Origin of the sequence: Aeribacillus pallidus (assembly GCF_050478865.1) — a bacterium.
Classification (GTDB): domain Bacteria; phylum Bacillota; class Bacilli; order Bacillales; family JACDOC01; genus JACDOC01.
Window position 1 is genome coordinate 1 of sequence record NZ_JBCNBW010000019.1, and the last position, 47340, is coordinate 47340.

Genomic DNA, 47340 nt, shown 5'->3' on the forward strand with positions numbered 1-47340 from the left:
TTCTAAAGTGCACGCCTACTTCATGAAAGTGCAAGCCGAATGCATGAAAGTGCAAGCCGAATGCATGAAAGTGCAAGCCGAATGTGCGAAAGTGCAAGCCGAATGTGTGAAAGTGCAAGCCGAATGCATGAAAGTGCAGGCCGAATGTGCGAAAGTGCAAGCCGAATGCATGAAAGTGCAAGCCGAATGTGCGAAAGTGCAAGCCGAATGCATGAAAGTGCAAGCCGAATGCATGAAAGTGCAAGCCGAATGCATGAAAGTGCAAGCCGAATGTGCGAAAGTGCAAGCCGAATGCATGAAAGTGCAAGCCCACTGACCAAAGTACAAGTCATAATGCCAAAAGTACAAGCCAAAATGCTAAAGTGCAATTCAGATATCGAAAACTGGCAATCCAAATGTCAAAAACTGATAGACAACCTGTAACTAGAGCTAAACAAAAAATCAATTGGATAGTTCATACTAAAAAAATTATACCAATCTGTCATTTATTGTTAAACTTTAAAATAATCAAACGTATATGGAGATGGTAGTCCTATGGATAGCCACTTACCTAAAAAAAAATCCACATTATTGGTTCAGTGGGAAGCGGTAAAACAACATTAGCAAGAACGCTCTCTTCTCATCTAAATATTCCATTTTACGAATTAGATAATGTGGTTTGGAAAAGGTTTCAATCTGGGGATGTAAGAAGAAGTGAAAAAGAAAGAGACGAATATCTGCAAAATATCGTTCGTTCGAATGCTTGGATCATCGAAGGTGTTCATTATGAATGGGTCCTTCCAAGTTTTCAGCAGGCAGAGTTAATTATCTATTTAGATACTCCCTATTCTATAAGGACCTATCAAATTATAAAGAGGTTTGTTCGACAAAAATTCGCTTTGGAACAAGCAAATTATCAACCTACTTTCAATATCTTTTGGAAAATGTTTCAATGGAATTCCTTTTTTGAACGACCAAAGTAAACCGAAGATTTTAAACATATTAAGCCAATACGAGGACAAGTTCATCATTGTAAAGAATGACGATGAGATAAAAACATACTTCAAGATGAGATGGCGATAGACTTTATTACACGAAAATACGTTTCTAACACATGACAAAACCTAGAACAAATTAATTTCATCGAACGAATCTAGTCCATTTTCTGCTACAATGATAACTAAAAAGAGACATAGGTGATTCGATGCTTTTAAAAGCCAAAGAAGTGTTACATACCTATTTCGGATATACAAGTTTTCGAAACGGACAGCTTGAGATTATTGAGAAAGTGTTGGCAGGTGAAGATACGATTGGTGTGCTTCCGACCGGTGGGGGGAAGTCGCTTTGTTATCAAGTGCCAGGGTTAGTGCTGGATGGGGTGACGCTTGTGATTTCGCCCCTGATTTCTTTAATGAAGGATCAAGTCGATGCCTTGATACAAATGGGGATTTCAGCAACGTATTTGAACAGTACGTTATCCAAGGCAGAGATGAATGAACGGCTGTTTCTTGCCGAGCTAGGAGAATACCGGTTCATTTATGTGGCGCCCGAACGGTTAGAGGCGCCTTCGTTTCTTTCGTTATTAAAAAAATTGCCAGTCCGATTAGTAGCGATCGATGAAGCGCATTGCGTGTCTCAATGGGGGCATGATTTTCGTCCGCATTACCGGATGATTCGGCCGATGATGGAATCGCTCCCAGCCAAGCCGGTCGTCGTTGCTCTTACCGCCACGGCGACGCCTGAAGTGTTGCACGATATTCGAACGCATTTTCAAATTGACCAAGCGAATGTCGTTGTAACGGGTTTTGCTCGTGACAATCTGTCGTTCCATGTGTTAAAAGGGGAAAACCGCCGTGAGTTTGTGCTTCAGTATGTGAAAAAACGAAAAGACCATGCTGGGATTATTTATGCAGCGACAAAAAAAGAAGTTGATGCACTGTATTCGTTCTTCAAACAACAAGGAATCGCGGTTGGTAAGTATCATGCAGGTTTAACGAAAGAAGAACGCGATCAGTACCAAGAAGATTTTATTCATGACCGTCTGACTGTCATGGTTGCAACCAACGCGTTTGGGATGGGCATTAACAAATCGAACGTGCGCTATGTGATCCACTATCAAATGCCGAAAAATATGGAGTCGTATTATCAAGAAGCAGGACGAGCCGGTCGCGATGGGGAACCAAGTGAGTGTTTTTTGCTTTTTTCTCCACAAGATGTACATATTCAAAAGTTTCTCATTGAACAATCACAGCTTTCGTCGGAACGAAAAGAAATGGAGTATCAGAAGCTCAATAAAATGGTCGACTACTGTCATACAGAGTCGTGTTTGCAGACATTCATTTTGCGCTATTTTGGGGAAACGACGTCTAATGAGCCGTGCGGTCGATGCTCGAACTGTACCGATGACCGAGAACAAATGGATATTACGACAGAAGCGCAAATGGTCTTTTCGTGCATCAAACGTATGCGTGAGAATTTTGGGAAAACACTGGTCGCCCAAGTGCTCAAAGGTTCGAAAAATAAACGGGTGAAAGAACTTGGTTTTGACCAACTCTCCACATATGGCTTAATGAACAACTTAACGGAAAAAGACATCATCCAGCTGATCGATTTTTTACTCGCCGAAGGATATTTAGGGTTAAAAGGGGAGCAATATCCCGTGGTGACTCTCCACAACCGGGCGTATGAGGTATTAAAAGGTGAGCGGTCCGTCTATCGAAAAGTGGCATACAAAGCAAAGGAGATGGAAGAAGATACGGAACTGTTTGCCCGTCTGCGTGCATTACGAAAAGAATGGGCCGAAAAAGAAGGCGTCCCGCCATACGTCATTTTTTCTGATCAAACATTACGTGAGATGAGTGCCCTTTTACCAGTCGACGAAGAGGCGCTCTTGCAAGTCAAAGGAGTGGGTACCGTCAAAGCGAAAAAGTATGGCTCAGCCTTCTTGGAGGTTATCCGTGCGTATGTGGAGGAAAACGAATTGGTCATGAGGTAGGTCAAAACGAAAGAAGAAATAAAAACGCCCGACGCTACTAGGACATATGTATGGTGGGTTAACGTACTTATTTATAAATTGTAAAATAATGGTACTACAACTAACGTAAACAGGTTAGTTGAAGTGGAAGTAATTGGAATAAAAAGGATGAATAAACAATGTCGTATCCATTCGATTGCATTACCAACTTTATTTTCGTGGAAACTGAAATTGCCCCAGCAGATGTGATTTTAATTCCTGGTGCGAACCATCCTCAACTAATGGAAAAAGCAGCTTCCTTGTATCAACAGGGATTCGCACCATACATACTTCCATCTGGCGGATATAAACCACATGTAGGAACTACTGAATGGGAATTTTTACGAAATATTGGCATTGCAAATGGAGTGCCTGAAGAAGCAATTTTAAAGGAAGATCAAGCACAAAATACGTTTGAAAATGCACGTTTTTCGTTGGAAGTTCTACAAAAAACAGGTATACACCCTAGAAAAGTTATATTGGTCTGTAAAGCAGGACACTCTCGTCGAGCATTATTAACTTATCAAACGGTATTTCCAAAAGAAACTGAGTTCTTCATCTCGCCTGTCATCGACAGGTATGGAATAACTAAGGAAAATTGGTTTTTGTCTGAAGTTGGAATAAGTCGTATAATGACTCAAGTTGAAAAAATCGGTAAATACTTTGGTCCTCATATTCCGAATTGGGTTAAATAATACACAGATTTTGTCTGTGCTACTTCGGAGCTTTAACTGAATAAAGTGAAAGTATAAAATCAACGCCCAGAGTGATCATTCTCTGAGCGTTTTTGTTTATTGGTAAGCGATTTTTACTGTGAATTAAAGTGTTATTTGATATGTTTTTTAAGATTTTCACCACATTATCGGAACTACTAATTTTAAAAACTCATTCTCCTGTTCAAAAAAATAAAAATTCAAAAGGATTATGTAAATAAATATTGAATATATTGTCGATAAAAGAAGAATGTTTCCAAAGCTGTTCGTGATAACCCTCATTACTAATCAGTGTGGTGTAGAACATGAATACTTTAAAAGATTTTCCGTTCCCGTTTACGAAATCCTCCTATCAATACAGCAACAATTCAAAGCAAGTTTTCCCACCAAGGTGTCTAACGGTTACGGATAAGTATAAGGAAGAAATCGAGTTAAAAAGAAAGCTGTTAACTCAACATAATGAAAGGTGTTACCAATCGTTGCCGCACTCAATCGAAGCGCAATGGGAAATCATGATTGTCCTTATGGAAGAGCTGGCAACATATGAGCCAACTTGTTTTTCGTTGGAAAGGAAAGGGAACGAGTATCGTTTTGTCAATCATCTTTTAGAAGAAGAAGAAACATTTATTTTTCGTGATATGAAGACCATCAGTCTTGAACCGCTTGACCTGATCGGACGTCATACCCAAGAAGATCTGATTCTGATGGGTGACCGTGATGCTGATCTGTATTTGGATGCAGGACAGTTATGTTTCCCGTCTAATTGGTCATTATGTTTCACTTTAGGTATGGACTTTAAGTCGATTCATTTTCCTGTTCCTGGTATTTCCGAAAATAACTTTATCGATAAAGTACAGCGCTTTATTAAACATATTCGACCGGGTCATACATGGGAACGGAAAAATTGGTCCATCACCATCGGGGCTAAGCTTGATACTCCTTTTGAAACCTATTCGGAATGGGGAACTCGCCGGTTGGAAGTGACCGCTGAAAATGCGGGAGAGTTAGTCCATCTGAGAGTGGAGGTTCAACGACTTCACCGTCTTCCGATATCCAATGATGTGTTGTTTACGATACACACGTATTTGTTACCTGTAAAGGCATTACAGGCGAACCGCGAATGGCTGCAATTGTTCTATCAAAATATCAAATCGTTGCCGGCAGACATTTGTGAATATAAAGGAATTTACCTGTTCCAACAACCGTTACTCGCTTATTTGGAAAATATGTTCATGAAGGAATGAATGATGATATGCGGGAGATTGAAAACTTTTTAATAGATAAAAAGCATGTACTACTGTTTGCAGATGACAAAGGGATTTCATTTATTCAACCCATTACCGATCAAATCAAAGAAAAAAACCTATCTTTTGAACTTGTGTATTCACCATTCGAGCCAAGTGAGAAAAAGCTTACCGGATGGTTATCGAACCAACAAATCGGTACGGCTTTGTTTATTTTAGCCGCTTCCAATATAGCTCAAAAAGTTTATCAGCTTGCCCGACAAGCAGGGTATTTCAACGAGGATATTTATCTACAAAAAATAGGCAATGGTCACAAACGAGTATTTTGTTCCAAATGTCATTTTATGAATGAAGTGAACAACGAGGAACCGTTTCATTGTCAAAACTGCCAGTTAAGAATCAAGCCTTCTAATCATTATTCGTCCTATCATCATGCCTACCTAGGATACCCTGTGTTCTCAAGAACGGAGGAGTGTAATGGAACATTTAAGCAATCATAACCTGTTACTGACGGTCAAGAAAATCATACCGGAAACGCGTGATGTGAAAAGATTTATTTTAGCTCCTAAGAATCAACCTCTTCCTTCCTTCGGCGCAGGTGCACATATAACGTTACATTTGCCGTTGGAACATTCAATCGTATCTAGACAATATTCCATCATCAGTAACCCGCTTAGTTTCAATCATGAGTATGAAATTGCGGTGAAAAAAATAAGCGTCGAAAAAGGTGGCTCATGGTATTTGCATCATAAAGTAAAAGAAGGAGATACGCTTTTAGCGTCACCTCCAGATAACTTTTTTCCACTACGGTTTGAAGCTCGCCATCACGTACTGTATGCGGCAGGGATAGGAATAACGCCGATCTTATCCATGATGGCACATCTAACTTCTCTAAATGCTTCATTTGAATTACATTATGCAGCTAAATCGATCGAAACTTGTCCGTTTTATCAAATGATTAAATCCGATTATGGAGACAAAGCCACCTTTTATTTTATGGAACGGACGAAAAAAAGGGCTTTATTAAAAGAATCGTTAAAAAACCAACCGATCGGTACACATGTTTATATTTGCGGTCCGGAATCTTTTATAGAAGATATGAAATTTTTTGCTAGAGAAGCTGGTTTTAAAGAGCAAAATATCCATGTTGAACGGTTTCGAGCTCATATACTGCCTGAACTTACCCGTCCCTTTTCTGTTTACTTACAAAAGTCAAAAAAAATGATCGAGGTTCCTAAAAATCGTTCCTTACTAGAGGTTCTTAGAGAAAATGAGATCCCCATTCCCTATTCTTGTAAAATGGGGATTTGTGGGACATGTGAAGTAGATGTGATTGATGGGAACGTACTGCATTTTGATTCTTTCTTAACCGATGAAGAAAAAAAATCTAAACTATTGGCATGTGTTTCAAGAGGAGTCTCTCAATTAACACTTGATTTGTAGCTTTGGAAAGGGAGAAAGATGAATCTGCAATTTAAAGCATTAATGGATGTAAGATTTATCATCCATTAATGCTTATTTCATTTTCTTCTAAAATGAAATCCGCACTCTTTATCGCTGATCTGAAATGGTTGCATTGTTATTTGCAGCTTGCAATGCAGGAATATCATCATACGGTGGTCCCATAGTTGTACCTGCTAATAATACAATATCGAATTCATTTGGAGGAACTCCCCATGAGTTACCATCAAATGTTGTAAAAGCACGATCCACTAAAAAACCACCTTTAGTGTTGTAAACGACATTGTTATTTATCTGTCCCGTTGTATTCGGGTTAATATACATTCCTGTTCTCAGTGAATAAAAAGTATTATTTTCTAGTAATATATTGGAAATGTTGTTCTGAGAAACAACTGCTCGATTAACAATCCATCCTGACATAGGTCCTGGCTGTGGTGGACCATAGATGGTATTATTAACAAGACTTACATTGGCTCCTCCCACTTGAATAAATTCTTTCGCATATGGAACATCACTGGTGATGGTTAGCCCGTCAATCGTCACATCACTAGCTGATACCAATAAAGGAATCACATTTGCTTGTAAGAGCAGCAATGGGTCGGATTCACCTAATAAAGTAATACCAGATTTATTAACGTTAATCTGAGCTGTTATTGGATAGGTACCTTCTAAAATATGCACTGTACCCCCAACATTCACTGCGGCTATCCCTTGTGGAATCGTTCCAAATGGATTAGCTCTACTTCCGTCTCCTCCTACTGATCCAGCCATTACATATATGTTATTAGGGTCTACTATTTGATTAATTTCATTATTTAATGCATCTTGGACACTTGATACAGTTGGATAGCCTGATGCAGGACGATTATCTAACAACCCTTGTAGCACTTCATCCTGTTGTAAAACCGTAAGAGCATTATAAGCTGTGAGATCAAGACCAAGTAATGGATCTTCAATTGCTGCGCGCATTTCAGTGATATCTTGTGCTGCATTGACAGCTGCTAATTCTAGATTTAGGACTTGGGAAAGCTGGGCATGTCTAAACTCGTTCTGAGGTATGAATCCTGAATCCTTTAGAGCAACACTCTGTACTTGGCTGCGATTAGCTGTCCAAGCAAGTACTCCGTCTGCCATGTTTACGAATTCGACTTCATAGCGGGTAGGTGGCTGAGGGAAAATTTGGTTTACAGAACAGTTGGGAGCAATATTAAGTGTTGCTGTATGTTGGAGCGTCTTAGGGGTCGTTGCTAAATCATAAATATTAACAGTCACTACCTGTCCACTTGTTGTATTATTCAAGACTTCAACAATTGTGCTTCCTGGTCGTGTACTTACCACAACAGGCCCTGTTGTAAGTGTCGATATTCCAGGGGATGGTATTTCCTCTACCTCTACAAGATCCTGGTTACTAAATATATTTTGTACCAAAAACGAGCCTATGTTTAAAGCGGTGATTGGTGTAACATTTCGTCCTCCAATCCAAGCAAACATGTTATCGACCAATCCTACAATTTCTACTTCAAATCTAATTGGGGGTCGTGGAAAAATGGTAAACTCAGAACTATTATTTTCTACATTTAGGGTAGTAGTATTGTGCACGGTTTTTGGGCAAGTACTCAAGTCATAAATGTTAATAGTAACTGGAACAGTAGAATTAGTATCATTCTGAATTTGAACAACAAGACTCAAAACGGCACGGTCTGTTACAACCGGTCCTGTAGTAAATGTAGCCATTTTCTTCCTCCTTTTTTAAAATGAAGAGCGAGTTGCAAAACTAAAAAACATTCTAGAGTACTTATAAGAATACGAATAAGATAACGATGAATCCGAAGAAGGAGTGGTATTAAACTTACGTCCAGCGACTTTCCTAGACTGTGTATGTTTTTTTGTTTTTGCAACATGTTCCTATTTTATTAAATGCAAAAGTAGTATTTTTGAAACGGCCAAGCTTATAAGGATATTTCATCAATTTTTATAGATTGATGAGTGGTTTGTAAGATTGTATGGCGATAAGGATGTTCCTCCTTGGGAGCCAAGGGGGATAGGCAACTTTGGAAAACAAGAAGATAGATACATTTCTCAATATATAAACAATAAAATCTAATTCTGTAAAATCACACATTTTTATTTTGATTATTAATTGTCCAAACGAATTTTAATAGAAAGCCATAAATGATTGACTCTCACGTTGCGTGATACTTTAAAGTGAAAAGGGAAGGGAGGTCAAAGGGATGGCAATGAAGGTAAAAGAAGTGGCCGATTTAGTTGGGATTAGTGTGCGCACACTCCATTACTATGATGAAATCGGATTGTTAACTCCCGAAGAGACGACGGAAGCGGGGTACCGTCTCTATTCGGATCGAAATCTTGAGATGCTGCAGCAAATTTTATTTTTTAAAGAGCTTGGCTTCCCTTTAAAGAAAATTAAAGAAATTATCAGCGATCCGTCATTTGATCGAAAAAAGGCATTGGAGCTCCATCGAAAAAGATTGGTTGAAAAACGGCGGCAGTTGGATCAAATGATTGCGACGATTGATAAGACGATTCAACATATGGAAGGGGAAATTGAAATGTCGAAAAAGGAAATGTTTGAAGGATTTGATTTTAGCCAAAATCCGTATGAGCAAGAAGCACGTGAACGTTGGGGCGATGACGCGGTCGACAAAGCGAACGCTAAAATTGGGAAGATGTCGAAAGAAGATCAGAAAAAATTAGCCGATGACATGAATGCGATTTATCAACATTTAGCTTCCCTTCGCCATGGTGCCCCAGACTCTGATGAAGCGCAAGCCGCGATTAAAGAATGGTACAATTTATTAAATCAAATTGGTCATTATTCCCTCGATGCGTTCAAAGGATTAGGCCAATTGTACGTAGATGATGAACGTTTTACAAAAAATATCGACCGATTCGGCGAAGGCTTAGCCCAATTCATGTGTGAAGCGATGGCCATTTTTGCGGATAAAAACAAACCATCTTGAGCAGGGGTGAACCCTGCTTTTTTTGTTAAGAGGAAACTTGTGAATAATGTCGAACATGTTTAAATAATAAGTATTCGAAATTAGGTGATCGACATGAACATTGTGATTGCTCCAGACTCATTTAAAGGAAGTTTATCCTCATTAGAAGCCGCAACGATGATGCAAAAAGCGTGTCTTCATGTTTTTCCAGAAGCCGATGTCATTTTAAAACCAATGGCTGACGGTGGGGAGGGGACGCTTGATACCTTGTTATTTGCAACTAAGGGGAACCGACGACTCGTAGCTTGTACCGGCCCAAGAGGAGAATCCATTCATGCACCGATAGGGGAACTACTAACACAACAAACAGCGATTATTGAAGTGGCTACAGTAGCTGGCCTTACGCAAATTCCAATAGACGAAAGAGACCCTTACAAGACGACGACATATGGGATTGGAGAATTAATTCGCTTTGCGGTAGACAACGGATGGAAAAAGATCATTGTGTGCTTAGGAGGAAGTGGGACGAACGACGGTGGATTAGGGATGCTGCAAGCACTTGGCGTAAAATTTTTTGACCAGACCGGAACAGAAATAGGAACATACGGCGCTGATTTATTGAACGTTCATGATGTAGAGGTGTCTGGCTTGCATCCTCAATTATCCAACGTCAACTTAGTGGTTGCATGTGATGTCGATAATCCGCTTTGCGGGCCAAACGGGGCGAGCGCTGTCTATGGTCCACAGAAAGGAGCGACGACAGAACAAATCGAGGCTTTAGATGAAGCCCTGCACCGATACGCTACCTTATTGGAAGATGCACTCGGCGTACAAGCGCAACATTTACCTGGAGCGGGTGCAGCGGGAGGTCTTGGGTTTGCCTTAATGATGTTAGGGGCGAACATGCAATCAGGAGCTCAACTTGTCGGAGAACATATTGGTTTAGAACAAGCCATTCAAACCGCAGACCTTGTCATAACGGGTGAAGGAAAAAGCGATAAGCAAACATTTTACGGAAAAGCACCAGGGTACGTGGCGATGCTGGCGCAAACATATAAAGTTCCAACCATATTAATTTCAGGAAGTCTAGATGATTCGATTACCGATTTACATTCCTTATTTGCGGGATGTTTTTCGATTGTAAACAAACCGATGAGTTTAGTCGAATGTATCGTTAATGCAGACAACTTACTGTATGAACAAACAATCAATGTCATGCATTTTTGGAAATCGATGATAAATAGATGAACTACTTAATATCCATAAAAGTGAGGACTAATGTTTACAACAAAAAGGGAAATCAAATTTAAACAAAGGGGAGTTCTTGTATGGAAGGTTGGGGCTTACTATTCGTCATTTTGTTAGGTGTGTTGTTTATTATTTATGCTACAGCTAAATTAAAGCTTCATCCATTTTTATCTTTATTGGTTTCTGCTTTTGGAGTTGGTATTTTAGCTGGATTGCCATTAGCTGATGTTGTGAATGCGATCAATTCTGGCTTTGGTGGTTTAATGGGAGGAATTGGCCTTGTCATTATCTTTGGTACAATTATTGGGGTTTTTTTAGAAAAAACAGGAGCTGCCTTAAGAATGGCAGAGGTAGTCTTACGTTTGGTTGGTGAAAAACGTCCGCAATTGGCGATGAGTTTGATTGGAGGTATTGTCAGCATACCCGTTTTTTGTGACTCTGGTTATGTCATTTTGTCATCATTAAAGAAAGCGCTCGCTAAACATGCGAAAGTAACCGTAGCTTCCATGGCGATTGCACTTTCAACGGGGTTATTTGCTACACATACTTTGGTTCCGCCAACTCCTGGTCCAATTGCAGCTGCAGGTAATATTGGGGCTGAGAGCTATTTAGGAACAATTATTTTGATCGGTCTTATTGTGGCTATTCCTGCCATCATGGCGGGATACTTTTGGGCAATAAAGGTGGGAACAAAGATTCATGTCAAAGGTGAAGAGGAGTTAAAATATAATTATGAGGACGTTGTAAAAGAGTTTGGGAAACTTCCTTCGACATGGAAGTCTTTTGCTCCTATTATTGTTCCTGTTCTACTAATTGCTCTCGGTTCAATTGTTCAATTTGCTGGTTGGACGGGAGATGGAGCGAATGTCCTTCTCTTTCTTGGATCTCCAGTCGTCGCTTTATTTATAGGTGTATTATTTGCTTTCTTATTAGTTTCTACATTGAACGAAGAGACATTGACGAATTGGATTGGGATCGGAATTAAAGAAGCTGCACCTATATTGCTGATTACTGGAGCAGGGGGAGCATTTGGTTCCGTGATTAAAACAACGTCAGTTTCATCATTTATTGAAGGATTCGCTAGTAGTGACATAGCAACTGGTTCATTTTTTGTTCTGATACCATTTTTGATTGCAGCCGCATTAAAAACGGCACAAGGTTCTTCTACTGCTGCCCTTATTATCACTTCTTCACTCGTCGCTCCATTACTCGGCGAAATAGGCATTACATCACCAACAGCTTTAGCGCTTGTTGTGATGTCTGTTGGTGCAGGAGCGATGGTCGTTTCTCACGTGAACGATAGCTATTTCTGGGTCGTAAAAGAATTTAGTGGAATGTCTGTAACCGACGCCTATAAAGCACAAACGGCAGCTACTCTCATCCAAGGTATCGTTGCTATGATAGTTACGATGATTTTATGGATCATTTTTGTATAGGTTCTTTAAATAAAATGAGGCTGGATCCATCTATGGAATCAGCCTCTATTTCATAAAAACAGTTTCTATTATTAATCGATAAATATCTCAACAATTAAAAGCACATAAATAAAATCCATTTTCAAGATCAGCAATATATATTGCCTTCACTCGCTTTTCAATTGCCTAAAAATCGATGAACATGTCTTAAAACCAATACGAATATTCTTGATTACCAAATACAAAAAAAATTTCGCCGTAAATCACAGCGAATATTCCACCAGCTGTAGTGTAATCACTAATCCCCAATAGAAGCACAGTTAGTTGTAGAAGGGAAAAAGACAGCTACCACTTCGGGATATATATTTTATGAATTAGAAAATGAAGCCTTACCTCAAGTAGGAGAATACAGTATAGTCTTAAATTCAAAAGACGAACCAGTAGCAGTCATTCGTACTGAATCTGTTGAGGTGCTTCCAATGAATGAAGTGTCTGAAGAATTTGTATTAGCAGAAGGAGAAGGCGATTATAAAACTTGGTGGGATGCACACGAAAAGTTTTTTACTGAAATCTTAAAGGAATATAATAAAGAATTTTCTCCTGATATGTTAGTAGTGTGTGAACGATTTAAAACTGTTTATACCACAAAATAATAAACGGGGGACTTTAGCGTGAAGTCCCCCAATTAAGGTTATTTCCAAACACGTTTCAATTGAAAAAATTCTTGCACGTACCCCCAAACAGATACTGGAGACATGATCATTTGATAAATAAGGACATACAAAAGAAATCCCATTTTATTTTTACGCACACGTAAATGTAATGGTTTAAATACTTGATCTCTTTGGTAAACATAAAGGATTCCATAGCTGATTAACGTTAAGGGAAGAACGAATAAAGTCATTGGACCGACGATCCAATAATATCCGAAAAAGGCGAGCAGAAGTCCAGGGATCCAAAACAACGTATAGGAAACATCTAAATAAGGCATGATGAAATTGGTGCCGGTTAAATATTTGGTATACAGCATTGGTTGTTGCCACGGTTTAATCTCTTTTAATCCTTCGATCATTCCTCGTGCCCAACGTGACCGCTGCTTTATAAAATGGGAAAAAGTAGTTGGCACTTCTGTAAAAGCCACTGCTAATGGTTCAAAGTATACTTTCCACCCTTGTTTCAAAAAGCGCCACGTTAACACAATATCTTCGCCAATCGCATTCGGCCAACCGTCAACCTCTTTTACACACTCGGTTTTATAAAGACTAAATGCCCCTTGTGCGACTAATGTTCCTTGATACAACCCTTGTAATCTTTTAATCGACGCAATCCCTAAAAAATAATCCCACTCTTGGATTTTCGTCCAAACGTTTTCACGACTATTTCTCACTAGAACCGATCCGGCTACCGCACACACTTCCCGTGGGCTACTTTTCATCCGAGCTACTAAATAGCGCACAGCGGAAGGATGAAGGAGCGTATCGGCATCTAGTGTAATGACATAAGGAGTCATTACATGTGCGAGCCCGTGATTTAGTGCATGAAATTTTCCTTTTTTATATTCATGGAAAATACGCACGTTCATCCTTAATTCCTGACTAGCGTTTTGGATTTCTGAAACTGTATTATCCGTCGAACCGTTGTTGATGACAATCGTTTCAATCGTTCCAGAATAGTCTTGATTTTTAATGTATCTTAACGTCGTCGCAATCGTTTTTTCCTCATTATAAACAGCGATTAATATCGTTACAGGGTCTGTTGGATATTCGATTTTTAATTTTGGTTGTCGATCAAGAAGGAGACTTGAAACAAGAAAGGCATTTAAATAACCTGGGATATAGGCAATACCGGTTATTATGATTACTGCCATCGGAAAAGAAACGATGTCTGCTAAATCTTTTACCCAAGGGATAGAGAGATAGATAGAAAAGACCATCCACGTAAAGGCCGCACAATGACCAAGAAAAAATTTCGTGAGAACGGGAAGGTACCATTTTCTTGTTTCTAGCTCGATAGGTGGTTTGGATGAAGGAATATTTGGTTGCACGTTACCATCCACCTTTAAACTGAATGAAAATGTGAAGAATATCCTTATTCTGAAATAGTGTACAAAACTCTTATTCTATTTTCTATAGAGGGAAAAAGTTAAAAACGCCACTATATTCCATTGAATATAAGAAAGAGGCTGACTATGGAGCCAGCCTCTCTTTTATTAAAAGAAATCATAGAAAAACGGCTTGATCGGTGGGATGATGTTGTTCAACCGTTCGATGTCCTCTTCGCTTCCAGTTAAAAGTCCTAGTTGGTCAAGTTCGTGTGGTCGTTTGTAACCGAATAACAGAGTGGAAAGGGTATTAATGGTTAAATGAACACCTTGACCTTGCACTTTGTCTTTTGGAATCGGGGTAATTTGCTCCTTCGTTAAGACATAGGATTGATCATTCCATGGGGCGAACGTGTCAGTGACATGAAGAACGACCTCTTCTTTCACGTCGCCCCATTGAAATGGATATTGATTTAAAAAGGACTCCACATCGACAATGCGCACCATAAAATATGGGATCATTTCTTGTTTGATTCGTGGTTCGTCGAGGGAAAAGAACAATGGTTCCTGTTCCCATGTGATCATCGTGAGCTCTTCAATCATCGAATCGTGCTGACAAATAAAATTCCACAACGCTTTTCGGGCCTCTTTCGTTAAAGCGACAAATTCTTCGACTTTCATTTTTTTATTGTTGACTTCGTATAAAAGATATCCATTTGGATCTCCGTTTGGATCATAATAAACGGCAGCAAAAAGGTCACTGTATACTGATTGTAGCCACCATTCACGGGTACGAACGAGCATGCCGCTAAATTGTTGAGCGTACTGTTCATACACACGTTCAATGTCGGAGTGGTGCTTCTCTTTTTGAAATCGTTTGATTGTTCCTTCGACTTCACCTTGAGGGATTAAGTCAGACTTTGTAAGCGTACTTTTTAACTGATTGGCAAACAATTCCCATCCGAATTTTCGGTAAAAAGCGACGTGAAACGGATGAAGCATGGAGATCAAATATCCATTTTCTTTTAAAAATGTTAACGATTCTTGTAGCATCTTTCGGACATACCCTCTTCGGCGGTACTCCGGGTAGGTGGCGACCCCAGCGATGCCGCCCATTGGGATTTTTTCTTTTCCAAGATACACGTCAAAAGGGATGATATGCAGTTTTGCAGCAAGGAACTCTTCGTCCAAAATTCCTAACAAGTGATGCTGGTGAAACCGTTGCATTCGTTCCTCTCTTTGTTCTGCAGGCACTTGGTATTGAAAGGCGTACTCTGACATTTTCAACACATCAAGGAAATGTCGTTCGTCTAGTTTTTGAATATTCATCATTTGTTCCTCCTTAAAGGCAAGTAAAGCGGTAAAGGTGGCATGTAAATTTACGAATCCAGCAAGTAACATTGTAGGTTTGGCAAGTAACCCACGATTTTCAGCAAGTTAAGTGACATAATCCACTCAAAAGTCCGCCTATTTAATAAAATTAAACCAGCTCCTTGTTTAAAAACACCCCATTATCAAAAAGTGGGATAAAAAATAACTTCTTCGACACTCCCATTCTGCTTAAAAATCTAGTAAATTAAAAAAGCGGTCCTATCAATCTTTTACTTTCCATATTCGAGCTAGCTGTATCAATTTCCTTTTATTAAAAGAGGAGAGCCTTTACAATTTTGCTAATGTGAATATAATGGGGGCGGAAAAGAACGAAGGAGTGAATAGTATGATGAAGCAAATCCACAAATACCTCGTATTTGTCATGCTTGTTTTCGTGGCTGTCATCACCGCTTGCTCAAATGTTGGGGAACGAGAACGCGTTGTCGTCCAATTGGAGCAGGTCCATGACGGCGATACTATTAGAGTGATTTACAACGGTAAAGCTGAGAATGTGCGTTTTTTACTTATTGATACGCCAGAGACGTCACATCCTACGAAAGGTGAACAGCCATATGGCCAGGAAGCCAAGCAATTAACAAAACAACTGGTTGAAAACGCCAAAAAAATAGAATTAGAGTTTGACCAAGGACCGAAGCGAGATAAATATGATCGGCTTCTTGCTTATGTCTATGCGGATGGGAAAATGGTTCAGAAAGAACTTTTAAAACAAGGATTGGCAAGGGTTGCGTACGTATACGAACCGAATACGAGATACGTAGACGAATTTCGAGCGATTGAACAGGAAAGTCGTAAACAAAAAATCGGCGTATGGGAAGTAGAAGGCTATGCACAAAACGATGGGTTTCACCCAGAAGTGATGAAAGAAGAAAAACAAACCTCTGCCAATGGATGTGATATAAAAGGAAACATTAATTCTAAAGGAGAAAAAATTTATCACACCCCTGATTCCCCTTGGTACAAGCAAACGAAACCGGAAGTTTGGTTCTGTTCTGAAAACGAAGCGATTTCCTCTGGCTTTCGAAAAGCGAATGTCAATTAAATACCTATCCTTTGTACAAAGCCGCTTGCTTTACAAATGGGAGCATGTGGTTTTTTTACAAGGCTATGTTATATTTCATTGTTGATTTTTAGCAAGTTGTTCACACGGCGGCGACTCCAGCGGGAACGAAAAGCCGCAAGACCCATACTTGAGCGTAGCGAGGGAAGCGGCTTGCGGCTTTCCCGCAAAAAGCGTCCGCCACAAGCGTAATGTATAAAAATCAACAGTATCCTTTAACTAAGCCTTTTACAAAATTAAAGATGTTGAAAAAGGAATCGTCCATCATCTTGACGATTCCTTTTATTATTTACTCCTCGTTTGACCGTACAACAAGCACGTCACATTTCGCATATCGGGCAATATGTTTAGTCTTTGAGTGTGCAAAAAAATTAAAGGGAATGAGTTAGTCAGCACCCTATCGACTGCTTATCGCACAAAAAGTACCTCAAAAAGAGGCACCTTTGTCATGTACAATCTTCAGCTTTATTTTGGTGTAATGGTGGAGGAATTAACCAACCTTTTTCTTTATTAAGTCGAAGAATCTTTGCACCTAGAGTTGCTTTTTGAATGTGAAATTGCCCAAACATCATTGCAATGTCTTCTCGGATTGATTGACCTATAATCTGACTACATGAAACTAATCCTGCTGCAATGTCTTTAGACAATGAAGCTGCTATTTCAGGGTCTTGAAAACGTGCACCTACAGGAATGTCTTCTAAACATGCTTTAGGGCGTTCTGGAGGTGATGGTGGTAAACCAATTCCGTTATTTTTAAGTAAAGTTTCAATTTCTTTAATTTCTTGTTGTCCACCTTGAATAGCTTCTTCAAGTAATTTCCGTAAATCTTCATCACCTGCATGGTTAAGATAAGTTTGGTAACCTGCAACTAATCCTTTAGTTGTCAATAGAAACGCCCACGTTCCAAAAACTTCGCCATAGTGCATCGGTTCATTAGTTGGATTTCCACTTAAAATCCCCATAAAACCCCTCCTTATCGTTTTTGTAAAATCCATAGACTTCCTCCTTGCAGAGGAGTTAATAGTGCCATAACCCCAATATCAAGGGAGTTACAAGTAAATTATTTGTATGGGGATTTACTTTTATTCATCCTTTAAAAAAGACTTATGGTATCAGATGCGAACGAATCTTATATAAATTTTGTCTAACTGTGAGGATAGTCATAGGACTTTTGTCGATTTCTTGGGAAATGTTCTCGACAAAGTCTGCAACTGCGTTTATTTCCTTCTTAAATAAAAAATGAAACACCAATATGACATTTGTCATGTAAAAACCATGACACCCTTTACTAACAGCAAACGATTTGCTCGAGTAAAATGTTGGTAAAAGGAGGAGAAAACATGGAGACGGTCATTCAAATAAAAGAAGTGTCCAAAATGTTTCGTGATCTGAAAGCGGTTGACAGGGTAAGTTTAATGATCGATCGAGGAGAAACCGTGGCCATTTTAGGTCCGAATGGGGCGGGAAAAACGACTCTGATTTCGATTATGCTTGGCATATTAAATCCAACATCTGGAGAAGTTCAACTGTTTGGAAAAAAGCCGAACCAAGTCCGTAACCGAATCGGGGTGATGCTGCAACATTCAATTATTCCCGATGATGTAAAAGTAAAAGAACTCATTGATTTATTCCGCAGCTACTATCCGCATCCTTTTTCTCACCAAGAACTGCTTCAAATGGTCCTGTTAGAAAATCAGGCTAACACGATGGCTCAAAAATTATCAGGTGGTCAAAAACGGCGACTAGCTTTTGCGTTAGCGATGGCCGGAAATCCCGATTTGATTTTTTTAGACGAACCGACTGTCGGCATGGACGTTACTTCAAGAAAACTGTTTTGGGAAAAAATTCAATCGATGAAGCGATCAGGTAAAACCATTTTATTTACGACGCATTATTTAGAAGAAGCAGAGGCAGTGGCCGATCGAATTGTCGTCATTCATAAAGGAAAAAAGGTGTCAGAAGGTCCGTTAACATACATTCAACAAACATTTATGAAAAGGGCGGTAACATTTACGTGGAAACAAGAAGAAGTAGCGATGTTTTCAGATTTTCCATATGTAGAGAACGTCATGAAAGATGGGGATCGTGTAACGCTTTATACAAATGATTCGGATGCCTTGTTACGGGAGTTATTTTTACGAGATTTGCCAATATCCGATGTTTTTGTGGATAAGGGAAGCTTAAACGATTTATTTGATGATTTAACGAAAGGGGAAATGGTGGATGCACGCGCTTTGGATGCAGTGCAAAGTGGAGTTTCTGAAAACGTTTCGTAATCGGATGTTTCTCTTTTTTTCATTGTTTATGCCAATCATGTTTTATTATATATTTACCAATTTAGTTAATCGTGATCTTCCATTTCGTGAGGAGTGGGAAGCCCACTATTTGATGTCAATGGCTTTATTTAGTCTTATTAGTTCATCGGTGTGCTCGTTAGGAATTACGTTTGTTTATGAGAATAAATTGGGTTGGTCAAAAATGATTCGGCTTACTCCATTAAAAGAAGCGTTTTATTTTTTGGCGAAAATGATGGCACAACTGCTTATTAATTTGGTGTCAGTGATTCTTATTTTTCTTTTCGGATATGTGGTTAATGATGTGCAATTATCTATAAGTCAATGGGTAATGTGTATGGTTTGGCTTGTGTTAGCATCTATTCCATTTATGGCCTTAGGAGCGATTGTTGGCAGCTTAAACAAAGTGGAAACAGCAACAGCGTTGTCGAACATTCTTCTCTTTGGGCTGGCCATTGTTGGCGGGTTATGGATGCCGGTAAGTCAGTTTCCAGAACTTTTACAACAAATTTCAAAATGGCTCCCCTCTTATCGTGCGGGAGAAGGAGCGTGGAATTTGATTAATGGGCAATCGATATCTTGGGAAACCATTGTGATTTTAATGGTATATTTTGTTGTTTTTATGATACTATCAGTATATATACGTAGAAAACGACAAGAGCCGGTGTAGAAAAAATCACTCTCCAAGATGTTAAGAAGGGAGAGCGAGAGGGGAACATGATTCGCATTGTGATTGCGGAAGATCAGCGGATGCTTCGCGGAGCTTTAGGGAATCTTTTGAACTTAGAAGAAGATATCACGGTCGTTGGGGAAGCAGCGAATGGGGAAGAAGCATTGTCACTCATTCGTCAACTTCAACCAGATGTTTGTTTACTCGACATTGAAATGCCGGTCAAGTCCGGTTTGGAAGTGGCCGAGGCCATTAAGAACGAACGGCTCCCTTGTAAAGTCATGATTTTAACGACGTTTGCTCGCCCAGGCTATTTTGAACGAGCGGTCCGTGCGGGTGTCCACGGATATGTGTTAAAAGATAGTCCCGTGGAACAATTAGCTGATGCCATTCGCAACATTATGACCGGAAAAAAAGAAGTATCCCCAGAACTTGCTTTTGGATTTGTTCAAACGGAAAACCCATTAACCAATCGGGAACAGGATGTACTTCGACTCGTGAAAAAAGGAAAAACTACGAAAGAAATCGCCGCCACTTTGTATTTGTCTCCAGGAACGGTACGCAATTATATGTCAGAAATTTTGGCAAAACTTGAGGTGAAAAACCGGATTGAAGCTATTACGGTGGCTGAAAAGAACGGATGGATTTAGTGGAACTCCAAGTGATTATGAGCTAGAAGGATCAAACGCTTGATTTATTGCCAAACGTTTGATCCTTATTCTTTATGATGGATAATGATTTCTCCCTCACTTTCGGTGTGAATCTTTTGGTCAACGATAATTGGTTCATGTTCCACTATATCCTTTTTTAAGGGAATAATTTAATTAATTTGAGCAAAACACATTAAATATGAGAAAAAATCCAAAATTTATGAGAAAAAATTTAACTTTTATGGGAAAAATCCTAACTTTTATGAGAAAATATCAAAATCTTATAGGAAAAAACCCACGTTTATGAGAAAAAATCCCCCTTTGTGTCAAAAATGATATGGCCTTTAATGATTGTATGACCTCAAGATTTCGAACTGTTGAATTGTAATTCTCAATATTGGGTTTGAATAACGATATTACGGCATGTACGGTATGAGTACTTTTTTCATTTGAATCCCCCAAAAGAATAATACTTATTGTTAAATATGTTCTAAAGGGCTGTGAAGTTTCATAATATATTGTGTTCTTAGTTGATGTTTGACTCTGTGGGGGAAAGTTGGTCCGTTGGAAATAGGATTTGGCACATAAAGCATACAAAAAGGCCCATAGAATACGGAAAATAAAACATAGAAGACATAATCTGGCTCATAGGTTAAAACACGTGAAAAGGAGCACGAACTATAGTTCTACAAACCAACTACGCCAATTGAGCATGTATAATCACTGCTAAAAAGATAACTACTGGTAAACTAGAGATTACGTAGGTCACTGGATGGTCTTTTAGTTTTCTTCCGAAGTAATAAGCCAATGCTCCAACGAAGATAGTCGAGAGGAAATAGAAGTTGCTGAAAAAAGGAGTAGTAATTAGAAACATGACCACGACAACTGAAATCCAAGTAGCATCGACTCCATCATATTTCCATTCCACATATTGAATGAGTAGTTCAAGAATGAAACAAGTAAGGTAAATGATCCATATAAGAAACGGAATGACGGCCACGGTATCACTACTTAAGTCAAACAGAAGGAGATAAACAGTTAAAAAACTAATAAAGGCAATAGCTGCTCCTTTGAATAATTTTTTCATAATAAGATCATCCTTTCCAAAGAGTAGTGATTATTATATTATTTTATTATTTAATGATCAGAATATTATTTAAAATTTAGGCTCTACCCTTAAATTACTGTGGATAACTTTTGCTGTTATTTCATTCATCGATGTGCCAATGGCAATTGGCATGAATGTCTGTTAAACGATACTGTTGATATTTATACATTACGCTTGTGGCGGACGCTTTCCGCGGGAAAGCCGCAAGCCGTTTCCCTCGCTACGCTCAAGTATGGGTCTTGCGGCTTCTTGTTCCCGCTGGAGTCGCCGCCGTGTGAACAACTTGCTAAAAATCAACAATGACATATAACATAGCCAAAATTTAAAATCAAAAGGGATAAGCGTGACCATAAAGGCCACGCTTTTGTTGTGCAAATGAAGTGTTTAAATTTTCCACAATTTGTGACAACGATTGTGGATAAAAACACTATAATTATCAAATAATTCACAATGTTATTAACATTATCCACATAATTGTGGATAATTTATTCACAATTTAGAAGATATTACCTATTTTGCTTATTTAGTTGAACACGTTGATTAGCCGCATTCGCCCGTGCTTGTGCTTCTAAATCTTCTTGGTCGGCTAATTCTTGTGAAAATTCAACATCATACCCGTCTGATTTTTGATTTTTCGGAACTTGTGGAAGGGAATTTTTACTACGACCTCGTCCCATGACATGGCTCTCCTTTCAAAGTGAAAATGAAAAAAGTACGGAAGCGGATTTCCGTACTTATAGGATGAGCGAATTTTGACGACTTATGTTGGAAAATTTTACGGTAAGGTAGGCCGCTTATATCCACCCGCCCGGTCTGCCATTTTGAATTCATGGCGATACGTTACTTCTTGTGCACTTGATAATTCTCGTCTCTTTTTGTCCCGTTTTTTCTTTTCCACCATTCACCCACATCCTTTCCACAAAGTTATTCTTATTTTTCCCTGTATAGGAGGAATTATGCAGAAAGGGGATAAATAGTGGATAACTAGTCCCCTTTTTCTTCTTTTAAAGCCGGCAATCACTTCTCGTGTCCTTGATTGGTGTTAAAATTAATCCCAACCTTCAGCGCCATAATGATTCAGCTGTTCTTTCGTTTTCGTGTATTTTTCTGCCCAAAAGCCTTCTGTCGGAATCGTAATCGTTTTATATTCCCTTTGTTCGTCCACCTGTTTCTAACTGATGGACTGTGCCGATTTTTTCTCATGATAAATGTCTTCTAATGCTTCTTTTAGGGAAGGGTACTTAAACGTAAATCCATGCGAAACTAACGTGTTCGGTATTACTTTTTGCCCAGTAAGGACGAGGTCGCTCATTTCACCGAGAACGAGTTTTAAGGCGAAAGCTGGTGCTGGTAACCAATGAGGTCGTTTTAAAACAGTGGCTAACGTCCGACCAAATTCGTCCATGCGAACAGGATGCGGGGCGGTGAAATTCACAGGTCCATGGATGTCTTCGTGTTGAAGGACGAACGCAATCGCTCGAGCGGCATCTTCAATGTGAATCCATGACATCCATTGCGTTCCTGAACCAACTTTTCCACCGATAAACATTTTGTAAGGGAGGGCTATTCGAGGAAGCGCTCCTTCATTTTTTCCAAGTAAAACACCAAAACGGGCAAAGACGGTGCGTATGTTCAAGTCAGCTATTTTTCGTCCTTCTTGTTCCCATAGTTGAATGGTTTTGGCTAAAAAGTGATTCCCAGGCTCAGCGTGTATTTCCGTATACGTCTTGGAATCAGAGGGTGGGTAAAAACCGATGGCACTCGCTTGGATGACGACCCAAGGTTTTTTCGGCATCGACTCAATGATGCGACGAACTTCTTGCGTGGAATGAATACGACTATTCAAAATTCGCTTTTTTTGTTCATCCGTCCAACGACCGCTATTGATCGATTCACCTGCTAAATGGATAAACGCATCAATCACAGGAAGTTCGTTTTCAGGATAGCTTCCTTCGCGTAACCATTCAACGTAAGTTGCATTTTTCAAAGGTAGTTGGGTTGGTATGTGCCGCGTTAAAATATATACATGATGCCCTTCACTTAATAAAAGTTTAGCGACTGCTTTTCCGATAAATCCGGTTCCTCCTGTAATGGCAATGTTCACTGTCAACGACCTCCTCCTTTTTTCTTTTCGGGCTGGACGTGTCTTTTCCCTTTTCTTATCAAATAAAACATTCTACAATTTTTATACAAAAGGAGGACGGATGATGCCTGTTATTACGAAAATTTCCGTACAGCAACAAAATAAGGAAAGGTACAACATTTATTTAGATGGACAATACGCCTTTAGTGTGGATGAAGAGGTACTTGCACGCTATGGATTGAAAAAGGGAAAAGAGTTAAATGAGCTCGACCTGACCGAAATTCGCTATCATGATGAGATCCGTAAAGGGGTAAATGTGGCGGTTCAATTTTTAGCTCATCGCATGCGATCGGAAAAAGAAGTCATGGACCACTTAAAGAAAAAAGAGTGGGACGACACGATTATTCAAGAAGTGATGCACAAACTTCGGGAATATCAATATGTCAATGATGAACAATTTGCTCAAGCATTCGTTCAAACGCAATGGAATACAACGGATAAAGGAACAGAGCGGATTCAGCGGGAGCTGCGGGAAAAAGGAATCGCTGAAAGCATCATTGAACGAACAATGACTACCATTGATTCAGCAGACGAATGGGAGCGTGCGATGAAATTAGCGGAAAAATGGGCTCAAAAACATGCCTCTTTATCGGAACTGATGATTCGTCGGAAGGTGGAAGAGGCGCTGCTTCGAAAAGGATATCCAAGTTCAATTGTGCGTGATGTCTTATCCGAACTGGTCATTGAAAAATGCGAGGAAGAAGAGTGGGAAGCGGTAAAAAAAGAAGGGGACAAAGCCCACCGACGATATTCCAAATACGATGGATACGTGTACGAGCAAAAAATGAAACAAGCCCTGTATCGAAAAGGATTCTCCATGGAATGGATCGAGCGGTATTTATCTTATCGTCAGGAAGAGGAATGATTGGAAAAGGGACTGCTTAGGATCGAGTAAAACACTCTTATAATCGTCCGTTAAATAACAAGAACAAAAAAGGGGCTGTCCGCTCAGCCCCTTACTGCTTTTACTTTTTGGATTCAATAACAATTTCAGACTCGGTTTCAAACCGTTCGACGATGAACTCAGCTACTTCTTTAGGCGAACGTAACCGGCTTTTATCAGAAATATGATCAGAATCGTCCCAGAATGGAGTGTTCATGCCACCCATATACGCTGCCACAAAGCGGATGCCTGTTCCTTCATATTCTTTTTGTAAGCTTTCGGTAAACCCACGTAAGGCGAATTTACTCGCCACGTATAAGGCTTCATTTTTCTTTCCGCGTAAGCCAGCTGTGGAAATAATGTTAAGAACAACACCATTGTTCCGTTCACGCATCGATGGTAACACAGCTTTTGTTAAAAAGATCGGTCCATACACATTGGTCGTAAACATTTGGTTCATTTCATCGTAGGTGCTTTGTAAAAATGGGCCGAAGAAGCCGACACCAGCATTATTGACCAATAAATCGATTGGACGTGAAAGTGCAGCAATCTTTGAAGACACATCTTCGAACGAACGAACGTCCAATGTGAGCGCTTCTCCTTGACCGCCACGTTCTGTGATTTCACGAATCGTTTCATTTAATGTTTCTTTGTTACGACCACAAGCATAAATAAAATATCCTTTTTCACTTAACAATAAAGCAAGTTCTTTCCCTAAACCAGTGCCTGCTCCCGTAATCAATGCCGTTTTCATACAAGTCATCCTTTCCGTTGTATCCTTTTCCAAACAAAAGTTCTTTTCTGAAGATACATTTTTTTCTATACTGTACATGATAAGGTGGTGGGAACAATGATACAAGAAAAAAGATACAGTGAAATGACTGAATACGAATTAAAACAAGAAATTGCTCGATTGAAAGAAAAAGCTCGCAAAGCAGAACAACTGGGAATGGTAAATGAATTTGCCGTTTTAGAAAGAAAAGCGGCAATGGCTCAAGCGTATTTGTTAGATCCAAATGATTTTCAACCAGGCGAAATTTATGCCATTGAAGGTGACCCTGGAAGTTACTTTAAAGTCGAATATTTAAATGGTGTTTTTGCATGGGGCTATCGATTAAACGGAGATGGACAAGAAGAGGGGCTTCCGATTTCTCTTTTGAAAAAATTAAATAAATAAAGAAAAAAGGGCTGACATGACGTCAGGCCCTTTCCTTCTTATGAGCGTTTCCGAGTTTCATTTTCTAAAATAATTAAGGATTGTGTCAAACTCGTTTCCCCATTAACTTGGTGATGGGCGTGTTTTGTGTTATACCAGCCACGGTTGAACGGACTGATGTAATGATCGGCAGAAAATTGTCCGGTTCTTTTTGCCATGTGAATGTCTCCTTTATCCTTCTTCAGGATCTTCTGCACGTTGTCCAGATGCGTGCATACGCTCCTGAGGATGGGTATTAATCGTGCCATTCGCCCGTCTTGAAGCAAAGGCTTCTTTTGCTTGTGGTTCGCCTTCAAAGCGATTTACATCTTTGTTAGGAAACTTTTTTGCTTTGTTTCGCATAAGCCCCTCCATGGTTAAAAGGATGACAAAACCGTGAAAAGACCACCAATGAATCAATCATCTTTTCACGTACTAATAGTATGAACGGAACAATAACACCTATGAGCAATATTTATTGGAAAGGAGCGAACACAGATGATGATGGAAGAATATTATGAGCGTTTAACAGCAATTTTACTTGAAAAAAATCAACAACTTACGTATGAAAAAGCTCGCACGCTTGTTGAACTGCTTTGGGAAGATTTTGAAACAACGTACGCGAAAGCTGGTCGTTCGTATAAAGGAAGCGAAATGACGGAAAAAGTAGTTAGACAATGGATTGAAAACTATGGTCCACGACTCCATGAATTTGTGGCAACCAATCCAAAATATGCTCATCTTCTTCGTGATCCACACGTGCATTAACAAGAGCCGGCTTACAAAGAGTCGGCTCTTGTTTACGAATAATTTTCAATTGTGTCCAATTTTCTCTGTAAGCGATCTTCACTAAACACCCAGCCGGTATAAGAACGTATAATTTTCAAGTTGTCATCCAAATGAACAATGGCGACAAATGGATAATGTCCGTTGCTTCGGTAACGGAGATCGATAAATCGTACTTCTACGTAATCATCTGTTTCTTTTACTTCCCACCGATGCATCGGAGAAAACGATAGGAAAGCGGATATGTTTTTATCTTTTTTCGCTGCTTCCATTACCGGGGAGTCCGGTACGGCTTTTCGTCTAAATTCATCTAAAATGGTTACTGACCGTTTATGAGCTCTGCCGACATAAAATTTCGATGGTGTCATCACAGCTATGCGCCATTGGAAAAAGCGCATCGTCGGAATGATGATGATCTGTTTAGCATCGGGAATTTGCTGTTGGATGATATGCCGCAACATTCGTTGATAAAAATATCGGATGCCGTAGTAGCCGACGATTAAAAGAAAAATCGACAAAAAGGTCCAACCCGGGTCACCGCCAATCCCCCAAATGATGAGTCCACCGACAAATGCTGTAAATATGAACGGATCAAATGTGTTAATCCACCCTAAAGCGACCCATTTCGACGAAAACGGACGTAACGCTTGTGTGCCATAGGCGTTGAAGATGTCGACAAATACATGGAGGAAAACGGCAAGAAACGTCCAAATCCATAAGTGAAACATGTTGGCCTCAGGAAAAAAGATGATCAAACCAACCATAATCACAAGAGGCCAAATAATAACAGCTGGAATTGAATGAGTAACTCCGCGGTGATGTCGAATATATACGGCATTATTTTTTAGCTTCAATACGGTATCAATATCTGGAATTTGGGATCCAATAATCGTTCCAATTAATACACTTTGGGCGGTAATTGGATCGTTAGCAATAACTGGGTCTAATGTGGCTAGGCCGCCTAAAGCAACCCCCATCACGATGTGTGTACCAGTATCCACTAAGTCCCCTCCTTTAATTGATATACATTGGGAGTGGATTAAAAGGGAAGGAAACGTTCCCCTCTTTGGCTTTTTATGAAAAAATGGTAAGGTAAAAAGGAGTTTTTCAATATGAAACCATTCGTCCAAATGTTTCTTCAATATGAAGTTCATGAATCGTTTATTCCTCAGTATGAGCAACTGATGTACGACGTCGCTCATCATTTGGAAAATTACGAAGCAGCAAACATTCGGTGGGAATGGACATCGGATCACTTGAAGCAAATGACCGAATGGTTTATCGTACCGACCGAGTCGCATTACTTTGCTTTAAAAAAATTACGTACTTCGCGCCACCATGCTGTATTTGGTTTACTTGACCGATATGTGCATGGAGGGGTAAGGTGTATTCAGTGCTATGGTGTGAAACGATTCCGTACATAATATATTCCCAATTTGAAGAAATGGTAACATCATGGAGGTATACATGCAACCATTAAAGCAACTAGAAAATTTTCCAATCAAACAATTTCAACGCGATTTAATCCAATGGTTTGAACGAGAGCAGCGAGATTTACCATGGCGAAAAGATAAAGACCCATATAAAATTTGGGTATCTGAAGTTATGCTTCAACAAACACGGGTCGATACGGTTATCCCTTATTTTAACCGTTTTATCGAAAAATTTCCGACAATTGATGCATTAGCCGAGGCTGATGAAGAAGAAGTGTTAAAAGCTTGGGAAGGACTTGGCTATTATTCTCGCGTTCGCAATTTACAAACGGCAGTACGCGAAGTGAAAGAAAAATATGGTGGGGTCGTACCAAAAACAAGAAAAGAAATCTCGAAATTGAAAGGAGTGGGCCCTTATACGGCAGGAGCGATTTTAAGCATTGCCTATGATGTGCCTGAACATGCAGTAGATGGAAATGTTATGCGGGTCCTTTCCCGGATTTTGACCATTTGGGACGACATTGCCAAAGCATCATCTCGGAAAGTGTTCGAACAAGCGGTAACAGCTCTTATTTCTCATGAAAATCCATCCTATTTTAACCAAGCACTGATGGAATTAGGAGCGCTCATTTGTACCCCAACTTCTCCATCTTGTTTATTATGTCCCGTGCGCGAACATTGTCTTGGATTTCAAGAAGGCGTCCATGAACAGCTCCCAGTAAAAACGAAAAAACAAAAAGTAAAACGTGTTCAATTGCTAGTGGCAGTTCTTCGGGATGAGAAGGGACGTTTGGCGATTCATAAACGGCCGAAAGAAGGACTGTTAGCGAACCTTTGGGAATTCCCAACGGTAGAAACCGATCCGTTCCAAGCGCCGAACGATCGATTGACGTTTGAACTTAAAGAACGATACGATCTTCATGTCAATCTTGAAGCAAAACCGTTTACCAAAATTGAGCACGTTTTTTCCCATCTCATTTGGAACATGGACGTATATGAAGGCACTGTTCAAGGAAACGTAGATGAGGCTAAATGCGACCTGAAACTTGTAACAGAAGACGAACTAACCGAATATGCTTTCCCAGTTTCGCATCAACGAATATGGAAAGCCTACCAAGACCACAGAACGTGAAGTAAAAAGGTTCAAACAGAAAGTATTTAGCACAGAACGTAAAGTAAAAAGGTCCAAACAGAAAGTATTCAGCATAGAACGTAAAGTAAAAAGGTCCAAACAGAAAGTATTCGCATAGAACGTAAAGTAAAAAGGTCCAAATAGAAAGTATTTAGCATAGAACGTAAAGTAAAAAGGTCCAAATAGAAAGTATTCAGCATAGAACGTAAAGTGAAAAAGTACTTAAAGCATAAGAAAAGGAGGGCAACAGCCACTCCTTTTTCATTTTAATCGTAACTAATTCTTGTTCCGTGCGTATAATCCGCTTCATTTCGTTTTAACCCGCCTCGTCTTTCAATTTCCTTCACAATATTCTTATGAATTTGCTGTCCTTCTTGATTTAAATACGGCACCATTTGTTGTAGTGAATGATGGAAAAAGACCAGTTCACTCTCTTTCCATTCGGAATATGGTGTCATAGACAATTCGGTCATATCTCGACCAACATACATCTTTCGTCACTCCCTTTCGTTATCATCGATATTTTTTGAGGAAACGTTGTTCGTTATTCGTGGAATCGGTACAATGAAATGGACGAAATGGAAAGGAAGGATTTGCATGAGTAATCAAGTTGCATTAGTCACAGGGAGTAGTCGTGGAGTAGGAAGAGCTATTGCATTGGCGTTAGCGGAAAAAGGATACGATATTGTCATTAACTATGCGCGTAGTAAGACGAAAGCATTGGAAGTCGCTTCTGAGGTGGAGGCGCTTGGAAGAAAAGCGTTAGTCGTGAAAGCCAATGTCGGTGATGTGGAAAAAATTAAAGCGATGTTTATCCAAATTGAAGAAACGTTCGGTCGGCTCGACGTGTTTGTAAATAACGCTGCATCAGGTGTGCTTCGTCCGGCGATGGAACTGGAAGAGTCTCATTGGGATTGGACGATGAACATAAACAGTAAAGCGTTGCTATTCTGTGCCCAAGAGGCAGCCAAACTCATGGAAAAAGTCGGCGGTGGAAAAATTGTCAGCATTAGTTCGTTAGGCTCGATTCGCTATTTAGATAACTATACGACAGTTGGTGTATCGAAAGCGGCATTAGAAGCGTTAACTCGTTATTTAGCCGTCGAGCTTGCTCCGAAAAACATTGTCGTTAACGCTATTTCAGGTGGTGCGATCGATACGGATGCGCTGACGCATTTTCCGAACCGGGAAGAGTTATTAGCCGACGCAAGGGAAAAAACACCTGCCGGCCGCATGGTGGAAATTGAAGACATCGTCAAAGCGGTATTATTTTTAGTTTCTGACGATGCGTTTATGATTCGCGGACAAACAATTATTGTCGATGGTGGACGCTCATTGTTAGTATAATTTTCCAAAAATTTTTTCGGATAGACACCCCACGTGTTGGTTACATTATAAACCGTGGAGGTGATAACAATGGCAAAACAGCAACGCCAACAACAAGCTCAACAGCAAGCTCAACAACAATACGCGACTGAGTTTGGAAGTGAAACAAACGTACAAAACGTAAAGCAACAAAACCAACAGGCGGAAGCTCGTAAAAACCAAACGTCTGGTCAATACAGTCCGCAAAATCAACAACAAAACCAATAACCATTTGATAAAGAGGCTTCTTCCACCTGGAAGAGGTCTTTTTTTCGAACTCAAATATTCGACAAAAGAAATGGCGTTCAGACAGAAGTAGTCAAAGGAAAATCATCGCTTCATCAAGAACTTATATAGCGAGACGCAATCATGAGGGGTGTTTTTTTATGGCGCTATTTAATGAGCTTGTTCAAAAGCAAATGAAAACGATGGATAAACTACTCTATTTGCAGGCTGAAATTGAAAGATGTCAAAAATTAAAAGAAGAATTAACCGCCTTACAGGATGAGGCGAAAGTCGAAAGCATTAAACAAGAAATTGTTAAAATGAAAGAAGAATTGTATCAAATTCAAAAACAGTTTGAAGCCCAAACCGACGAAGTCATTCAATCCTATCGAGATTTCAATGCGATCGTGTAAGAGCCATTGTGAAAAACAAGGCTCTTTTGTTTTAAAATTTGTGTTGAACCGTTATAATAATAAAACATAGGTGTATTCTTGGACGTTTTTTTTCATTTATACAAAATTTTCTTGATACATATGGAAATCGGATTATAGAAAGAAAGTAGGGAGATTTAATGGGGGTTCCCGTTGAAGGCGAAGCGATTCAAATCCAAAGCTATAAACATAACGGTACCATCCATCGAATTTGGCAAGAAACGGTGGTGTTGAAAGGTTCGCGGCATATGGTGATCGGCGGAAATGATCGTACTATGGTTACCGAAGCTGATGGACGGACATGGATTACCCGCGAACCTGCTATTTGTTACTTCCATTCCCAACATTGGTTTAACATTATCGGGATGCTCCGGGAAGACGGAATTTATTATTATTGTAATTTAAGTTCACCTTTCGTATACGATCACGAGGCGTTAAAATACATAGATTATGATTTGGATATTAAAGTGTATCCCGATATGACGTTTACATTGTTGGATGAAGATGAATACGAAACGCACCGTAAGTCAATGGGGTATCCCGATGTGATCGACCAAATATTAAAAAGAAATGTCGATAAATTAATTCGATGGATTCGACAACGGAAAGGACCATTTGCCCCTGATTTTATCGATACGTGGTATGAGCGATATTTAATGTATCGTAAATAATTACATTTCAATGCCTGTTGGTTTTTCAACAGGTTTTTTCATGAGGACAACGCGGAAAGTGAGGTGAGGGCGTTGGGCAGCATCAAACGATATATGCAATTTGTCAAACCTTATAAATCGCAAATTGCTGCTACGATTGTGATTGGAATCGTTAAATTTTCGATCCCCCTCTTAATTCCTATATTAATTAAATACGTCATCGACGATATCGTTGGTAATGAATTTTTAACGGCAGACGAGAAAACAACCCGTCTGTTTTGGACGATGGCGGCGATGCTGTTCATATTTATTGTGATTCGGCCGCCAATTGAGTATTACCGACAATATTTTGCGCAATGGACAGGAAATAAAGTATTGTATGACATACGCGACCGCTTGTTTACGCATATTCAAAAGCTTTCGTTTAAATATTACGCCAACACAAAAGCCGGTGAAGTGATCTCTCGTGTCATCAACGATGTTGAGCAAACGAAAAGCTTTGTGATTACTGGGCTGATGAACCTATGGCTCGATATGGCGACCATTTTTATCGCGATTGGCATTATGTTTACGATGGACTTGAAATTGACGCTTGTTTCGATCGTGGTCCTTCCGTTATATGCCGTATCCGTGAAGTACTTTTTTGGGAACTTACGAAAATTGACTCGAAAACGTTCTCAAGCGTTAGCGGAAGTTCAAAGCTATTTGCATGAGCGGGTTCAAGGAATGTCGGTTATTAAAAGCTTGGCGATTGAAGATTACGAGCAAAAAAACTTCCGTGAACATAACGGTCGCTTTTTAGAGAAAGCGCTGGAACATACGAGCTGGAACGCTAAAGCATTTGCGGTGGTAAACACGATTACGGATGTCGCTCCGCTTCTCGTCATTTTGTATTCTGGCTATCATGTCATTCAAGGGAATTTGACGCTAGGGACGATGGTTGCCTTTATTGCTTACATTGATCGGTTGTACAATCCGCTTCGTCGTCTTGTCAACTCTTCGACGACGTTAACACAGTCGATTGCCTCTATGGATCGGGTGTTTGAATTTTTAGATGAAAAATATGATGTTGTCGACTATGAAAATGCGGTGGAGTGTCCGAACGTGGAAGGGCGCATTACGTTTGAAAATGTTTCGTTTGCATACGATGATAAAGAACTCCCCGTTTTGAAAAACATTCATCTTGACGTTAAACCTGGAGAGACCGTTGCGCTTGTTGGGATGAGTGGGGGAGGAAAATCGTCATTAGTCAGCTTAATTCCGCGGTTTTACGATGTGACAGAAGGACGAATTTTGCTCGATGGAACGGATATTCGGGATATAAAAATTCGCAGTTTACGCGACCAAATTGGAATAGTGTTGCAAGATACTATTTTATTTAGCGAATCTGTCAAAACAAACATTTTATTAGGAAAACCAGATGCGACAGACGAAGAAGTAATTGCCGCTGCTAAAGCAGCGAATGCCCACGAATTTATTATGAACTTGCCGAACGGTTACGATACAAAAGTCGGTGAGCGTGGCGTTAAACTATCCGGCGGACAAAAGCAGCGCATTGCGATTGCGCGTATTTTCTTAAAAAATCCGCCAATTCTTATTTTAGATGAAGCGACCTCTGCACTTGACTTAGAAAGCGAACAATATATTCAAAAGGCACTAGATGAGCTGGCAAAAGATCGAACCACATTTATTGTGGCCCATCGATTGTCTACCATTACTCATGCGGATCGTATTGTGGTCATGGAACACGGTCAAATTGTGGAAATGGGAACGCATGAAGAATTGATGGCTAAACGCGGCTCATACTACGATTTGTTTACGATTCAACAATTACATCATGAAGAAGTATCACAAATGTAAAGCCAGATGGAAATGTATCCGTCTGGTTTTGTTATATTATTACAATTTTTTTGAGTCTATTTTATACGAAATAATTTTTCTAAAATAGTAAATATATTCTATTTACACTTTAATAACCTAAAACATGGATAAAATTACTATTTTTAAATAATGTTCAGAAAATTTAGTATTGAAAAATTTTTTAGGTCGAGTATAATGTTCATATAAAGTTACCAAATATTCTAAAAAATGAATCTTCAAGGAGTTTTTCACCGAGAGGAGGATAGGCTGGATGGGAGAACGACTATTGTCCGTTGAAGGATTGCGAACCTCATTTTTTACCGATGATGGGGAGATTCCAGCAGTAGACAACGTAGATTTTTACGTCAATGAAGGGGAGATTCTCGGAATCGTTGGGGAATCTGGATGTGGAAAAAGCGTAACGTCCCTTTCCATTATGGGGTTAGTTCCGCATCCACCCGGGAAAGTGGTCGGAGGAAAAATTTTATTTAAAGGAGAGGATTTAACGAAGGCCTCGGAACGAAGGATGCGGCAAATTCGCGGAAATGAAATCGCGATGATTTTCCAAGAGCCAATGACATCGTTAAATCCATTATTTACGATTGGTGACCAATTAGTCGAGGCTATTCGGATACATAAAAAATGGAGTAAACAAAAAGCGCGAGAACGTGCGATAGAAATGATGAAACACGTGGGTCTTCCACGGGCGGAAGAGTTGATGAACGAATATCCCCACCAATTATCAGGGGGAATGAGGCAACGCGTCATGATTGCAATGGCGATGGTGTGTGAGCCAAAGTTACTCATTGCCGATGAGCCAACCACCGCCCTTGACGTCACGATTCAAGCACAAATTTTACAGTTAATGAAAAAGCTGAACGAAGAATCGAATACCGCGGTCATTATGATTACGCATGACTTAGGCGTCGTTGCGGAAATTTGTGATCGCGTCGTCGTCATGTATTCCGGAAAAGTAGTCGAAGAAGGCGATGTGAAAACGATTTTTAAAAATCCACAACACCCGTACACAAAAGGGTTAATTCAATCGGTTCCGGATATGCGTTTTAAACAACAACGATTATATTCAATTCCTGGAAATGTACCGAAACCTGGTTCCATTAAAAACGGCTGTCGTTTTGCTCCCCGTTGTGAGCAAGCGTTTGATCGCTGTTTTGAGGAAAATCCTGAACTATATACAACCGAGTCGGGACACCGTACTCGTTGTTTTCTCCATGATAAGGCAGGTGTCACCGTATGACCGAAACATTGCTTGAAATAAAAGATTTAAAGAAACACTTTCCGATTACTGGAGGTATTTTTGGAAAAACAATCGGACACGTGAAAGCGGTTGATGGTGTTTCGTTTTCCGTCAAAAAAGGGGAAACACTTGGAATTGTCGGAGAAAGTGGGTGTGGGAAATCAACGACCGGGCGCATGCTGATGCGCTTAATTGAACCGACAGCCGGTGAGATTATTTTTGACGGAAAAGATTTAATGAAGCTATCCAAAAAAGACATGCGAGCAACCCGTCGCGATCTGCAAATGGTGTTTCAAGACCCGTTTGCCTCATTAAATCCGCGGCATACGGTGGAAAAAATTTTAGAAGAACCGCTCATCGTTCACGGAATTGGGGACGAAAAGGAGCGGAAGAAAAAAGTTCGGGAGCTACTCGAAGTTGTTGGATTAAGTAGTTACTATGCCAAACGCTATCCGCATCAATTCAGTGGTGGACAAAGACAACGGATTGGGATTGCGCGAGCATTGATGACAAGACCGAAGCTGATCATTGCCGACGAGCCCGTATCAGCACTGGATGTATCCATTCAGTCGCAAGTGCTGAACTTAATGCAAGATTTACAAAAAGAGTTTGGCTTAACGTACATTTTTATTGCCCATGATTTAGGGGTTGTAAGACATATTAGCGATCGGGTTGGCGTCATGTATTTAGGGAAAATGGTCGAGCTTGCCGATAGTGAGAAGTTATATGAAAAACCGTTACATCCTTATACGCAAGCTCTTTTATCCGCTGTACCAATCCCAGATCCAGAACATAAACGCGAAACGATTGTGTTAAAAGGGGACATTCCGAGTCCGGCGAACCCGCCTAAAGGATGTGCCTTCCATGCGCGCTGTCCGTTTAAAACGGAAAAGTGTGAGGAGGTCGTTCCAACTTTTAAAGAAGTAGAACCAGGGCATTCTGTTGCTTGCCATCTCTTTTAGGATGGGCAACTGAAGCTATAAATCTTAGAATTTTAAGGAGGGTCAATATGAAACGAAAGCATTCTTTATTTGCTATTCTACTAATCTTCATTTTAAGTATCGGATTAGTAGGATGTAATTCTGACTCAGCTTCCAATGACAGCAACGACTCTACTAGCAACAACGATGGAGACAAGCAAGAAAAGCAAGTGTTAGTATTCGGTCGCGGTGGTGACTCTGTCGGCTTAGACCCAATCACAGTAACAGATGGTGAGTCTTTCAAAGTAACAAAAAACATTTTTGAAACGTTAGTAGAATTTGGTCCACAAGACACGGAAGTTAACCCAGGTCTTGCGGAAGACTGGGAAATTTCTGATGATGGTTTAACGTATACGTTCTTCCTTCGTCAAGGCGTCAAGTTCCATGACGGAACAGACTTTAACGCCGATGCAGTGGTGTATAACTTTGAACGTTGGATGAACGGTACGAAAGACAAATTCTACTATTATGCTTCCATGTTTGGTGGCTTTAAAGGCGATGAAGGCCACGTCATCGAAGAAGTAAAAGCGGTGGATGAATACACGGTTGAATTTAAATTAAAACGTCCTCAAGCACCGTTTTTGAAAAACTTAGCGATGAGCCCATTTGGAATCGCCAGCCCAGCTGCACTTGAAGAGTATGGTGAGAAATTTACGGAAAATCCTGTAGGTACAGGTCCATTCAAATTTGTCGAGTGGAAACGTAACGACAAAATCGTATTAGAGAAAAACGAAAACTATTGGAAAGAAGGATATCCGAAGCTAGACGGTATTATCTTCAAGTCAATTCCTGAAAACTCTGCACGCTTAAATGCGTTAATGACTGGTGAAATCGATTTAGCGGACGGAATTAACCCAACAGACGTACCGCAAATCGAATCAAATCCAAATTTACAGTTATTTAAGCGACCTTCGATGAACGTTGGTTACTTAGGATTTACAGCAACTCGTAAGCCATTCGATAATCCTTTAGTTCGTCAAGCATTAAATCATGCGATTGACCGTCAAGCGATTATTGACGCATTCTATGCAGGCATGGCAGAGCCAGCGAAAAACCCTATGCCGCCAGTTATTCCTGGATACAACGACGAAATCGAACCGTATGAGTACGACTTAGAAAAAGCGAAGAAGTTACTTGAAGAAGCTGGTTATCCAGATGGCTTTGAAATGGAATTATGGGCAATGCCAGTTCCTCGTCCATACATGCCAGACGGTCAAAAAGTTGCTGAAGTGATTCAAGCAAGCTTTGAAAAAATCGGCGTAAAAGCGAAAATCGTGTCATTTGAGTGGGCTACTTACTTAGAAAAAGCACGTAACGGAGAAGCGGATGCGTTCTTACTAGGTTGGACAGGTGACAACGGAGACGCTGACAACTTCTTATACGTGCTATTAGACAAAGATAACATCGGAAGCAACAACTACACTTATTACAGCAACGATGAATTACATGACATTTTAATCCAAGCTCAAACAGAAGTAGATGAGGAAAAACGTAACGAGCTATACAAAAAAGCGCAAGAAATCATCCGTGAAGATGCACCTTGGGCACCGCTTGTACACTCAACACCTGTTCTTGCTGGTAAAGCGAACGTAAAAGGCTTTAAACCACATCCAACAGGTTCAGACGAGTTATCTGAAGTGTACTTTGAATAAGGCAAAATAAAGGGGGGAGGGGCATACCTTCCCTCTTGTACATATGGCAGAAGAGGTGGGAAACATGCTCCAATATACAATTCGTCGATTACTGCAATTAATTCCTGTACTTCTCGGGATGACGTTTATTGTCTTTATGATTATCCGAGCGATTCCAGGAAACCCAGCTCAAGTCATTTTAGGTCAACAAGCAACGAAAGAAGCCATCGAAGCGTTGACGAAAGAACTAGGGTTGGACAAGCCATGGTATACCCAATACTTTAATTATTTAGCTGGACTGTTCCAAGGAGATTTAGGGACGTCCATTCGAACGTCAACACCGGTAACAGAGGAAATTTGGCCTTACTTAGCGGCAACGATTGAACTTTCGTTAGCAGCGATGATCATTGCCGTGTTTATCGGGGTGAATGCAGGAATTATTAGCGCGTGGTTCCAAAATTCATGGTTTGATTACGTAGCAATGGTGTTAGCGTTAGTCGGAGTATCCATGCCAATCTTTTGGCTTGGTCTAATGGAACAATGGATATTTGGGATTGAATTAAACTTACTGCCGACATTCGGGCGTGAAGATGTGTTGAATCCAGTAACAGCCGTTACCCATTTATATGTGTTAGATACGATGATTAACGGACAATACGATCAGTTAGTAGGAGTGTTAAAACATTTAGTTCTTCCAAGTGTGGCCCTTGCTACGATCCCAATGGCGATCATTGCCCGAATGACTCGTTCGAGCATGCTCGAAGTGATGCGCTCGGATTACATTCGCACTGCACGTGCGAAAGGAATGAGAATGTTCTGGGTTGTGTACAAACATTCGTTAAAAAATGCAGTCATTCCGATTTTAACGGTCATCGGTTTGCAAATGGGCTTACTTCTTGGCGGGGCGATATTAACGGAAACCATCTTCGGTTGGCCGGGAATTGGACGTTATATTTATGACGCCATTAGTTTTCGTGATTATCCAGTCATTCAGTCTGGCATTTTAGTCGTTGCCACGATTTTCGTGTTTATTAACTTAATTGTTGACCTCCTTTATGCAGCCATTGACCCACGAATTAAATATAACTAATCACTTAATCTAAGGGGGGACTTACTATGGCAGAATTAGCACCAAATGAACATGTTAATGTCGTCGTCCAAGAAGAAGAAGTCTCTTCTCCTTGGAAAGAAGCGTGGAAAACCTTTCGTAAAAATAAAATCGCCCTCGTCGGAGCTGCCATTGTTCTCTTTTTTATCGTTATTGCGATTGCTGCTCCGTTAATTGCACCAGAAGGAATCAATGAACAGAAACTAGAGGTAGAGGAACGGTTACAGCCGCCTTCTTCTGAGCATTGGTTTGGCACGGACGATTTTGGCAGGGATATTTTCTCACGGGTTATTTACGGCGCCCGTATTTCGTTATGGGTCGGCTTTTTCTCTGTAGTCGGATCGGTCATTATCGGGAGCTTACTTGGAATTTTAGCTGGGTATTACGGACGTTGGGTCGATACGATTATCTCGCGATTATTTGATATTATGCTCGCGTTTCCTAGTATTTTATTAGCCATTGCCGTTGTAGCTGTATTAGGTCCGAGCTTACAAAACGCATTAATTGCCATTGCCATCATCAATGTACCAAACTTCGGACGACTTATTCGTTCAAAAGTATTAAGTGTCAAACAAGAAGAATACGTTATGGCCGCGAAAGCGATTGGGATGAGCGATGCTCGAATATTGTTCCATCATATTTTACCGAACAGTATGGCGCCCATTATCGTTCAAGGAACATTAGCAATCGCTACGGCCATTATTGAAGCAGCTGCTCTTGGCTTTTTAGGACTTGGAGCAGAAGCCCCAACACCGGAATGGGGAAAAATGCTTGCCGATTCCCGCGCATATTTAATACAAGCTCCGTGGACGATGATCTTCCCTGGTCTTGCCATCATGCTTACCGTTCTTGGTTTTAACTTAATGGGCGATGGCTTACGCGATGCACTCGATCCGCGGATGAAAAACTAAGCTAGTTATAGAAAAAATAAGGGACGCGTACTATACACGTCCCTTTATTATTCCTCTTCTTCATTAATCGTGATTTCGTTGTCTTTTTTATGATAGGAATGAAAACTGCAAATGAGTGTATCTAAATGCTCTAAGTGTTCGTTGTATTCGAGTATCGCTGAGACTAAGCTCGGTAAATGATATGGCTGGAAGTCACCGTCGAGTCGATGGGTCTCAATTTCGCGTAGAAACATTTCCATTAGTTCTTTTCGGGTAAAGCAGAGCATGTTGGTTTGATCCACGTCACGGGCATGCTTTACTTTCCCAATGAACTGAAGCAGTAATTGTTCATGGTATGTTAATAAACAATCTAATGTTTCTTGAATCGTTTTTTGAATCGGTTCTGGTAGTTGATAAAATTCATTTTCAAAACGGTTCAACCTTTTTAAAACTTCAAAGCTTCGGCGAGTGCTGGAGATCATTTGCCGAAAGACGACGAGCTTACGAATTTTTGCCCGTTCATTTTGTTTAAAATAGTTACGCTCTTCTTTATACAACAAGTACACCTGATCGACTTTCATCAGCTTTTCTTTTAGTTTTTCAATATCTTTTTTCAATAAGTTGTGTTCTGATGCATGACGCGTACTAAGTCGTATCCATTTTAAAATTTCTTCCGTCACATGTATGATGCGATGATACAATTTCGTTTCGTATTTCGGTGGTAAAAAAATCAAGTTTACGAGAAATGATGAAAAAACACCGAGCATAATGGTTGAAAAACGGATCAGAGCAAATTGTATAAAGTCTTCATTCGGTGCTTCCATAATGGCGATTAATGTGACTAAGGCTAAGCCAATCGTATTTTCAATTTTAAGTTTTAAAATAATCGTAATCGCAATGATGGCTCCGAGTCCGACAAAAAAGACATGGTTCCCGAAAAATAAGACGAACAATACCGCAATGATAGCTCCGATGATATTCGCTTGAATTTGTTCAATGATTGATAAATACGAGCGGTAAATTGTTGGTTGAACCGCAAATACCGCCGCGATCCCTGCAAAGACAGGGGATGGAAGCTCAAGCCATTCGGCAACAAATAAAGCTAAAATGATGGCAATTCCCGTTTTAATAATGCGGGCACCGAGTTTCATGATTCTGTTTAATTCCTTTCTATTTTCTCATTGTGCTATTGGTATTCCTGAAATAATAATGTACTATACAACGGGTATGTAAGAATTTCAAGAGATAAAACGGTGAATTTTTTAAGACAAATGTAAAATTTTTTTAACAACTCACGATCGACGCAGATAGTTGGAACTTGTAGATACATTGATGCGGATTGTGACAAATTATCGGACACATTTTTAGAATTTGCGGACAGAGTTTCGGAAATTAGGGGAAATTCCAAGAGTAGAAACTAGACGAAGCGAAAGGTGATCTTGATAGGCAAAGCAGCGGCTATATTGACAGGACCAAGTAAGGGAAAAATCTATGCCAGCCGGACACTCATATGATAGAAAAAACCAAGGAGATTCCTCTTCTCCTTGGTTTTCTGTCTTTTATGCATGTTGTAATTGCTGGAAAGCATGTTCAACCGCACGAACGGTTTCTTGAATGTCATCTTCTGTATGAGCAATGGTAATAAACCAAGCTTCATATTTGGAAGGAGCTAAGTTAATGCCTTGGTGCAGCATCAGTTTAAAGAATTTCGCGAACATCTCACCGTCGGTCGCTTCTGCTTGAGCGTAGTTGTATACTTTTTCGTTTGTAAAGTAAACGGTAAGTGCCCCTTTTAATCGGTTAATGGTAATCGGAATGCTGTATTTTTGAGCAGCGCGTAAAATGCCTTCTTCAAGCATCTCGCCGAGGCGATCTAAATATTCGTATACCCCATCTTGTTTTAGCACTTCTAAGCAGGCAATGCCGGCTTGTATGGATGCAGGGTTTCCGGCCATGGTTCCGGCTTGGTAAGCAGGACCGAGCGGAGCAACTTTTTCCATAATGTCTTGACGTCCACCGTACGCCCCGATTGGTAAGCCACCGCCGATGATCTTTCCTAATGCCGTTAAGTCTGGCTTCACTCCAAGTAAATCTTGTGCTCCTCCGTACATGAAACGGAAGGCGGTAATGACTTCATCGTAGATAACAAGAGCTCCAGCTTGATGGGTCAGTTCGTTGACCTTTTCTAAAAAGCCAGGTTTCGGTTCAACGATTCCAAAGTTTCCGACAATCGGCTCTACAAGCACAGCCGCTACTTGGTCACCCCATTTTTCTAACGCTTCTTGGAACGGTTCAATTTCGTTAAAAGGAACGGTAATGACTTCTTGCGCAATACTTTGTGGTACCCCGGCAGAATCCGGTGTTCCTAATGTAGAAGGTCCGGAACCTGCTGCGACAAGGACGAGGTCAGAGTGTCCATGATAGCATCCGGCAAACTTAATAATTTTGTCGCGACCGGTGTAAGCACGAGCAACTCGAATGGTTGTCATCACCGCTTCTGTTCCGGAATTAACAAAGCGAACTTTTTCTAAAGAAGGAATCGCTTCTTTTAACATTTTGGCAAATGTTATTTCATGACGAGTTGGAGTTCCGTATAACACCCCATTTTCCGCCGCTTTTTTAATCGCTTCCGTAATGTGCGGATGGGCATGACCTGTAATAATAGGTCCATAAGCTGCTAAGTAATCGATATAGCGGTTGCCGTCAACATCCCAGAAATACGCACCTTGTGCACGCTCCATCGTAACAGGAGCGCCGCCACCGACAGCTTTATACGAACGGGACGGGCTGTTTACGCCACCCACGATATGTTGTAATGCTTCTTGATGCAATTGTTCGGACTTCGTAAATTGCATGGTTTGTTCCTCCTAAAGGTAAAAAAATTCATTACTATTGTAGTATTGTTGTGAAATTCCTGCAAATGGCGGAAACGCTTAAATAAAAATCATAATCAAATCCTTTGAAGCGTAAAATGAAGCAAGGACAAGTCAGGCTGTTGGTAAAGAAGGGATTGGTGTGTTTGGTCTTTTTCTTGGCATCATTTTATTCTGTATGTGGATGAGTTTCCGTACGTTATTTTTACCGACAACGTTTCGAGGAAAAATTTTATCCTTTGAGAATTTACTCGTGCTGGCGTTTTTATATGGAACCATCATGATGGGATTTGGACTGCTTTATTTAGTCATTGAATTAGAAGTAGGTGTGATTTTATTAGAAAACGGCTCTCCTATTTCCGGGTCATTAGTGGAGCGTTTAGCGACCAATTTTTATTTTAGTTCGGTTACTTTATTTTCGGTCGGTTATGGAGACATTGTTCCGATTGGAATTGGACGGGCTTTGGCGCTCATCGAAGCATTTATTGGTTATACGATTCCCGCTGCTTTTGTCGTCCGTTCCGTGATTGACCGGGAAAGTTCATAGGTAGCGTTGGAAAATTTGTCTTTTTTGCCCTCATCCGTTACTCTTATGGAAAAGAGTATTTTAAGGAGGGACAAGGGAATGAGTGTAGCTGTTGGGCAAATGGCGCCAGATTTTGAACTGCTCGCAAGCAATGGAGAAAAGGTCAAATTATCCGATTATCGTGGAAAAAAACATGTTGTTCTATACTTTTATCCGAAAGATATGACACCAGGATGTACGACAGAAGCGTGTGATTTCCGTGATTTTCACGACCAATTTAGCGACCTTGATACGGTCATTTTAGGAGTAAGTCCGGACCCATTACAACGTCATGAAAAATTCGTTGAAAAACATGGGTTACCATTTTTACTTCTCGTTGATGAAGATCACCAAGTAGCCGAAGCTTACGGTGTGTGGAAATTAAAGAAAAACTTTGGTAAAGAATACATGGGAATTGAGCGTTCAACGTTCATTATTAATAAAGAAGGAAAAATCGTTAAAGAGTGGCGTAAAGTAAAAGTAAAGGGACACGTGGAAGAAGCTCTTCAATATATTAAAGACCATTTAAGCGAATAAGCAGCCTATTTTTCAAAGTAAAGGCGTTAAACTATTCACTGTGCGACCGGTTTGAATAAGTTAAAAGTAGGGCATACCTCCTCAGACTAACTCATTTTAGGGATCAAGCAACTTCTTGATCCTTTTTTTTATTAAGTGTTTTAATTTTCTAACTGTTAAGAAAATGGTACAATAAAGCTAATACATACAATGATTATAAGTGAGGAGAAGCCACATGGACATCATGTTTACTCACTCTTGCCCACAAAACCTGAAGGAAGAAATTCAACGCGATTTTCCACACATTACGTTCCATTTTGTCAAACCGATTAGCGATGGTTGGGATATTTTACCGAAAATCGAAGTGTTGGTAACCTATGGGGAAGATATAACAAAAGAAATCATTCACCAGGCATCTTCTCTTCAATGGATCATGGTTATGTCGGCTGGAGTCGAAAAACTACCATTCGATTTGATTGCTGAAAAAAAGATTCTCGTTACCAATGCTCGAGGCATTCATGCTATTCCAATGGCCGAGTACACATTAGGGATGATGTTAAATTATGTGAAACAATTTACCGTTATGCATCATCAGCAGCAAGAACAGACATGGAATCGTCGCCTACCGTTTGGCGAGCTGGCTGATCAAACGCTTTTAGTCATAGGAACGGGAGCCATTGGTCAAGAAATCGCCCGCTTAGCGAAAGCATTTCGAATGAATGTTCTTGGGGTGAATCGCTCCGGGCAAGCGGTTCCTCATGTAGATGAATGTTATCCGATTGATTATTTACTTCATGTGTTGCCAACAGCTGATTTTATCGTCTCCGTATTACCGAGTACAAATGAAACAAAATATTTATTGAAGAGGGAACATTTTCAAGCGATGAAATCGAGTGCGTGTTTTATGAATATTGGTCGTGGCGATCTTATCGCAAGCCATGTCTTATATGAAGCTTTAACAACAGGGGAAATTGCGCATGCCGTGTTAGATGTGTTTGAAGAGGAGCCTCTTTTAGAAGATCATCCGTTTTGGAGGATGGAAAATGTGACAATAACGCCGCATATTTCAAGTATTTCTCAACGTTATTTACCGCGAGCGTTTGAAATTTTTAAACATAACTTACACTCCTATACAAATAATAGGGAAAATTATTTAAATGTGATTGATGTGATGAGGGGGTATTAATCATGCGAATCTATACACGATCGGGTGATAAAGGGACAACATCCTTAATTTATGGAACACGTGTACCAAAAAGTGATTTACGTGTAGAAGCGTATGGAACATGTGATGAAGCGAATTCGATGATTGGCTTGGCGTTAAGCTATTTAAAAAATGAATTTTTTAAGGAAAAAGAGCAAATTGAACACATATTCCATAAGATCCAGACGACGCTTTTTCATGTCGGAGCCGAATTGGCCACACCAAGTGGGAAAGAAGTGAAATGGAAACTGCATCAAGAAGATATTGATGAACTTGAAGGGATCATTGATGAATGGAGTGCCCATTTACCACCGTTAACGAACTTTATTTTGCCAGGTGGACATCCGGCTGGAGCGGCTCTACATACAGCACGTACGGTCGTTCGGCGGGCGGAACGTCATGCGGTCGCAATTGGGGAAGGGGTGAATCCATTGGTGCTTTCTTATTTAAATCGTTTATCTGACTTTTTATTCATAGCTGCGCGTTTGATTAACTTACGTTTAGGAGCGGAAGAAAAGACGCTTCATAAGTCGTAAGAATGGGGACAATATTGACAAAATCCTGTTTACATGAGTACACTATTTATAAAGATTATAAAGTAAGAATTCTTCCTAGAAACGGGGTGCATGGCGGTGTCACAAGATCTTTTAAAAGAAGCCATGGAAACGTTAAAGCAGTCAGGAGTCCGTATTACTCCACAACGTCATGCGATACTTGAATATTTAATTGAATCCATGTCACATCCAACAGCGGATGATATATATAAAGCGCTAGAAGGAAAATTTCCAAATATGAGTGTAGCTACTGTCTACAATAATTTGCGTGTGTTCCGGGAAGTAGGGCTTGTGAAGGAACTGACGTACGGGGATTCTTCTAGTCGCTTTGATTTCGTTACAACGGACCATTATCACATCATCTGCGAGGAATGTGGGAAAATCGTTGACTTTCACTACCCTGGTCTTGATGAAGTCGAGCAACTCGCATCGCATGTAACGGGATTCAAAGTATCCCATCATCGGATGGAGATTTACGGAACGTGCCCTGAATGTCAAAAGAAAGAAGCGCATTAAAAAAGAATTGTTCGATGGACGAACAATTCTTTTTTTATTCTTACTTACATTATTTATTTCTTTTTTTTCGGTTGTACTTTTCATCAAATTCTTTTCCTTCTAATTCCTTGTCTAATGTCAAAGGTTCATTACAATACATACACATATCTACGCGTCCGAGCATCTTTGTTGTTTTCCCACACGAAGGACAAATGACTTTGACAGCTTTTGTTGAAAGCATCCCGATCCAAAAGTATACGACCGTACTACCAATAATGGCTAACACACCTAGTAACATAAAGAGTGTCATTAATAATGGTGTGCTTTTAAAAAAGATTCCTACGTACATAATAATAAATCCAATGAATATAAGGCTTAACGCAAATGTGCGAATTTTATTGATTTTACTCGAATATTTCGCCACAAAATCACCCTCCTAAACATATTAACTATACCATATTTTTGTTGGAAAAGAGAAAAAAAATGGTTGCGAATTTTGTCGAATTTAGGCTTATGATATAGAAGGAATATTAAAATATGTGTCGAAATAATAACCTTATAATCTGTATATGGAGGAATTGATATGGAAGATATCCTTCGCCCGATTTATCAAGAACGGGCGAGTCAGTCGGAAACGCTTGGTGTGTTAATGGTTGAAAAACGACAAAAGGCAAGACCGATTACGGATTTGTTTGACATTGTATTATTGACCATCGTTAAAGATGCGGAACAGCCAGTGTTTGTCAAACATTATCAATATAATCATCAAAAAGCTGCGTTATTTGTTGTGACGGAACAACAAATCAATGAATGGATCCTGTTAGGTTCAAACCGTCGTTTGATTGATTGGTTATTGAACGGAAAAGTGCTTTTTGACCGAAACGAATACGTATCCCAATTACGGACCGAGCTTCGTGAATTTCCATTTCAAGGCCGTAAGCTGAAAATGGCCATCGAATTTGCCAAATTAATTCGTCGGTACATGGATGGAAAAACATTTTATGATAACAACCACTATTTAGACGCTTTTAATCATGTCGTTCATTCATTACATCATTTAGCCCGATTAGAAGTGATTGAACAAGGCTTTCACCCAGAAGTAACGGTATGGAATCAAGTAAGACAAATTGGACCGGAAATATTTAAACTGTATGATGAGTTAGTGAATAGTGACGAACCGCTTCCAAAGCGGTTGGAACTCCTATTTTTAGCAAGTGAATTTTTAATTCATTCTCGCACGAAAATTGGGGCAGCCCATTTATTAGATCTACTCAAACAAAAAGAATATTGGACCATTAATGATTTATTAACCCATGAAGAAGTGAAAAACTATGCGGTTGATTTACCGGTGTTAATTGAATATTTGATTGACAAGCATTTTGTTGAAGTTCTCCAAGTAGAAACGAAAGGACAAGGACTTTATCACCGCTACTATCGAGTGGTTGAATAAACCAAAAGGAGGTGTTCTTTTGGAACATCTCCTTTTTTATTCGATTGGTTGTTGGGTGCAAGAGAAAAGGTTATATAGTCCCAAAAATAATATTCATATACATTACTAGTGTAATTTTAGGCGGTAGAGCACTTTTACATCCATTAAGGATTCAAAAAATAAGGATTCAAAAAAATCAAGCTTTTGATGCTGGTTAGAATCAATTTAAAGAGGGTTAAAAAGTTTTTTTGATAAAATTTTTTAAAAAGGTGTTGACGTATTATTGTCGTCCTGGTATATTAGTAGACGTCGCTGATGAACGACAAAGAAACATCGAGAAAAAAACGGTTGACATCAAGTTGACCGAATGATAAGATGAAAAAGTCGCTGTTGAGAGCGATTGATCCTTGAAAACTAAACAAAACGAAGCGTCAACGTCAATGAATTTGAGTCTTATTCAAACTTTTTCGGAGAGTTTGATCCTGGCTC

The 47340-nt window shown here is 39.9% G+C and carries 52 protein-coding genes and 1 pseudogene; 36 read left to right on the top strand and 17 right to left on the bottom strand.

Translation table 11 applies throughout. From position 1 onward, the window contains the following. The 7 genes from ABES52_RS04500 to ABES52_RS04530 form a co-directional block, all read left to right on the top strand. Positions 1-316, top strand: a 316-nt coding sequence (locus ABES52_RS04500; protein WP_429649372.1) for a hypothetical protein, incomplete at its 5' end; no start/stop codon positions are given. A gap of 262 nt (positions 317-578) precedes the next feature. Next, positions 579-962: an AAA family ATPase gene (locus ABES52_RS04505; protein ID WP_429649374.1), complete on the top strand. Its 384-nt coding sequence runs from the start codon at positions 579-581 to the stop codon at positions 960-962. A 221-nt stretch (positions 963-1183) separates the two neighbouring features. Then, positions 1184-2974, top strand: coding sequence for a DNA helicase RecQ (recQ, locus tag ABES52_RS04510; protein WP_429649376.1), 1791 nt, complete (start codon positions 1184-1186; stop codon positions 2972-2974). A 158-nt stretch (positions 2975-3132) separates the two neighbouring features. Beyond that, positions 3133-3687 carry a YdcF family protein gene (locus tag ABES52_RS04515; RefSeq protein WP_429649378.1) on the top strand — a complete coding sequence of 185 codons (555 nt, stop codon included), beginning with the start codon at positions 3133-3135 and terminating at the stop codon, positions 3685-3687. 323 nt (positions 3688-4010) lie between these two features. Next, the gene (locus ABES52_RS04520) at positions 4011-4949 is read left to right on the top strand and encodes a heme-dependent oxidative N-demethylase family protein (RefSeq protein ID WP_429649380.1); all 939 of its coding nucleotides are present in this window, start codon (positions 4011-4013) and stop codon (positions 4947-4949) included. 8 nt (positions 4950-4957) lie between these two features. Beyond that, positions 4958-5449 (top strand): hypothetical protein, encoded by a 492-nt coding sequence (locus ABES52_RS04525; protein ID WP_429649382.1) that lies wholly within the window; start codon positions 4958-4960, stop codon positions 5447-5449. Further along, complete coding sequence (locus tag ABES52_RS04530) at positions 5427-6392, top strand: PDR/VanB family oxidoreductase (RefSeq protein ID WP_429649384.1); 966 nt, start codon at positions 5427-5429, stop codon at positions 6390-6392. The genes ABES52_RS04525 and ABES52_RS04530 overlap by 23 nt, the downstream gene beginning before the upstream one ends. Before the next feature lie 108 nt (positions 6393-6500). Here ABES52_RS04530 and ABES52_RS04535 read toward each other — a convergent pair whose 3' ends face one another. After that, positions 6501-8144 (bottom strand): right-handed parallel beta-helix repeat-containing protein, encoded by a 1644-nt coding sequence (locus ABES52_RS04535; protein ID WP_429649386.1) that lies wholly within the window; start codon positions 8142-8144, stop codon positions 6501-6503. Positions 8145-8641: 497 nt separating this feature from the next. On the opposite strand from ABES52_RS04535, the gene ABES52_RS04540 reads away from it, so the two are divergent. From ABES52_RS04540 to ABES52_RS04555, 4 genes and pseudogenes are all read left to right on the top strand, one after another. Continuing rightward, positions 8642-9391: a MerR family transcriptional regulator gene (locus ABES52_RS04540; protein WP_429649388.1), complete on the top strand. Its 750-nt coding sequence runs from the start codon at positions 8642-8644 to the stop codon at positions 9389-9391. A gap of 93 nt (positions 9392-9484) precedes the next feature. After that, entirely contained in the window at positions 9485-10618 is a 1134-nt protein-coding gene (locus tag ABES52_RS04545; protein WP_429649390.1) for a glycerate kinase, read from the top strand. A gap of 80 nt (positions 10619-10698) precedes the next feature. Next, the gene (locus ABES52_RS04550) at positions 10699-12054 is read left to right on the top strand and encodes a GntP family permease (protein WP_429649392.1); all 1356 of its coding nucleotides are present in this window, start codon (positions 10699-10701) and stop codon (positions 12052-12054) included. Between the two features lie 293 nt (positions 12055-12347). Next, positions 12348-12686: pseudogene (locus ABES52_RS04555) on the top strand (ASCH domain-containing protein); the annotation flags it as partial. A gap of 38 nt (positions 12687-12724) precedes the next feature. Here the strand turns inward: ABES52_RS04555 and ABES52_RS04560 are convergent. Together ABES52_RS04560 and ABES52_RS04565 are read right to left on the bottom strand one after the other, a co-directional pair. Then, positions 12725-14077, bottom strand: coding sequence for a glycosyltransferase family 2 protein (locus ABES52_RS04560; RefSeq protein ID WP_429649394.1), 1353 nt, complete (start codon positions 14075-14077; stop codon positions 12725-12727). A gap of 165 nt (positions 14078-14242) precedes the next feature. After that, positions 14243-15403 carry a GNAT family N-acetyltransferase gene (locus ABES52_RS04565; protein WP_429649396.1) on the bottom strand — a complete coding sequence of 387 codons (1161 nt, stop codon included), beginning with the start codon at positions 15401-15403 and terminating at the stop codon, positions 14243-14245. A gap of 424 nt (positions 15404-15827) precedes the next feature. Between ABES52_RS04565 and ABES52_RS04570 the strand changes: the two genes are divergently transcribed. Beyond that, entirely contained in the window at positions 15828-16505 is a 678-nt protein-coding gene (locus ABES52_RS04570; RefSeq protein WP_429649465.1) for a thermonuclease family protein, read from the top strand. A gap of 464 nt (positions 16506-16969) precedes the next feature. Here the strand turns inward: ABES52_RS04570 and ABES52_RS04575 are convergent, their stop codons facing one another. Beyond that, the gene (locus ABES52_RS04575; protein ID WP_429649467.1) at positions 16970-17485 is read right to left on the bottom strand and encodes a DUF3231 family protein; all 516 of its coding nucleotides are present in this window, start codon (positions 17483-17485) and stop codon (positions 16970-16972) included. A gap of 378 nt (positions 17486-17863) precedes the next feature. Here ABES52_RS04575 and ABES52_RS04580 point away from each other — a divergent pair, with 378 nt between their 5' ends. From ABES52_RS04580 to ABES52_RS04590, 3 genes are read left to right on the top strand one after another with little or no spacing between them, the layout of a single operon-like run. Further along, entirely contained in the window at positions 17864-18799 is a 936-nt protein-coding gene (locus ABES52_RS04580) for an ABC transporter ATP-binding protein (RefSeq protein WP_429649398.1), read from the top strand. Beyond that, the gene (locus ABES52_RS04585; RefSeq protein WP_429649400.1) at positions 18747-19487 is read left to right on the top strand and encodes an ABC transporter permease; all 741 of its coding nucleotides are present in this window, start codon (positions 18747-18749) and stop codon (positions 19485-19487) included. Before ABES52_RS04580 ends, ABES52_RS04585 begins: the two co-directional genes overlap by 53 nt. 47 nt (positions 19488-19534) lie before the next feature. After that, positions 19535-20137, top strand: a complete 603-nt coding sequence (locus tag ABES52_RS04590) for a response regulator transcription factor (protein ID WP_429649402.1) — start codon at positions 19535-19537, stop codon at positions 20135-20137. Between the two features lie 697 nt (positions 20138-20834). On the opposite strand, the gene ABES52_RS04595 is transcribed toward ABES52_RS04590, so the two are convergent. The 5 genes from ABES52_RS04595 to ABES52_RS04615 all read right to left on the bottom strand — a co-directional run bounded on the left by ABES52_RS04595 (position 20835) and on the right by ABES52_RS04615 (position 23349). Further along, the gene (locus tag ABES52_RS04595) at positions 20835-21224 is read right to left on the bottom strand and encodes a hypothetical protein (protein ID WP_429649404.1); all 390 of its coding nucleotides are present in this window, start codon (positions 21222-21224) and stop codon (positions 20835-20837) included. 527 nt (positions 21225-21751) lie between these two features. Further along, complete coding sequence (locus ABES52_RS04600; RefSeq protein WP_429649406.1) at positions 21752-21922, bottom strand: YfhD family protein; 171 nt, start codon at positions 21920-21922, stop codon at positions 21752-21754. Between the two features lie 98 nt (positions 21923-22020). Then, complete coding sequence (locus ABES52_RS04605; RefSeq protein ID WP_429649408.1) at positions 22021-22146, bottom strand: YfhE family protein; 126 nt, start codon at positions 22144-22146, stop codon at positions 22021-22023. Between the two features lie 147 nt (positions 22147-22293). Beyond that, positions 22294-22410: a DUF4177 domain-containing protein gene (locus ABES52_RS04610; protein WP_429649410.1), complete on the bottom strand. Its 117-nt coding sequence runs from the start codon at positions 22408-22410 to the stop codon at positions 22294-22296. Positions 22411-22416: 6 nt separating this feature from the next. Beyond that, complete coding sequence (locus tag ABES52_RS04615; protein WP_429649469.1) at positions 22417-23349, bottom strand: TIGR01777 family oxidoreductase; 933 nt, start codon at positions 23347-23349, stop codon at positions 22417-22419. Between the two features lie 103 nt (positions 23350-23452). Between ABES52_RS04615 and recX the strand changes: the two genes are divergently transcribed. After that, on the top strand, positions 23453-24253 hold the full coding sequence (gene recX, locus ABES52_RS04620; RefSeq protein ID WP_429649412.1) for a recombination regulator RecX: 801 nt from the start codon (positions 23453-23455) through the stop codon (positions 24251-24253). A gap of 100 nt (positions 24254-24353) precedes the next feature. On the opposite strand, the gene ABES52_RS04625 is transcribed toward recX, so the two are convergent. Then, a complete protein-coding gene (locus ABES52_RS04625; RefSeq protein ID WP_429649414.1) occupies positions 24354-25025 on the bottom strand; it encodes an SDR family NAD(P)-dependent oxidoreductase in 672 nt (223 codons plus the stop codon). Between the two features lie 96 nt (positions 25026-25121). On the opposite strand from ABES52_RS04625, the gene ABES52_RS04630 reads away from it, so the two are divergent. Further along, positions 25122-25448, top strand: a complete 327-nt coding sequence (locus ABES52_RS04630) for a YfhH family protein (RefSeq protein WP_429649416.1) — start codon at positions 25122-25124, stop codon at positions 25446-25448. 38 nt (positions 25449-25486) lie between these two features. On the opposite strand, the gene ABES52_RS04635 is transcribed toward ABES52_RS04630, so the two are convergent. Continuing rightward, positions 25487-25645, bottom strand: a complete 159-nt coding sequence (locus tag ABES52_RS04635) for a YpzG family protein (RefSeq protein ID WP_429649418.1) — start codon at positions 25643-25645, stop codon at positions 25487-25489. 13 nt (positions 25646-25658) lie between these two features. Further along, a complete protein-coding gene (locus ABES52_RS04640; RefSeq protein WP_429649420.1) occupies positions 25659-25829 on the bottom strand; it encodes a small, acid-soluble spore protein K in 171 nt (56 codons plus the stop codon). 141 nt (positions 25830-25970) lie between these two features. Between ABES52_RS04640 and ABES52_RS04645 the strand changes: the two genes are divergently transcribed. Beyond that, positions 25971-26234, top strand: a complete 264-nt coding sequence (locus ABES52_RS04645; protein WP_429649471.1) for a YfhJ family protein — start codon at positions 25971-25973, stop codon at positions 26232-26234. A 32-nt stretch (positions 26235-26266) separates the two neighbouring features. Here ABES52_RS04645 and ABES52_RS04650 read toward each other — a convergent pair whose 3' ends face one another. Then, the gene (locus tag ABES52_RS04650) at positions 26267-27253 is read right to left on the bottom strand and encodes a metal-dependent hydrolase (RefSeq protein WP_429649422.1); all 987 of its coding nucleotides are present in this window, start codon (positions 27251-27253) and stop codon (positions 26267-26269) included. Positions 27254-27364: 111 nt separating this feature from the next. Between ABES52_RS04650 and ABES52_RS04655 the strand changes: the two genes are divergently transcribed. Both ABES52_RS04655 and mutY read left to right on the top strand, forming a co-directional pair. Then, complete coding sequence (locus ABES52_RS04655) at positions 27365-27676, top strand: hypothetical protein (protein WP_429649424.1); 312 nt, start codon at positions 27365-27367, stop codon at positions 27674-27676. A 43-nt stretch (positions 27677-27719) separates the two neighbouring features. Then, positions 27720-28817 carry an A/G-specific adenine glycosylase gene (mutY, locus tag ABES52_RS04660; protein ID WP_429649426.1) on the top strand — a complete coding sequence of 366 codons (1098 nt, stop codon included), beginning with the start codon at positions 27720-27722 and terminating at the stop codon, positions 28815-28817. Positions 28818-29083: 266 nt separating this feature from the next. Here mutY and ABES52_RS04665 read toward each other — a convergent pair whose 3' ends face one another. Continuing rightward, entirely contained in the window at positions 29084-29308 is a 225-nt protein-coding gene (locus ABES52_RS04665) for a mother cell protein YfhS (RefSeq protein WP_429649428.1), read from the bottom strand. A gap of 106 nt (positions 29309-29414) precedes the next feature. On the opposite strand from ABES52_RS04665, the gene fabL reads away from it, so the two are divergent. The 10 genes from fabL (at position 29415) to nikC (ending at position 39236) form a co-directional block, all read left to right on the top strand. Next, positions 29415-30164: an enoyl-[acyl-carrier-protein] reductase FabL gene (gene fabL / locus ABES52_RS04670; RefSeq protein ID WP_429649430.1), complete on the top strand. Its 750-nt coding sequence runs from the start codon at positions 29415-29417 to the stop codon at positions 30162-30164. A 69-nt stretch (positions 30165-30233) separates the two neighbouring features. After that, positions 30234-30410 carry a gamma-type small acid-soluble spore protein gene (locus ABES52_RS04675; RefSeq protein ID WP_429649432.1) on the top strand — a complete coding sequence of 59 codons (177 nt, stop codon included), beginning with the start codon at positions 30234-30236 and terminating at the stop codon, positions 30408-30410. 158 nt (positions 30411-30568) lie between these two features. Next, on the top strand, positions 30569-30820 hold the full coding sequence (locus ABES52_RS04680) for a YgaB family protein (RefSeq protein WP_429649434.1): 252 nt from the start codon (positions 30569-30571) through the stop codon (positions 30818-30820). Positions 30821-30978: 158 nt separating this feature from the next. Next, positions 30979-31509: a nucleoside tri-diphosphate phosphatase gene (gene ntdP, locus ABES52_RS04685; RefSeq protein ID WP_429649436.1), complete on the top strand. Its 531-nt coding sequence runs from the start codon at positions 30979-30981 to the stop codon at positions 31507-31509. A 72-nt stretch (positions 31510-31581) separates the two neighbouring features. After that, on the top strand, positions 31582-33348 hold the full coding sequence (locus ABES52_RS04690; protein WP_429649438.1) for an ABC transporter ATP-binding protein: 1767 nt from the start codon (positions 31582-31584) through the stop codon (positions 33346-33348). Between the two features lie 271 nt (positions 33349-33619). Further along, entirely contained in the window at positions 33620-34606 is a 987-nt protein-coding gene (locus ABES52_RS04695; RefSeq protein ID WP_429649440.1) for an ABC transporter ATP-binding protein, read from the top strand. Then, positions 34603-35568, top strand: coding sequence for an ABC transporter ATP-binding protein (locus ABES52_RS04700; RefSeq protein ID WP_429649442.1), 966 nt, complete (start codon positions 34603-34605; stop codon positions 35566-35568). Before ABES52_RS04695 ends, ABES52_RS04700 begins: the two co-directional genes overlap by 4 nt. A 47-nt stretch (positions 35569-35615) precedes the next feature. Further along, on the top strand, positions 35616-37238 hold the full coding sequence (locus ABES52_RS04705; protein WP_429649444.1) for an ABC transporter substrate-binding protein: 1623 nt from the start codon (positions 35616-35618) through the stop codon (positions 37236-37238). Between the two features lie 64 nt (positions 37239-37302). Then, a complete protein-coding gene (locus ABES52_RS04710) occupies positions 37303-38307 on the top strand; it encodes an ABC transporter permease (protein ID WP_429649446.1) in 1005 nt (334 codons plus the stop codon). A gap of 26 nt (positions 38308-38333) precedes the next feature. Then, a complete protein-coding gene (gene nikC / locus ABES52_RS04715) occupies positions 38334-39236 on the top strand; it encodes a nickel transporter permease (RefSeq protein WP_429649448.1) in 903 nt (300 codons plus the stop codon). Between the two features lie 47 nt (positions 39237-39283). On the opposite strand, the gene ABES52_RS04720 is transcribed toward nikC, so the two are convergent. Both ABES52_RS04720 and ABES52_RS04725 read right to left on the bottom strand, forming a co-directional pair. Then, a complete protein-coding gene (locus ABES52_RS04720; protein WP_429649450.1) occupies positions 39284-40366 on the bottom strand; it encodes an FUSC family protein in 1083 nt (360 codons plus the stop codon). Positions 40367-40774: 408 nt separating this feature from the next. Beyond that, positions 40775-42070 (bottom strand): glutamate-1-semialdehyde 2,1-aminomutase, encoded by a 1296-nt coding sequence (locus ABES52_RS04725; protein ID WP_429649452.1) that lies wholly within the window; start codon positions 42068-42070, stop codon positions 40775-40777. Between the two features lie 196 nt (positions 42071-42266). On the opposite strand from ABES52_RS04725, the gene ABES52_RS04730 reads away from it, so the two are divergent. The 5 genes from ABES52_RS04730 to perR all read left to right on the top strand — a co-directional run bounded on the left by ABES52_RS04730 (position 42267) and on the right by perR (position 45443). Then, the gene (locus ABES52_RS04730; RefSeq protein WP_429649473.1) at positions 42267-42635 is read left to right on the top strand and encodes an ion channel; all 369 of its coding nucleotides are present in this window, start codon (positions 42267-42269) and stop codon (positions 42633-42635) included. 78 nt (positions 42636-42713) lie between these two features. Beyond that, positions 42714-43190 carry a thioredoxin-dependent thiol peroxidase gene (bcp, locus tag ABES52_RS04735; protein WP_429649454.1) on the top strand — a complete coding sequence of 159 codons (477 nt, stop codon included), beginning with the start codon at positions 42714-42716 and terminating at the stop codon, positions 43188-43190. Between the two features lie 214 nt (positions 43191-43404). After that, positions 43405-44355 carry a D-2-hydroxyacid dehydrogenase gene (locus ABES52_RS04740; RefSeq protein ID WP_429649456.1) on the top strand — a complete coding sequence of 317 codons (951 nt, stop codon included), beginning with the start codon at positions 43405-43407 and terminating at the stop codon, positions 44353-44355. Between the two features lie 2 nt (positions 44356-44357). After that, a complete protein-coding gene (locus ABES52_RS04745) occupies positions 44358-44909 on the top strand; it encodes a cob(I)yrinic acid a,c-diamide adenosyltransferase (RefSeq protein WP_429649458.1) in 552 nt (183 codons plus the stop codon). 90 nt (positions 44910-44999) lie between these two features. Continuing rightward, positions 45000-45443: a peroxide-responsive transcriptional repressor PerR gene (gene perR / locus ABES52_RS04750; RefSeq protein WP_429649460.1), complete on the top strand. Its 444-nt coding sequence runs from the start codon at positions 45000-45002 to the stop codon at positions 45441-45443. A gap of 49 nt (positions 45444-45492) precedes the next feature. Here perR and ABES52_RS04755 read toward each other — a convergent pair whose 3' ends face one another. After that, the gene (locus ABES52_RS04755) at positions 45493-45846 is read right to left on the bottom strand and encodes a YgzB family protein (protein WP_429649462.1); all 354 of its coding nucleotides are present in this window, start codon (positions 45844-45846) and stop codon (positions 45493-45495) included. A gap of 159 nt (positions 45847-46005) precedes the next feature. On the opposite strand from ABES52_RS04755, the gene ABES52_RS04760 reads away from it, so the two are divergent. Continuing rightward, the gene (locus ABES52_RS04760; protein WP_429649463.1) at positions 46006-46872 is read left to right on the top strand and encodes a nucleotidyltransferase-like protein; all 867 of its coding nucleotides are present in this window, start codon (positions 46006-46008) and stop codon (positions 46870-46872) included. Positions 46873-47340: the final 468 nt, after the last annotated feature.

What these genes read in the sequence shown, in the direction of transcription:
- ABES52_RS04600 (WP_429649406.1), bottom strand. Translation starts at nt 21,922, where the DNA reads ATGGGACGAGGTCGTAGTAAAAATTCCCTTCCACAAGTTCCGAAAAAT.
- nikC (WP_429649448.1), top strand. Translation starts at nt 38,334, where the DNA reads ATGGCAGAATTAGCACCAAATGAACATGTTAATGTCGTCGTCCAAGAA.
- ABES52_RS04700 (WP_429649442.1), top strand. Translation starts at nt 34,603, where the DNA reads ATGACCGAAACATTGCTTGAAATAAAAGATTTAAAGAAACACTTTCCG.
- ABES52_RS04680 (WP_429649434.1), top strand. Translation starts at nt 30,569, where the DNA reads ATGGCGCTATTTAATGAGCTTGTTCAAAAGCAAATGAAAACGATGGAT.
- ABES52_RS04710 (WP_429649446.1), top strand. Translation starts at nt 37,303, where the DNA reads ATGCTCCAATATACAATTCGTCGATTACTGCAATTAATTCCTGTACTT.
- ABES52_RS04745 (WP_429649458.1), top strand. Translation starts at nt 44,358, where the DNA reads ATGCGAATCTATACACGATCGGGTGATAAAGGGACAACATCCTTAATT.
- ABES52_RS04545 (WP_429649390.1), top strand. Translation starts at nt 9,485, where the DNA reads ATGAACATTGTGATTGCTCCAGACTCATTTAAAGGAAGTTTATCCTCA.
- ABES52_RS04550 (WP_429649392.1), top strand. Translation starts at nt 10,699, where the DNA reads ATGGAAGGTTGGGGCTTACTATTCGTCATTTTGTTAGGTGTGTTGTTT.
- ABES52_RS04565 (WP_429649396.1), bottom strand. Translation starts at nt 15,403, where the DNA reads ATGAATATTCAAAAACTAGACGAACGACATTTCCTTGATGTGTTGAAA.
- ABES52_RS04705 (WP_429649444.1), top strand. Translation starts at nt 35,616, where the DNA reads ATGAAACGAAAGCATTCTTTATTTGCTATTCTACTAATCTTCATTTTA.
- ABES52_RS04530 (WP_429649384.1), top strand. Translation starts at nt 5,427, where the DNA reads ATGGAACATTTAAGCAATCATAACCTGTTACTGACGGTCAAGAAAATC.
- ABES52_RS04630 (WP_429649416.1), top strand. Translation starts at nt 25,122, where the DNA reads ATGATACAAGAAAAAAGATACAGTGAAATGACTGAATACGAATTAAAA.
- ABES52_RS04525 (WP_429649382.1), top strand. Translation starts at nt 4,958, where the DNA reads ATGCGGGAGATTGAAAACTTTTTAATAGATAAAAAGCATGTACTACTG.
- ABES52_RS04725 (WP_429649452.1), bottom strand. Translation starts at nt 42,070, where the DNA reads ATGCAATTTACGAAGTCCGAACAATTGCATCAAGAAGCATTACAACAT.
- ABES52_RS04520 (WP_429649380.1), top strand. Translation starts at nt 4,011, where the DNA reads ATGAATACTTTAAAAGATTTTCCGTTCCCGTTTACGAAATCCTCCTAT.
- ABES52_RS04625 (WP_429649414.1), bottom strand. Translation starts at nt 25,025, where the DNA reads ATGAAAACGGCATTGATTACGGGAGCAGGCACTGGTTTAGGGAAAGAA.
- mutY (WP_429649426.1), top strand. Translation starts at nt 27,720, where the DNA reads ATGCAACCATTAAAGCAACTAGAAAATTTTCCAATCAAACAATTTCAA.
- ABES52_RS04570 (WP_429649465.1), top strand. Translation starts at nt 15,828, where the DNA reads ATGCTTGTTTTCGTGGCTGTCATCACCGCTTGCTCAAATGTTGGGGAA.
- ABES52_RS04675 (WP_429649432.1), top strand. Translation starts at nt 30,234, where the DNA reads ATGGCAAAACAGCAACGCCAACAACAAGCTCAACAGCAAGCTCAACAA.
- ABES52_RS04595 (WP_429649404.1), bottom strand. Translation starts at nt 21,224, where the DNA reads ATGAAAAAATTATTCAAAGGAGCAGCTATTGCCTTTATTAGTTTTTTA.
- ABES52_RS04730 (WP_429649473.1), top strand. Translation starts at nt 42,267, where the DNA reads ATGTGGATGAGTTTCCGTACGTTATTTTTACCGACAACGTTTCGAGGA.
- ABES52_RS04535 (WP_429649386.1), bottom strand. Translation starts at nt 8,144, where the DNA reads ATGGCTACATTTACTACAGGACCGGTTGTAACAGACCGTGCCGTTTTG.
- recX (WP_429649412.1), top strand. Translation starts at nt 23,453, where the DNA reads ATGCCTGTTATTACGAAAATTTCCGTACAGCAACAAAATAAGGAAAGG.
- fabL (WP_429649430.1), top strand. Translation starts at nt 29,415, where the DNA reads ATGAGTAATCAAGTTGCATTAGTCACAGGGAGTAGTCGTGGAGTAGGA.
- ABES52_RS04695 (WP_429649440.1), top strand. Translation starts at nt 33,620, where the DNA reads ATGGGAGAACGACTATTGTCCGTTGAAGGATTGCGAACCTCATTTTTT.
- ABES52_RS04740 (WP_429649456.1), top strand. Translation starts at nt 43,405, where the DNA reads ATGGACATCATGTTTACTCACTCTTGCCCACAAAACCTGAAGGAAGAA.
- bcp (WP_429649454.1), top strand. Translation starts at nt 42,714, where the DNA reads ATGAGTGTAGCTGTTGGGCAAATGGCGCCAGATTTTGAACTGCTCGCA.
- ABES52_RS04585 (WP_429649400.1), top strand. Translation starts at nt 18,747, where the DNA reads ATGCACGCGCTTTGGATGCAGTGCAAAGTGGAGTTTCTGAAAACGTTT.
- recQ (WP_429649376.1), top strand. Translation starts at nt 1,184, where the DNA reads ATGCTTTTAAAAGCCAAAGAAGTGTTACATACCTATTTCGGATATACA.
- ABES52_RS04655 (WP_429649424.1), top strand. Translation starts at nt 27,365, where the DNA reads ATGAAACCATTCGTCCAAATGTTTCTTCAATATGAAGTTCATGAATCG.
- ABES52_RS04665 (WP_429649428.1), bottom strand. Translation starts at nt 29,308, where the DNA reads ATGTATGTTGGTCGAGATATGACCGAATTGTCTATGACACCATATTCC.
- ABES52_RS04575 (WP_429649467.1), bottom strand. Translation starts at nt 17,485, where the DNA reads ATGGGGATTTTAAGTGGAAATCCAACTAATGAACCGATGCACTATGGC.
- ABES52_RS04645 (WP_429649471.1), top strand. Translation starts at nt 25,971, where the DNA reads ATGGAAGAATATTATGAGCGTTTAACAGCAATTTTACTTGAAAAAAAT.
- ABES52_RS04540 (WP_429649388.1), top strand. Translation starts at nt 8,642, where the DNA reads ATGGCAATGAAGGTAAAAGAAGTGGCCGATTTAGTTGGGATTAGTGTG.
- ABES52_RS04605 (WP_429649408.1), bottom strand. Translation starts at nt 22,146, where the DNA reads ATGGTGGAAAAGAAAAAACGGGACAAAAAGAGACGAGAATTATCAAGT.
- ABES52_RS04635 (WP_429649418.1), bottom strand. Translation starts at nt 25,645, where the DNA reads ATGGCAAAAAGAACCGGACAATTTTCTGCCGATCATTACATCAGTCCG.
- ABES52_RS04515 (WP_429649378.1), top strand. Translation starts at nt 3,133, where the DNA reads ATGTCGTATCCATTCGATTGCATTACCAACTTTATTTTCGTGGAAACT.
- ntdP (WP_429649436.1), top strand. Translation starts at nt 30,979, where the DNA reads ATGGGGGTTCCCGTTGAAGGCGAAGCGATTCAAATCCAAAGCTATAAA.
- ABES52_RS04720 (WP_429649450.1), bottom strand. Translation starts at nt 40,366, where the DNA reads ATGAAACTCGGTGCCCGCATTATTAAAACGGGAATTGCCATCATTTTA.
- ABES52_RS04760 (WP_429649463.1), top strand. Translation starts at nt 46,006, where the DNA reads ATGGAAGATATCCTTCGCCCGATTTATCAAGAACGGGCGAGTCAGTCG.
- ABES52_RS04640 (WP_429649420.1), bottom strand. Translation starts at nt 25,829, where the DNA reads ATGCGAAACAAAGCAAAAAAGTTTCCTAACAAAGATGTAAATCGCTTT.
- ABES52_RS04590 (WP_429649402.1), top strand. Translation starts at nt 19,535, where the DNA reads ATGATTCGCATTGTGATTGCGGAAGATCAGCGGATGCTTCGCGGAGCT.
- ABES52_RS04580 (WP_429649398.1), top strand. Translation starts at nt 17,864, where the DNA reads ATGGAGACGGTCATTCAAATAAAAGAAGTGTCCAAAATGTTTCGTGAT.
- perR (WP_429649460.1), top strand. Translation starts at nt 45,000, where the DNA reads ATGGCGGTGTCACAAGATCTTTTAAAAGAAGCCATGGAAACGTTAAAG.